At 65.8% G+C, this 56,163-nt stretch carries 55 protein-coding genes (1 of these 55 only partly in view); 33 read left to right on the top strand and 22 right to left on the bottom strand.

What is annotated here, in order from left to right:
- On the bottom strand, window positions 1-1,186 hold the 5' portion of the coding sequence (locus HQ354_RS21790) for a 2-isopropylmalate synthase (RefSeq protein WP_261769000.1). Its footprint begins 611 nt before the window's first position; only the first 1,186 of its 1,797 coding nucleotides appear in the window; the start codon lies at window positions 1,184-1,186; its stop codon lies beyond the left edge, outside the window.
- A 174-nt stretch (window positions 1,187-1,360) separates the two neighbouring features.
- On the opposite strand from HQ354_RS21790, the gene HQ354_RS21785 reads away from it, so the two are divergent.
- Entirely contained in the window at window positions 1,361-2,053 is a 693-nt protein-coding gene (locus HQ354_RS21785; RefSeq protein ID WP_068425059.1) for a FadR/GntR family transcriptional regulator, read from the top strand.
- Between the two features lie 60 nt (window positions 2,054-2,113).
- Here HQ354_RS21785 and HQ354_RS21780 read toward each other — a convergent pair whose 3' ends face one another.
- Window positions 2,114-2,776 (bottom strand): response regulator, encoded by a 663-nt coding sequence (locus HQ354_RS21780; protein WP_174551404.1) that lies wholly within the window; start codon window positions 2,774-2,776, stop codon window positions 2,114-2,116.
- Window positions 2,773-4,311 (bottom strand): ATP-binding protein, encoded by a 1,539-nt coding sequence (locus tag HQ354_RS21775; protein ID WP_222635547.1) that lies wholly within the window; start codon window positions 4,309-4,311, stop codon window positions 2,773-2,775. The genes HQ354_RS21780 and HQ354_RS21775 overlap by 4 nt, the downstream gene beginning before the upstream one ends.
- A 119-nt stretch (window positions 4,312-4,430) precedes the next feature.
- On the opposite strand from HQ354_RS21775, the gene HQ354_RS21770 reads away from it, so the two are divergent.
- The 6 genes from HQ354_RS21770 to HQ354_RS21745 all read left to right on the top strand — a co-directional run bounded on the left by HQ354_RS21770 (window position 4,431) and on the right by HQ354_RS21745 (window position 10,378).
- Entirely contained in the window at window positions 4,431-5,429 is a 999-nt protein-coding gene (locus tag HQ354_RS21770) for a tripartite tricarboxylate transporter substrate-binding protein (RefSeq protein WP_308115265.1), read from the top strand.
- A 33-nt stretch (window positions 5,430-5,462) separates the two neighbouring features.
- The gene (locus HQ354_RS21765; RefSeq protein ID WP_068425068.1) at window positions 5,463-6,857 is read left to right on the top strand and encodes a CitMHS family transporter; all 1,395 of its coding nucleotides are present in this window, start codon (window positions 5,463-5,465) and stop codon (window positions 6,855-6,857) included.
- Between the two features lie 25 nt (window positions 6,858-6,882).
- Window positions 6,883-7,269: a universal stress protein gene (locus HQ354_RS21760; RefSeq protein ID WP_167675570.1), complete on the top strand. Its 387-nt coding sequence runs from the start codon at window positions 6,883-6,885 to the stop codon at window positions 7,267-7,269.
- Between the two features lie 116 nt (window positions 7,270-7,385).
- The gene (locus tag HQ354_RS21755; RefSeq protein ID WP_084423702.1) at window positions 7,386-8,117 is read left to right on the top strand and encodes a GAF and ANTAR domain-containing protein; all 732 of its coding nucleotides are present in this window, start codon (window positions 7,386-7,388) and stop codon (window positions 8,115-8,117) included.
- 192 nt (window positions 8,118-8,309) lie between these two features.
- Entirely contained in the window at window positions 8,310-8,750 is a 441-nt protein-coding gene (locus tag HQ354_RS21750; protein WP_068425077.1) for an SRPBCC family protein, read from the top strand.
- On the top strand, window positions 8,747-10,378 hold the full coding sequence (locus HQ354_RS21745; RefSeq protein WP_068425079.1) for an NAD(P)/FAD-dependent oxidoreductase: 1,632 nt from the start codon (window positions 8,747-8,749) through the stop codon (window positions 10,376-10,378). The genes HQ354_RS21750 and HQ354_RS21745 overlap by 4 nt, the downstream gene beginning before the upstream one ends.
- Here the strand turns inward: HQ354_RS21745 and HQ354_RS21740 are convergent.
- On the bottom strand, window positions 10,350-10,763 hold the full coding sequence (locus tag HQ354_RS21740) for an STAS domain-containing protein (RefSeq protein WP_240930929.1): 414 nt from the start codon (window positions 10,761-10,763) through the stop codon (window positions 10,350-10,352). The genes HQ354_RS21745 and HQ354_RS21740 overlap by 29 nt on opposite strands.
- 243 nt (window positions 10,764-11,006) lie before the next feature.
- Here HQ354_RS21740 and HQ354_RS21735 point away from each other — a divergent pair, with 243 nt between their 5' ends.
- Together HQ354_RS21735 and HQ354_RS21730 are read left to right on the top strand one after the other, a co-directional pair.
- Entirely contained in the window at window positions 11,007-12,188 is a 1,182-nt protein-coding gene (locus HQ354_RS21735; protein WP_068425085.1) for a zinc-dependent alcohol dehydrogenase, read from the top strand.
- Window positions 12,185-12,358 carry a CDGSH iron-sulfur domain-containing protein gene (locus HQ354_RS21730; RefSeq protein ID WP_068425088.1) on the top strand — a complete coding sequence of 58 codons (174 nt, stop codon included), beginning with the start codon at window positions 12,185-12,187 and terminating at the stop codon, window positions 12,356-12,358. Before HQ354_RS21735 ends, HQ354_RS21730 begins: the two co-directional genes overlap by 4 nt.
- 16 nt (window positions 12,359-12,374) lie before the next feature.
- Here HQ354_RS21730 and HQ354_RS21725 read toward each other — a convergent pair whose 3' ends face one another.
- Window positions 12,375-13,382 carry an iron-containing redox enzyme family protein gene (locus HQ354_RS21725; protein ID WP_084423703.1) on the bottom strand — a complete coding sequence of 336 codons (1,008 nt, stop codon included), beginning with the start codon at window positions 13,380-13,382 and terminating at the stop codon, window positions 12,375-12,377.
- The gene (locus HQ354_RS21720; RefSeq protein ID WP_068425091.1) at window positions 13,379-13,888 is read right to left on the bottom strand and encodes a MarR family winged helix-turn-helix transcriptional regulator; all 510 of its coding nucleotides are present in this window, start codon (window positions 13,886-13,888) and stop codon (window positions 13,379-13,381) included. Before HQ354_RS21720 ends, HQ354_RS21725 begins: the two co-directional genes overlap by 4 nt.
- Before the next feature lie 167 nt (window positions 13,889-14,055).
- Here HQ354_RS21720 and HQ354_RS21715 point away from each other — a divergent pair, with 167 nt between their 5' ends.
- Both HQ354_RS21715 and HQ354_RS21710 read left to right on the top strand, forming a co-directional pair.
- Entirely contained in the window at window positions 14,056-16,038 is a 1,983-nt protein-coding gene (locus HQ354_RS21715; protein ID WP_222635569.1) for an MMPL family transporter, read from the top strand.
- 53 nt (window positions 16,039-16,091) lie between these two features.
- On the top strand, window positions 16,092-16,652 hold the full coding sequence (locus HQ354_RS21710; RefSeq protein ID WP_068426130.1) for a lipocalin family protein: 561 nt from the start codon (window positions 16,092-16,094) through the stop codon (window positions 16,650-16,652).
- Window positions 16,653-16,708: 56 nt separating this feature from the next.
- Here HQ354_RS21710 and HQ354_RS21705 read toward each other — a convergent pair whose 3' ends face one another.
- On the bottom strand, window positions 16,709-17,209 hold the full coding sequence (locus HQ354_RS21705; RefSeq protein WP_068425094.1) for a MarR family winged helix-turn-helix transcriptional regulator: 501 nt from the start codon (window positions 17,207-17,209) through the stop codon (window positions 16,709-16,711).
- A gap of 60 nt (window positions 17,210-17,269) precedes the next feature.
- Here HQ354_RS21705 and HQ354_RS21700 point away from each other — a divergent pair, with 60 nt between their 5' ends.
- Entirely contained in the window at window positions 17,270-18,640 is a 1,371-nt protein-coding gene (locus HQ354_RS21700; protein WP_222635548.1) for an FUSC family protein, read from the top strand.
- Window positions 18,641-18,644: 4 nt separating this feature from the next.
- Here HQ354_RS21700 and HQ354_RS21695 read toward each other — a convergent pair whose 3' ends face one another.
- The gene (locus tag HQ354_RS21695; protein WP_222635549.1) at window positions 18,645-19,490 is read right to left on the bottom strand and encodes an SDR family oxidoreductase; all 846 of its coding nucleotides are present in this window, start codon (window positions 19,488-19,490) and stop codon (window positions 18,645-18,647) included.
- A 112-nt stretch (window positions 19,491-19,602) separates the two neighbouring features.
- Here HQ354_RS21695 and HQ354_RS21690 point away from each other — a divergent pair, with 112 nt between their 5' ends.
- Genes HQ354_RS21690 through HQ354_RS21680 form a run of 3 tightly spaced genes read left to right on the top strand, consistent with a single transcriptional unit; the run spans window position 19,603 to window position 22,708 of the window.
- Window positions 19,603-19,986, top strand: a complete 384-nt coding sequence (locus HQ354_RS21690) for a helix-turn-helix domain-containing protein (RefSeq protein ID WP_068426137.1) — start codon at window positions 19,603-19,605, stop codon at window positions 19,984-19,986.
- 29 nt (window positions 19,987-20,015) lie between these two features.
- Window positions 20,016-22,031, top strand: coding sequence for a neutral/alkaline non-lysosomal ceramidase N-terminal domain-containing protein (locus tag HQ354_RS21685; protein ID WP_222635550.1), 2,016 nt, complete (start codon window positions 20,016-20,018; stop codon window positions 22,029-22,031).
- A gap of 2 nt (window positions 22,032-22,033) precedes the next feature.
- Complete coding sequence (locus HQ354_RS21680) at window positions 22,034-22,708, top strand: YoaK family protein (RefSeq protein ID WP_167675554.1); 675 nt, start codon at window positions 22,034-22,036, stop codon at window positions 22,706-22,708.
- Here the strand turns inward: HQ354_RS21680 and HQ354_RS21675 are convergent.
- Both HQ354_RS21675 and HQ354_RS21670 read right to left on the bottom strand, forming a co-directional pair.
- Entirely contained in the window at window positions 22,697-23,251 is a 555-nt protein-coding gene (locus tag HQ354_RS21675) for a TetR/AcrR family transcriptional regulator (protein ID WP_222635551.1), read from the bottom strand. The two genes, HQ354_RS21680 and HQ354_RS21675, sit on opposite strands and share 12 nt — an antisense overlap.
- Complete coding sequence (locus HQ354_RS21670; RefSeq protein ID WP_068425113.1) at window positions 23,248-24,744, bottom strand: MFS transporter; 1,497 nt, start codon at window positions 24,742-24,744, stop codon at window positions 23,248-23,250. Before HQ354_RS21670 ends, HQ354_RS21675 begins: the two co-directional genes overlap by 4 nt.
- A 183-nt stretch (window positions 24,745-24,927) precedes the next feature.
- Between HQ354_RS21670 and HQ354_RS21665 the strand changes: the two genes are divergently transcribed.
- Complete coding sequence (locus HQ354_RS21665; protein WP_114331401.1) at window positions 24,928-25,422, top strand: DUF6764 family protein; 495 nt, start codon at window positions 24,928-24,930, stop codon at window positions 25,420-25,422.
- A 3-nt stretch (window positions 25,423-25,425) separates the two neighbouring features.
- On the opposite strand, the gene HQ354_RS21660 is transcribed toward HQ354_RS21665, so the two are convergent.
- Window positions 25,426-26,502, bottom strand: coding sequence for an AbrB family transcriptional regulator (locus HQ354_RS21660; RefSeq protein ID WP_068425117.1), 1,077 nt, complete (start codon window positions 26,500-26,502; stop codon window positions 25,426-25,428).
- A 113-nt stretch (window positions 26,503-26,615) separates the two neighbouring features.
- Here HQ354_RS21660 and HQ354_RS21655 point away from each other — a divergent pair, with 113 nt between their 5' ends.
- Complete coding sequence (locus HQ354_RS21655; protein ID WP_068425120.1) at window positions 26,616-27,077, top strand: MarR family winged helix-turn-helix transcriptional regulator; 462 nt, start codon at window positions 26,616-26,618, stop codon at window positions 27,075-27,077.
- 268 nt (window positions 27,078-27,345) lie between these two features.
- On the opposite strand, the gene HQ354_RS21650 is transcribed toward HQ354_RS21655, so the two are convergent.
- The 3 genes from HQ354_RS21650 to HQ354_RS21640 all read right to left on the bottom strand — a co-directional run bounded on the left by HQ354_RS21650 (window position 27,346) and on the right by HQ354_RS21640 (window position 30,285).
- Entirely contained in the window at window positions 27,346-28,350 is a 1,005-nt protein-coding gene (locus HQ354_RS21650; RefSeq protein ID WP_068425123.1) for a hemolysin family protein, read from the bottom strand.
- The gene (locus HQ354_RS21645; RefSeq protein ID WP_222635552.1) at window positions 28,347-29,756 is read right to left on the bottom strand and encodes a hemolysin family protein; all 1,410 of its coding nucleotides are present in this window, start codon (window positions 29,754-29,756) and stop codon (window positions 28,347-28,349) included. The genes HQ354_RS21650 and HQ354_RS21645 overlap by 4 nt, the downstream gene beginning before the upstream one ends.
- A gap of 115 nt (window positions 29,757-29,871) precedes the next feature.
- Entirely contained in the window at window positions 29,872-30,285 is a 414-nt protein-coding gene (locus HQ354_RS21640; protein ID WP_222635553.1) for a universal stress protein, read from the bottom strand.
- Between the two features lie 110 nt (window positions 30,286-30,395).
- On the opposite strand from HQ354_RS21640, the gene HQ354_RS21635 reads away from it, so the two are divergent.
- From HQ354_RS21635 to HQ354_RS21600, 8 genes are all read left to right on the top strand, one after another.
- Complete coding sequence (locus HQ354_RS21635; protein ID WP_222635554.1) at window positions 30,396-31,403, top strand: tripartite tricarboxylate transporter substrate binding protein; 1,008 nt, start codon at window positions 30,396-30,398, stop codon at window positions 31,401-31,403.
- The gene (locus tag HQ354_RS21630) at window positions 31,400-31,930 is read left to right on the top strand and encodes a tripartite tricarboxylate transporter TctB family protein (RefSeq protein ID WP_222635555.1); all 531 of its coding nucleotides are present in this window, start codon (window positions 31,400-31,402) and stop codon (window positions 31,928-31,930) included. Before HQ354_RS21635 ends, HQ354_RS21630 begins: the two co-directional genes overlap by 4 nt.
- Window positions 31,931-31,946: 16 nt before the next feature.
- Complete coding sequence (locus HQ354_RS21625) at window positions 31,947-33,452, top strand: tripartite tricarboxylate transporter permease (RefSeq protein ID WP_222635556.1); 1,506 nt, start codon at window positions 31,947-31,949, stop codon at window positions 33,450-33,452.
- A 174-nt stretch (window positions 33,453-33,626) separates the two neighbouring features.
- The gene (locus HQ354_RS21620; RefSeq protein ID WP_222635557.1) at window positions 33,627-34,850 is read left to right on the top strand and encodes an alkane 1-monooxygenase; all 1,224 of its coding nucleotides are present in this window, start codon (window positions 33,627-33,629) and stop codon (window positions 34,848-34,850) included.
- 2 nt (window positions 34,851-34,852) lie between these two features.
- Window positions 34,853-35,020, top strand: coding sequence for a rubredoxin (locus HQ354_RS21615; RefSeq protein ID WP_114331360.1), 168 nt, complete (start codon window positions 34,853-34,855; stop codon window positions 35,018-35,020).
- A 1-nt stretch (window position 35,021) separates the two neighbouring features.
- Complete coding sequence (locus tag HQ354_RS21610) at window positions 35,022-35,207, top strand: rubredoxin (protein WP_068425148.1); 186 nt, start codon at window positions 35,022-35,024, stop codon at window positions 35,205-35,207.
- Window positions 35,208-35,218: 11 nt separating this feature from the next.
- Window positions 35,219-35,848, top strand: a complete 630-nt coding sequence (locus tag HQ354_RS21605; RefSeq protein WP_114331361.1) for a TetR/AcrR family transcriptional regulator — start codon at window positions 35,219-35,221, stop codon at window positions 35,846-35,848.
- A 26-nt stretch (window positions 35,849-35,874) separates the two neighbouring features.
- Window positions 35,875-36,309: a GNAT family N-acetyltransferase gene (locus tag HQ354_RS21600; RefSeq protein WP_222635558.1), complete on the top strand. Its 435-nt coding sequence runs from the start codon at window positions 35,875-35,877 to the stop codon at window positions 36,307-36,309.
- Here the strand turns inward: HQ354_RS21600 and HQ354_RS21595 are convergent.
- From HQ354_RS21595 to HQ354_RS21585, 3 genes are read right to left on the bottom strand one after another with little or no spacing between them, the layout of a single operon-like run.
- Window positions 36,293-38,404 carry a thiamine pyrophosphate-dependent enzyme gene (locus HQ354_RS21595; protein ID WP_222635559.1) on the bottom strand — a complete coding sequence of 704 codons (2,112 nt, stop codon included), beginning with the start codon at window positions 38,402-38,404 and terminating at the stop codon, window positions 36,293-36,295. The two genes, HQ354_RS21600 and HQ354_RS21595, sit on opposite strands and share 17 nt — an antisense overlap.
- Before the next feature lie 14 nt (window positions 38,405-38,418).
- Window positions 38,419-39,999: an MFS transporter gene (locus tag HQ354_RS21590; protein WP_222635560.1), complete on the bottom strand. Its 1,581-nt coding sequence runs from the start codon at window positions 39,997-39,999 to the stop codon at window positions 38,419-38,421.
- Between the two features lie 26 nt (window positions 40,000-40,025).
- Window positions 40,026-40,610 carry a helix-turn-helix domain-containing protein gene (locus HQ354_RS21585; RefSeq protein WP_308115266.1) on the bottom strand — a complete coding sequence of 195 codons (585 nt, stop codon included), beginning with the start codon at window positions 40,608-40,610 and terminating at the stop codon, window positions 40,026-40,028.
- A gap of 94 nt (window positions 40,611-40,704) precedes the next feature.
- Between HQ354_RS21585 and HQ354_RS21580 the strand changes: the two genes are divergently transcribed.
- Both HQ354_RS21580 and HQ354_RS21575 read left to right on the top strand, forming a co-directional pair.
- On the top strand, window positions 40,705-41,973 hold the full coding sequence (locus HQ354_RS21580) for an NADH:flavin oxidoreductase/NADH oxidase family protein (protein ID WP_222635561.1): 1,269 nt from the start codon (window positions 40,705-40,707) through the stop codon (window positions 41,971-41,973).
- A gap of 39 nt (window positions 41,974-42,012) precedes the next feature.
- A complete protein-coding gene (locus tag HQ354_RS21575; RefSeq protein ID WP_167675542.1) occupies window positions 42,013-42,906 on the top strand; it encodes a DUF5996 family protein in 894 nt (297 codons plus the stop codon).
- Between the two features lie 7 nt (window positions 42,907-42,913).
- On the opposite strand, the gene HQ354_RS21570 is transcribed toward HQ354_RS21575, so the two are convergent.
- From HQ354_RS21570 to HQ354_RS21560, 3 genes are all read right to left on the bottom strand, one after another.
- Complete coding sequence (locus HQ354_RS21570) at window positions 42,914-44,515, bottom strand: GMC oxidoreductase (RefSeq protein WP_222635562.1); 1,602 nt, start codon at window positions 44,513-44,515, stop codon at window positions 42,914-42,916.
- 66 nt (window positions 44,516-44,581) lie between these two features.
- Complete coding sequence (locus HQ354_RS21565) at window positions 44,582-45,133, bottom strand: TetR/AcrR family transcriptional regulator (RefSeq protein ID WP_068426143.1); 552 nt, start codon at window positions 45,131-45,133, stop codon at window positions 44,582-44,584.
- Between the two features lie 8 nt (window positions 45,134-45,141).
- Window positions 45,142-46,041: a LysR family transcriptional regulator gene (locus tag HQ354_RS21560; RefSeq protein ID WP_308115267.1), complete on the bottom strand. Its 900-nt coding sequence runs from the start codon at window positions 46,039-46,041 to the stop codon at window positions 45,142-45,144.
- 117 nt (window positions 46,042-46,158) lie between these two features.
- Here HQ354_RS21560 and HQ354_RS21555 point away from each other — a divergent pair, with 117 nt between their 5' ends.
- Together HQ354_RS21555 and HQ354_RS21550 are read left to right on the top strand one after the other, a co-directional pair.
- On the top strand, window positions 46,159-47,244 hold the full coding sequence (locus HQ354_RS21555; protein WP_222635563.1) for a tartrate dehydrogenase: 1,086 nt from the start codon (window positions 46,159-46,161) through the stop codon (window positions 47,242-47,244).
- Window positions 47,244-48,188, top strand: a complete 945-nt coding sequence (locus HQ354_RS21550; RefSeq protein ID WP_068425177.1) for an NAD(P)-dependent oxidoreductase — start codon at window positions 47,244-47,246, stop codon at window positions 48,186-48,188. The genes HQ354_RS21555 and HQ354_RS21550 overlap by 1 nt, the downstream gene beginning before the upstream one ends.
- A gap of 58 nt (window positions 48,189-48,246) precedes the next feature.
- Here the strand turns inward: HQ354_RS21550 and HQ354_RS21545 are convergent, their stop codons facing one another.
- Window positions 48,247-48,864: a TetR/AcrR family transcriptional regulator gene (locus tag HQ354_RS21545; RefSeq protein ID WP_068426146.1), complete on the bottom strand. Its 618-nt coding sequence runs from the start codon at window positions 48,862-48,864 to the stop codon at window positions 48,247-48,249.
- 122 nt (window positions 48,865-48,986) lie between these two features.
- Between HQ354_RS21545 and HQ354_RS21540 the strand changes: the two genes are divergently transcribed.
- Window positions 48,987-50,447, top strand: coding sequence for an MDR family MFS transporter (locus tag HQ354_RS21540; protein ID WP_068425180.1), 1,461 nt, complete (start codon window positions 48,987-48,989; stop codon window positions 50,445-50,447).
- 27 nt (window positions 50,448-50,474) lie between these two features.
- On the opposite strand, the gene HQ354_RS21535 is transcribed toward HQ354_RS21540, so the two are convergent.
- Window positions 50,475-51,779, bottom strand: coding sequence for an MFS transporter (locus HQ354_RS21535; protein WP_222635564.1), 1,305 nt, complete (start codon window positions 51,777-51,779; stop codon window positions 50,475-50,477).
- Window positions 51,780-52,068: 289 nt separating this feature from the next.
- Between HQ354_RS21535 and HQ354_RS21530 the strand changes: the two genes are divergently transcribed.
- Genes HQ354_RS21530 through HQ354_RS21520 form a run of 3 tightly spaced genes read left to right on the top strand, consistent with a single transcriptional unit; the run spans window position 52,069 to window position 56,029 of the window.
- A complete protein-coding gene (locus HQ354_RS21530; protein WP_261769001.1) occupies window positions 52,069-53,691 on the top strand; it encodes an AMP-binding protein in 1,623 nt (540 codons plus the stop codon).
- 3 nt (window positions 53,692-53,694) lie between these two features.
- Complete coding sequence (locus tag HQ354_RS21525) at window positions 53,695-54,747, top strand: phosphotransferase family protein (protein WP_222635566.1); 1,053 nt, start codon at window positions 53,695-53,697, stop codon at window positions 54,745-54,747.
- Window positions 54,748-54,787: 40 nt separating this feature from the next.
- Complete coding sequence (locus HQ354_RS21520) at window positions 54,788-56,029, top strand: acyl-CoA dehydrogenase family protein (protein WP_068426149.1); 1,242 nt, start codon at window positions 54,788-54,790, stop codon at window positions 56,027-56,029.
- The last annotated feature ends 134 nt before the right edge of the window (window positions 56,030-56,163 follow it).

Genomic DNA, 56,163 nt, shown 5'->3' with positions numbered 1-56,163 from the left:
GCAGATACGGCACTCGCCACTCGATCTCGCGCTCGTCGCGGCCCTCGGCGACAGCACGCGCCCGATGCTCCGCGAAGCCCTTCTTGATCGCGTCCTGGTGCGTCCCACTGAAGGCCGTGTGCACGAGATCCCCCACATAGGGATGTCGGGAGTGCACCTCGATCTGGTTGCAGTACTCCACGGTGCGGCGGATCTCGTCGATGTCCGAGAAGTCGATCATCGGATCGACGCCCTGCGCATGGCGATTCAGCGCCAGGGTCGCGAGGTCGACGTTTCCGGTGCGCTCGCCGTTACCGAAGATGCAGCCCTCGACACGTTGCGCACCTGCGAGCACGGCCAGTTCGGCGCATGCGATACCTGTTCCACGATCGTTGTGCGGATGTACCGACAGCACGACGGAGTCGCGTCGAGCCAGGTTCTTGTGCATGTACTCGATCTGGTCCGCATACACGTTCGGTGTCGCAACCTCCACCGTCGCAGGCAGATTCAGGATCACCGGCCGATCCGGTGTCGCGTCCCACGCGGTGGTGACGGCGTCGCACACGTCGAGCACGAAGTCGGGCTCGGTCAGGTTGAAGACCTCGGGCGAGAACTCGAAGCGCACGTTCGGCATCGAGCCGGCGAAGTGCAGAACGTCCTGTGCCCCAGCCAGAATCATTCGCTTCAGATCTTCTGCGGTCCGCCCCAGGACGACATCGCGCCACGTCGGTGCCGTCGCGGTGTACATGTGGACGACGACCGGATTCCGAATGCCCCGCACGGACTCGACGGTCCGTTCGATCAGGTCACGTCGCGCCGGGGTGAACACCACGACCGTGACGTCCTCGGGCGCGATGTCGGTCGAGGCGAGCAGCCGAACGAAATCGAAGTCGGTCTGCGACGCGGACGGATAGCCGACCTCGATCTCCTTGTAGCCCATCGCGACCATCAACTCGAAGAATCGACGCTTGCGCGCCGGGTCCATCGGTTCGGGCAGAGCTTGATTGCCGTCGCGCAGGTCGACGGGCACCCACAGTGGCGCGTGCGTGATCCGTCGACGAGGCCAATCACGTTCGGACAATGGAACTTCGACGCGTGAGTAGACGTCACGGTAGCGGTGGGACGGCATCTGCGAACCGCGCTGACGATTCCAGGTGGGCGCTCCGGCCGGGACAGGGCCCGACGGGGTCGAGACAGAGGTGAACATGCTGACGGTTCCTTCGGTGAAGTGGGAGTAGAACCGGCGCACGTGACAACCCCGCGGAGGGGAGCCGGTTCGACTAGGCCCCGCCGCGGCGGCGAAGGAGAAGCATCCCGTGGATCGACATGACAGCACCGTAGCACAACTCCTCAGACAAGTAGACGAGTATGCTCGGTCCTCGTGCCCCACGTACGCCGGACGTCCCTCGCCGATCAAGCGGCCGATCTTCTCCTCACGCGCATCCAGGCGGGCGAATGGGAGGTCGGCGCAAAACTCCCGGGCGAGACCACCCTCGGTCCCCAACTCGGAGTCGGACGCTCCACGGTTCGCGAGGCCATCCGCCAGCTGGCCGGACGCGGAATACTCCGAACTCGGCAGGGCGCAGGCGTTTTCGTGGCTGCACTCGAACCGGAGGAGGGGTGGGACACCGTGCTGCGCCGAGCCGACATCGACGCGGTCGTCGAAGCGCGTCTCGCGATCGAGGTCGAGGCTGCCGGCTGGGCCGCGCAGCGACGAACACCAGCAGACATCCGCCGGATGCGGGCCGCTCTGCGGTCGCGGGATCGACATCGAACCGACCTGGAGGAGATGGTCGACACGGACATCGCCTTCCACCGCACGGTCGTCGCGGCGGCGCACAACGAAATCCTCACCGGGCTGTTCGACGGCTTCAGCCCGCGACTGCGCGACGCCATGATCGACATGCTCCGGATCCACGGACGGTTCGGCTCCGACGAGGACCACGACGTGCATCGACGCGTCCTGGACGCCATCGTCGACGCCGACGCGGCCGCAGCGCGCTCGCTCAGTCGTGCGCACCTCGAGTCGCTACACGGTCCGGTAGCCACGGCAGGGGTGCATAACGCTCCCTAACTCGGCGAAATCGACGGGATCCCGCACATCAGGTCGAGTTGGGGAGCGAAATACTCGGTACTACTTCCGCCGGTACAACCGCTCCGGGCGCCCGACGTTCCCGTAGTCGAGCGACACGTCCACCCGCCCGATCCCGACGAGGTATTCGAGGTATCGACGCGCACTCGATCGGGACATCCCCGAACGCTCCGACATCTCGCTCGCGGAGACAGCGCCATCGACGTCGCGCAGACGGTCCTCGACCAGCTCCAGCGTCACACGGCTGAGCCCTTTGGGGAGGTCGTTGCCTGTTCCGGTCAGCCCGAACGCCTTGTCCACCTCGGCTTGCTCGGCTTCCTGCGACGCACTCAAGCGCTGCCGCGTCGTGCGGTACTGCTCCAAACGGTCCTGCAGCGCAGCGAACTTGAACGGTTTGATGAGGTAGTGCACGACGCCGCTACGCAGGGCACGCTGCACGGACGCGACCTCGCGCTCACTGGTGATGACGAGAACGTCGACGTCGGGCACCGACTCGCGGAACCGCGCGATCAAGTCCAGTCCACTCGCTCCGGGCAGATGCACGTCGAGCAGCACCAGATCCGGTCGGAGGACCGACACGGCTTCGACGGCCGACTCCGGCGTGTGCGCGACCCCGCACACCATGAAATCGTCCACCTTGGAGACGAATCCGGAGTGCACCTTCGCAACCATGAAGTCGTCGTCGACGACCAGAACTCGTATCACTGCTGCTCCTCGATCACTGCCGTGAACACCGTCCATCCGCCGTCCGATCCGACGGACACGTCACCGCCGCGTCGGCGACAGACGAGCCGCACCAACGCCAGTCCGAAACCGTGCCCGGTACTCGCCGAACCCCGTGTGCTCCACCCTTGTTCGAAGATGCGTTCGGGATCCGGCACACCGGGTCCGTCGTCACGCACTTCGATCTCGATGCCGTCACCCTCTCGCAATGCGATCCGTACCCGACCCGACGACGCCGCGACGGCATTGTCGACGAGATTGCCGAGCACCGTACAGAGATCGCGCGAGAGTGCACCGCCGTGACTGCCGAGCCTCGACCCGTCGTCGATCTCGACCGACACCGAACGATGCGCCGCTGCACCGATCTTCGCGATCAACAGCGCGGCGACACCGACGTCGGACACCGAATCCGTCACCACCGACGTCGCGCCCTCGCGGCGGGCGGTGAGTCCGTCGACGTAGTTCACCACTTCGTCGTACTCCTGCAACTGCACGAGACCGGAAATGGTGTGCAACTGATTGTCGAACTCGTGAATGTGTTCCCGGAGCGCCGTGGAGCTGGTTTTGGTGACGCCCAACTCCTCTTCGACGTCGGTCAGTTCGGTGCGGTCGCGGAACGTGGTGACGGTTCCGACCGCCCTCCCCTTGGACACGATCGGGACCGTGTTCAACACGAGCACGCGATCACCGACGACCACTATCTCGTCGTCCGATGCGGTACCGAGCAGCACGTCACGCAACCGGTCGGTCAATCCGAGTTCGTCGACGGTTCTGCCTTTGCTCCCGTGCTCGATGTGCAGCAACTCGTGAGCGCTTTCGCTCATCAGCAGGACGCGTCCGTTCGGGTCGAGGGCGACGACGCCTTCCTTCAACCCGCGCAGCATCGCCTCGCGCTGCCCGACGAGATCGAGGATCTCACTGGCCTCCATGCCGAGGGTCTGCCGTTTGACCCGTCGCGCGAGGAGTACCGACCCCACGCCGCCGAGCACCGACGCCACTGCCAGATAGACGATGAGGTTCGGCGCGGCCTGAAGAAAACGGTCGAGCGCCGACGGGTATCGATCTCCGACGACGGCGGTTCCGATGAACACACCCTCGTCGTCGAGCACGGGCACGTTGGCCTCGACGGCCTTGCCGAAGGTCGTCTCGGTGAGGCCGACCGTCGATCCACCGGCGGCCGAGCGGGTCATCGACCCGACCTGTTCGGGCACGGTGGACAGGATCACGGCACCGTCGCCGTCGGCCAGCTGCGCGTAGTCGAGCCCCGACACCGCACGCACCGATTCGACCGCACTCTGCAACCCGGTCCTGATACGAGGCTGCGCCGACGGCAACAGCTGCCGTACGACGGGGTTCGCGGCGAGCGTTTCCGCTGCGGACTGCGCTCGGCGGCCCGCGTCCCGTTGGAACGTCGCCGACGACTGTGCAAGCGACAGCCCGCCGATCGCCACGAGAACGACGACGACGATCAGCAGCTGCAACCTCAGCAGCTGGGCCGCCAACGTAGTTCTGCGCACGAAAAGACACTACGTCCCACCTTCGTGCGCGAAGAACAAATGATCGTGCGCACAATGGACACAATTGAAACTGTGACCGCAAGGGTGACCCCAGTCACAAAGTGAGGTGTACTTCCTCGGTGCCCACGACGAGACTTCGAACTGCGACCAGCGCCCTGTGCGTCTCGGTCGCCGTTCTCGTGGGCGGTGCCGCAACCGGTTGTGCAACGGAGCCGGCCGTCTTCGCCGGCCCCAACGGCAACGAGCGAGTACGGTTCGTGGTTCCGTCGGACGCGGGTGGTGGCTACGACCTCACCGCCCGCAACCTGACGCAAACACTGAGCAACGACGACACCGACTACGACGTCGTCGTGCTCCCCGGTTCCGGTGGGGTCGTCGGACTGGGCAGGCTCGATCTCGAAGTCGGCAACCCCGACCTTGCGATGGTGATGGGCCTCGGACTCATCGGCGCCCTGGAAACGACGCCGTCTGCTCATTCGATCTCCGAGACCACGCCGCTCGCACGGCTGCTCGAAGAGCCCGAAGCCGTTCTCGTACCGGCCAACTCGCCACTTCGGACGATGTCCGATCTCGTCGACGCCTGGCGCGCCGACCCGTCGGGCCTCACCTTCGGCGGTGGATCTGCGGAGGGCGGACCGGACGGCGTGTTCCGCATCCTGTTGGCGCGGGCGATCGGCGTCGACCCGTCGGCATCGTCGTATCGCCAGTACGAGGGCGGCGGACAATTGCTTCCCGCACTGCTCACCGGGGACGTCGACGTGGCCACCACCGGTGTCAGCGAGTACCTGGACCAACTGGCGGCAGGCACCGTACGTGCACTGGCCGTCAGCACCGACGCGCGAATACCCGTCGTCGACGCACCCACTGCCCGCGAGGCAGGCGTCGACGTCGTGTTCGCGAACTGGCGCGGGCTTCTCGCGCCACCGGGCTTGTCACCGGACCAGATCGCGGTGTGGACCGACCGAATCCACACTCTGGACGACTCCCCCGCCTGGCACGACGTGCTGACCCGAAACGGTTGGCGCAGCTCAGTTCTCACCGGTGACGCCTTCTCCGAGTTCCTCGGCGAGCAAGCGTCGTTCGTATCCGAGACCTTGTCGGTCTCGTCGCACAGCTGAATCACTGCTTCAGTTTCGTAAAGGAGTACACCCATGCTCGTGATACTGGGCTTCCTCATGGTCGCCGTCTTCATGTATCTGATTCTCACCAAGCGTGCGACGCCTGTCGTCGCGCTGACGCTGGTCCCGGTTGCGTTCGGCCTCATGGCCGGTGCAGGACTGGGGATCGGCGACATGATCACCGACGGCATCAAATCGCTTGCGCCGACGGCCGCGTTGCTGTTCTTCGCGATCATCTTCTTCGGAATCATGATCGACGTCGGACTGTTCGATCCGCTGGTGAAGGGGATCCTGCGCCTCGTGCGCAACGACCCGATGAAACTCGTCGTCGGCACCGCCGTGCTCGCGATGGTCGTCTCGCTCGACGGCGACGGCTCGACGACGTTCATCATCGTCACCTCTGCGTTGTTGCCGCTGTACCTGAAACTCGGTGTGAGCCCGGTGATTCTGACGGTCGTGGCCGGCCTGTCGAACGCGACGATGAACATCATTCCGTGGGGTGGCCCGACGGTGCGTGCCGCGTCGGCGCTCGGTATCTCGCCGTCCGACGTGTTCGTTCCGATGGTGCCGTCGTTGATCGCGGGCCTGATCATCGTGCTTCTGTTCTCGATTCACCTGGGCATCATGGAGCGTCGTCGCCTCGGAAAGCTCGTCTACGAACCGGAATTGGTGCATGCTGCAGCATCCGGTGGTACCGGTCGAACCGGCGGAACCGGCAAGCACGACGGCCCCACGCCTCCGGCCACCGGCGGCAGCGGTGAGTCCGGCAGCTTCATGGACGGCGGACTCGACCCCGAGCGCGACACGCTGCGTCCGAAGCTGTTGTGGTTCAACGCAGCTCTGACGGTCGTCCTTCTCGTCGTCCTCGTCATGGACATCCTGCCGATTCCGGTTCTGTTCATGATCGCCGCATCGATCGCCCTGACGGTCAACTTCCCGCGGGTCAAGGATCAGGGCGAAGCCATTGCGCGGCACTCGTCGTCGATCGTGTCCGTCGTCGCGATGGTCCTCGCCGCCGCCGTTCTCACCGGTGTCTTCCAGGGAACCGGCATGGTCGAGGCGATGGCCTCGTGGCTGATGAACGTCATTCCCGATGCCCTCGGCCCGTTCCTGGCCGTCATCACCGGTGTACTGAGCATGCCGCTGACGTTCTTCATGACCAACGACGCGTTCTACTTCGGCGTCCTGCCCGTATTGACCGAAACCGCAGCACAATACGGCATCGAGCCCGTCGAGATGGCGCGTGCGTCGATCACCGGTCAGGCCGTTCACATGCAGAGCCCGCTGGTGCCCGCGATTCTGCTGCTCGTCACGTTGGCAGGCGTCTCGCTCGCCGATCACCACAAGAAGGTGCTGTGGCGTGCGGCGGTCGTGTCGCTGACCATGCTCGTCGTCGGCGTCGCCCTCGGCCAGATCCCGTTCGGCTGACCGTTTTCGCGACAAGGAGAACATCATGACCGTTGCAGTCGTACACAGCCAGACCGACGAAGGCAGGCAGGCTCTCGCCGCCGGGATCCGTGAGGCGCAGACCAGGAACACCGAACTGGTTGTGCTGCACGCACTGTCGGGGTCGCCCGAGCAGTCCGCACGTGATCGGGAGATCGCCGCGGTCGACGCCGCAGTCCGTGCCGTCGCCCCCGACGCCCGCGTCGAGGCAGCTCTGCCCGATCCCGATGCGACCAGCACCCTGCTGGCGCTCGTCGACAAGGTCGACGCGGAACTGGTGGTCATCGGCTCACGCCACCGCAGTGCAGTCGGGAAATTCCTGATGGGACAGCAAATACAGCGACTGCTTCTCGAAATTCCGGTCGAGATTCTCGTTGTCAAATCCAGGCAGTAGGCATGGACCTGATGCAACCGGCTTTTGTCACTGACGTAAGCTACTGATTCTCCAACGGTGAAGTCATCGCCGACAGTCGAAGTGCACACGATGCACTGGACCAGTGTGGTGATGGCATGGAAGACACGTCGCGAGTCGGTGATTCGCGTGCGTACTCGGATTCGACCCCGCTCGATGCCTTTCGCGATCTCCTGCGTTCGACCGTGCGCGTCGACACTCTTCTGCAGAGTGTCGTCGAGCAGGTCGTCGCGGTCGTGCCCGGCGCGGACATGGCGGGGGTGACGTTGCCCGGCGACCGAGCGGGCGAGATCGAGACGGCCGCGTGCACGGACGCGCGGGTGTACACCATCGACTCGGATCAGTTCCGTGCCCACGAAGGCCCGTGCGTCGACGCCGCGCACACCAGGTCGACGGTGCGAGCCCGCGAGACCGACATCGAGGGCCGGTGGCCGAGGTTCGCCGCCGATTCCGCCGACATCGGCGTCCGCAGTTACCTGTCGGCGCCGATCTCGGTGGATACGAACCGGACCGGCTCACTCAACGTGTACAGCTGGACCGATCACGGCTTCAGCGACACGGACGAGCTCCTGGTGGGCGTCTTCGCAGCGGCCGTGGAAAGCACCGTGTGGAATTTCCGGCTCGCTCAGGCGGCCCAGGCCGAACTGGACGGGCTCCGAGAGGCGATGCGGTCGAGGGCCGTGATCGAACAGGCCAAGGGAATCGTGATGGCGATCCGAGGCATCGGTCCCGACGACGCGTTCGACGTGCTGGCGATGCAATCGCAGAACGAGAACGTCAAACTGGCGGAGATCGCTCGTCGCGCTGTCGAATCGGTTGTCCGCGACTGATGACAGACGATCCCGAGGGCTGTGTTTTCAACCCACGGGATCTGGTGTTGGCGATCTCCGGATACCACCTGCACCTGTTGCTGGCCATGCCCACTCCCGGTGCGAGCGAAACTCGTCGCCCGCGTTTCGTTTCAGACGCCCCCGGGCATGCGTCGCAGGACTGTACGACGCGCGACGGCTTAGGGGGCTGACATGGCGACGGAACTACAGACCGACGCCACTACCGAACAGGTGTGGAGCGTCATTGCCGACGGCTGGAGTTACGGGACGTGGGTGGTCGGCGCGTCGCGTATTCGTGCCGTCGACGAGGCATGGCCGGCGAAGGGCAGCTGCATCCATCACTCGGTCGGGGTCTGGCCCCTGGTGCTCAGCGATCGGACACGATCCATCGGCGTCCACGAGGGTCGCGAACTGCGCCTCGAGGCCCGCGCGTTGCCGTTCGGTTCGGCGAGCATCACCTTGCGGCTGCACCCACTTGCATCCGGCTGCCGCATCGAGATGATCGAGCATGCATTGACCCCGCCCGCCAACCTCGTTCCGGACTCCGTGCAACATGCGCTGGTGCACCCCCGCAACAAGGAGGCGCTCCGGCGGCTCGCGTACCTCGCGGAAAGGTCCACGACGCCCGAATGAGCACCACCACAGCCGACGCCGTCGTCATCGGCGCAGGCCACAACGGTCTTGTCGCCGCAGCAGCGCTCGCCGACGCCGGATGGGACGTCGTCGTCCTCGAGGCCAACGCCCAGCCCGGCGGTGCCGTGCGCAGTGCGGAACTCGTACCCGGATACTCCAGCGACCTCTACAGCGCGTTCTACCCGCTCGGCGCGTCGTCACCGGCGATCAGGTCGCTGGAACTGGAACGCCACGGGTTGCGGTGGGTGCGCTCACCTGCGGTCTACGGTCATGCGCGTTCGGCCACGGACGAGAACGCGCCTGTCGTGCACAACGACGTCGCCGACACCGCAGCCGGTCTCGCCGAGCACGACCCCCGCGACGCCGACGCCTGGATCAGGCTGTTCGAGGACTTTCAACGCATCAAGAAACCGCTGCTCGACGCGTTCTTCGGCGCCCCGTTCCCACCGGTACGTGCCGGCGCTGCCCTGGCGAAGGCGCTGGGGCCCGCGGACATGCTGCGGTACATCCGCTTCATGGCCTTGCCCGCCCGGGTGATGGCACACGAGACGTTCCGCAGCGACGCTGCCCGCTGTCTACTGCTCGGCAACGCGATGCACGGCGACGCACCGGTCGACGCGCCGGTGAGCGGGGCGATGGGTTACCTGCTCACGATGCTCGCTCAGGACGTCGGATATCCGGTGCCGGAAGGCGGAGCCAGCGCGCTCATCGACGCCCTGGTGCGACGCGCAGGCAAAGCCCAGCTGCGGTGCGATACTCCCGTGACGCGCATCGGCGTCGAGAACGGCCGGGCCACCACCGTCCACACCGCCGCCGGTGACACCATCCGCGCGCGGAGAGCAATCATCGCTAACGTCTCGGCCCCGGCGCTGTACGAGACGTTGCTCCCGGCGGGCGTGCTGCCGAGGCGCGTGCACGACGACCTCGAGAAGTTCGAATGGGACACCCCGGTCGTCAAGATCAATTACGCGTTGGACCGGCCCATTCCGTGGCGATCGAAGAGTCTGTCGCTTGCCGGGACGGTACACCTCGGCGCCGACGACGACGGCCTGCTGCGTTGGATGACCGATCTGACGACGAACGTTCTGCCGAAGAAGCCGTTCATGCTGTTCGGACAGATGACCACCGCGGATCCGACGCGGTCGCCTGCGGGCACCGAGAGCGCGTGGGCCTACACGCATCTGCCGAGAGGCGTGACGGACAACGAGTCGGCCGACACGATCGCCGACCGCGCACACGAGGTCCTCGAAGAACACGCACCTGGTTTCGACGCCGCCGTCGTGGGCCGCGTCGTGCAGAGGCCGAACGACATGGCTGCAGCCGACGCGAACCTGTTCGGCGGGGCCGTCAACGGCGGAACGGCGCAAATCCAGCAGCAGTTGATCTTTCGCCCGATTCCGGGCTTGGGACGGCCTGAAACCCCGGTCGAGGGGTTGTTCCTCGGCAGTGCGTCCGCCCACCCCGGCGGGGGCGTGCACGGTGCAGCCGGAATGAATGCAGCCCGCGCGGCACTGGGCCAGCACGGGCTGTTGGGACCGATAAGGAAAAAGGTGACCAGCTCGTTGCTCGAGCTGGTCACCCGCCCACCTGGACCTGAAGTCAGGCCACGGCGTCTGCGACCGACGTGAACCTACGAACAGCAGGTACGACGTTCGCGGCCTCCAGTAATCTGTGCACTGGATGACCCTCGACGAGGCGCCACACCGTGCCCGCCTCGGCGGCGGCATCGTCCAGGGCCGCGAACACTCGCAACCCTGCGATACCGAAGAAGCCCACGTCGGACAGGTCGAGGATCAGGCGTACACCCGATGCAATTCGTCCGCACGCATAGTCGATCAGAATCGGCGCGCTGCGAATATCGATGTCACCGTGCACCGTGACCACCACCGATGCGTCGCCTGCCGGCTCCGCACTGAAGATGGCACCGGTCTCGGCGACCGCTACCGAACTGGACTTCGCTGCGTGTGTGTTGGTGCCTCCCCCGTCGTTCAACCCCTGTGGAGTAACAGTCATAGCCATCCCATCGTTGAGCGATTGGGAGGGAAACTGCCCCGCGAAGTAAGAAATCCGCTGAGTGGAAGAAACCGCTGACGGTTGGGATCCACCCGGGCGTCTCCCCCGACGGCTGTTATCTCAACCTCGATCAACCCTACGGCACTGAACCTCGTCCGTATAGTCGCGCCGGTTTCGTCCCAGCATGAGCGGGGCATTCGCCGTTCGAGGAGGGGACGTATCTACAGCTAGGAAGGCGGTGCCATGAAGGCAGTCACGTGGCAGGGAAAACGCAAGGTCAGCGTGGACACGGTGCCCGATCCGAAGATCGAGAAGCCGACCGACGCGATCATTCGCGTCACGACGACCAACATCTGCGGCTCCGATCTGCATCTGTACGAGGTGCTCGGCGCTTTCATGAATCAGGGAGACATCCTCGGGCACGAGCCCATGGGAATCGTCGAGGAAGTCGGCTCCGAGGTCACGAATCTGCAGGTCGGCGATCGCGTCGTCGTGCCGTTCCAGATCTCGTGCGGCAGCTGTTTCATGTGCAACGGCGGATTGTTCACTCAGTGCGAGACGACGCAGGTCCGCGAACAAGGCATGGGCGCTGCGATCTTCGGCTACTCGAAACTGTACGGCGCAGTTCCCGGAGGCCAGGCGCAGTATCTGCGCATCCCGCAAGCGCAGAACACACACATCAAAGTCCCTGTCGGACCGGATGATTCGCGGTTCGTCTACCTGTCGGACGTCCTCCCGACGGCATGGCAGTCGGTCGAGTACGCAGGCATCCCGGACGGCGGATCGGTGACGGTACTCGGTCTCGGCCCGATCGGCGACATGGCCGCGCGCATCGCAGCACACAAGGGATACCGCGTCATCGGCGTCGACCGAGTTCCGGAGCGCTTGCAGCGCTTGGCCGCTCGCGGTATCGAGGTGTTGAACTTCGACGAGCACCCCAAGGACCTGGGTGACGTCATCCGTGATCGAACCGACGGCCGCGGAACGGATTCCGTCATCGACGCCGTCGGAATGGAAGCGCACGGATCACCGGTTTCCAAACTGGCACACGACATCACGGGACTTCTTCCCGACGCGATCGCCGGTCCGTTCATGCAGAAGGCAGGCGTCGACAGGCTCAGCGCCTTCTACAGCGCGATCGACATCGTGCGGCGGGGCGGAACCATCTCGCTGATCGGCGTGTACGGCGGCATGGCCGACCCGATTCCGATGCTGACGTTGTTCGACAAGCAGATTCAGCTCCGCATGGGGCAGGCGAACGTGAAGAAGTGGGTCGACGACATCATGCCGCTTCTCACCGACGACGATCCGCTCGGCGTCGACAGTTTCGCGACGCACGTGCTTCCCCTCGACGAGGCACCGCACGCGTACGACATCTTCCAGAAGAAGCAGGACGGTGCAGTGAAGGTTCTCCTGAAGCCATGACGCGTATTCGAATGGTCAAGGGCGGGCCCCTCATGGTCGAGGGGCCCGTCGAGATCGAGATGCCGGACGGCGAAACCGTCGAGTCGGACCGAGTCACGGTGGCGCTGTGCATGTGTCACCGCAGCAAGAACTATCCGTTCTGCGACACCAGCCACCGCAAGCGACGCTGAGCCACCGCACCGGACGTCATTGCGTCCAGCGGCGAATCATGGCGTCTCCGAATCGATCTTCGACGAATGCGAGCGCCCGCATCCCGAACACGACGTCCGCCTCGAGTTCGGGATGCGCGGCCACGAGCGATCCGACGACGTCGTGCCGCATGATCTGTTCGTGCACCGCGTCGGCCTCGACGTGTTCGGCGTAGAACCGGACGCACTCCGCGGGAGCCCCGAGCCGCTCGAAGGCCGTGACGAGACGCGCCGAACCCGGCGACGACGTGATCTCGGTTGCCGCGAAATGCCCGACTGCGGCGCCACGCAGCGCACGATGCAACCCGAAGAGCGACATCAGATTGACGACGGCCAACATCTCCGGCACAGCCGAATCCAGGTACGCCAGATACGTGGTGTCCATGTTCGCGGCGCGCATCGCGTCCGCGTAGAGCTGCTGATGGACCCGTTCACCTCGGCCTGCGCCGAACTCGTCGTACTCGACCGCGACGAACGATGCCTTCGCCTGACCCGTCAGACGCGGTATGGCGAACGCGTGCGGATCGGCTTCCTTCAGGTGATACAGCGACCGGTTGGCGAGGTACTCCTGCATCTGCGCCCACGACGCGTCGTCACGCAGGAACCACGACGGTCCGGTGCCCGTTCTGGGTTCGATCGACAACGCGTCCATCTCGGCGACGACGTCGTCACCCGGCTCCACGTTCGCGCGCACGGTCGCGAGAAAACGGCGTTCCAGTTCTCGCCGAAATCCGAGAATGCCCGCGTGCCATTCCCATTCGTCGCCGACGCCGTCGAAGCTTCGATAGTGCAATTCGTAGCAGACGTACAGGGCGAGCTGCAGATCCGCACCGAGGGGGTCGGCATCGCCAGGAATGTCCGGCAGGTCAACGGGCATCGCCGGATCACCGCGAAGGGCGTCGACCACCGCGGCGGACAGCGGTCCCCGAGGTTCGGGCAACTTGCCGGGCAGCGTGAAATCGGTCGTTTCGGCTGGGGTCTTCTCGGCGGTGAGGGCGGGCGTCATTCGACGCGGTTACCCTCGCGGCCGGGGTACGAAACGGTGTCGGGGCGCAACTCGTCGTGATGGGCTCGCATCGCGTCGATCAGCACGGTGAACACCCGATGCGCCGCGGCCAGGTCCGGATCGGGCAGGTCCGCGAGGGCCGCATGGGTCTTCTCGCCCAGCGGACCGAAGAATCCGCGTGCGACGTTCATGCCGTGGGTGTCGTACCGCAGGATGACCTTCCGTCGGTCACGCTCGTCCTTCTCGCGTCTGATGTGACCCGACGCGATCATGCGCTCGACGAGGTAGGTCATCGCCGCGGACGTCAGCCCCAACTGCGCGCCGAGTTCGCCTGCGGTCAGGGGCTTGCCGTCGACGTCGGCGACCATGATCAGCAGCAGTGCACGAAAATCGTTGGGCCGCAGATCGTGCAGCGATCCGAAGGCACGGCCGATCTCTTCGGACACCGACGACAGCGCACGGACGTCCGACGAGATCAAGGACTCCAGTTCGCTGCGATCGGGCACGACGGACAGACTATCGCGCCACGCCGACGCCAGATCCTTCAGTTGCTTAATTGTTAAGTTGATGAGATTGTTGGCGGGTGAACTTCTGGACCCGGTTTGCCCGAATAGTCACCTTCCGACACTCGTGGGCGCTCGCGCTCGCCGTCGTTCTCCTGTCCGGCGGCTTCATGGCCGCCGTCGGCGAGAACGACTCGGCGGGCAGCGCACCCTCGTCGATACCGTCGTCCGCCGAATCCGCGCAGGTCACCGAGTTGCTGACGCAGTTCCCGGACTCGGACACGGCTCCCGTCATCCTGGTCGTGTCGCGAGCCGACGGCGCGGCACTGACCGAAGCGGACACCGCCGCGGCCCAGCAGGCGCTCGATCGGACCGGTGACGGTGCTGCCACGCCCCTCGTCCCGTCTCCCGACGGCGAGGCGGTCCTCGGCTTGATTCCCGTCGACGCGTCCCTGTCCGGTTTCGGACTGAACGACCTCGTCACCTCCCTGCGGGAGTCGGCGACCGACGGTCTTCCCGACGGCCTGCAAGCACAGGTCACCGGCGGTCCCGCGTTCGGCGCGGACATCGCGAACTCGTTCTCCGGTGCCAACTTCACGTTGCTCGCCGTCACCGCCCTCGTCGTCGCGATCCTGCTGATCGTCACCTACCGCTCCCCGATCCTGTGGCTCGTACCGCTCGTCGTCATCGGCCTCGGCGATCGCGTCGCGACCTCGGTCGGGACGGCCCTCGCCGACGTCACCGGCCTGTCGTTCGACGGCTCGACGTCGGGCATCACCAGCGTTCTCGTCTTCGGCGCGGGCACGAACTATGCGCTGCTTCTCATCTCGCGCTATCGCGAAGAACTGCGCACGACGACGGAACACCGAACCGCACTCGAACGCGCCGTCCGGCATGCCGGTCCCGCCATCCTGGCGAGCAACGCGACCGTCGTCCTCGCATTGCTGACGCTGCTGCTGGCGATGTTGCCGAGCACGCGAAGCCTGGGCGCGCTCGCTGCCGCGGGCCTCGTCGTCGCAGCGATCTTCGTACTGGTCGTGCTGCCACCGCTTCTGGCGCTGTGCGGACGAAAGTTGTTCTGGCCGTTCGTACCGGGCCCCGACGACCGAGACACGGCGACGTCGGGTCCGTGGTTCCGCATCGCCGAGGCCGTGTCGAGGCATCCGATCCGCACCGCGAGCGTCACCATCGTCGCGCTCGTCGCCTGTGCCGCAGCGCTGTTCGGTACCGGGATCGGGCTGTCGCAGACCGAGCAGTTCCGTGTCACCGCCGAGTCCGTCGAAGGATTCGAGACCCTGGCCGAGCATTTCCCGTCCGGACTCGCGGACCCGACGACCGTCGTGGCACCGACCGAATCGGCCGCAGCCGTCGAGACCGCACTCGGCTCGGCAGCCGGGGTCGATTCGTTCACCCGCGTTGCGGATTCGGGTACCGGTCTGACCCGCTGGTCGGTGGTCACCGACGCGGCACCGTCGTCCGACGACGCATTCGCCACGGTCGAGAACGTGCGCGCGTCGTTCGACGACATTCCGGGTGCGCTGGTCGGCGGAAGCGACGCACAGGCCCTCGACACCTCCGACGCGGCCGCCCGCGACCGGCTCGTGGTCGTGCCTGCGATTCTCCTCGTCGTGTTCGCCGTGCTGATCGCGTTGCTACGTGCCGTCGTCGCGCCGGTTCTGCTCGTGGCGACGACGGTCCTGAGCTCGCTGGCCGCCATCGGCGTCGGAAGTTGGGTCAGCGACCACGTGTTCGGCTTCCCGGCTCTCGACGACAACGTGCCGCTGTACGCGTTCCTGTTCCTCGTCGCGCTCGGCGTCGACTACACGATCTTCCTCGTCACGCGCACCCGGGAGGAAACCCCTGGGCACGGCACCCGGTCGGCCATCGTGCGCGCGGTCGGAGCGACGGGTGGCGTCATCACCAGCGCCGGAATCGTGCTCGCCGCGGTGTTCTGCGTACTCGGCGTGTTGCCCCTCATCACGCTGACCCAGCTGGGAATCATTGTGGGACTTGGCATTCTGCTGGACACGTTCGTCGTCCGCACTCTGGTCATCCCAGCACTGTTCACCCTGATCGGCCCGGGGATATGGTGGCCGAACCGAATCGATTCGGACAGTTCGGAATCGACAGCACAGAAGGAGCGAGTCTCATGACAGTACGGTCGATGATCACACGCAGCGCCCTCGCGGCAGCGTGCGTGACATTCATGGGTGCAGGCGTCGCGCAGGCAGCGCCGCCGACGGGATCGGCCGGGTGGGAGCCGTTGGCTCCGGTTCCGTCGCTCGACGTCGAACGGTACCTCGGAACATGGAACCAGGTCGCCGCGGTCCCGCAGCCGTTCAACCTCGAATGCGCCCGTGACACTCAGGCGAACTACCAGTTGATCGATCCGACGAACATTCGCGTCGAGAACACGTGCACGACGTGGACGGGCGGCTCCAACGGCATCGTCGGAAACGCACGGGTGAACGACACCGTCACCAATGCCCAACTGCACGTGAGCTTTCCGGGCGTCCCGACGCAGGACAGCCTCGACGGACCGACCAACTACATCGTCGCGTACATCGCCGACGACTACTCGTGGGCACTCGTCGGCGACCCGCTGCGGACGTCGGGCTTCGTGCTGTCGCGTTCACCGGAGGTGAGCGTGGAACAGTTCCGTGAGATCCGCGCCGTCGTCGAGTCGAAGGGATACAACTCGACGACTCTGCTGACCTCGCCGACCCCCGGCGGCGCCACCGAGATCCGCCCGCTGTCGACCGTGTAGGCGCGTCGCACGTGCGCGCGAATGTACAGCGGGCTGTACATTCGCGCGCACGGGTCTTACTCCACGTTCAACGCCACCCGCCGCAGCAGACCCGACAGCGCTTCCAGATCGTCCGCATCCAGGCCGTCGAGCAGTCCGCGGTCACGCTCGAGCCGGACCGGAAAGACCCGGTCGACGAGGTCGCGCCCCGCGTCGGTCAGCTGTAGCAGCACGACTCGCGCGTCGCGTTCGAACCGCAGCCGCTCGATCAAGCCTTCCTTGACCAGACGCTCGGAGATCTTCGTCGTCGACGCGCCACTGAGCATCGTCACCGACGTCACCTCACTGGCCCGCAGCGCCCGTCCCGTACGGCGCAACGCGCTGAGGACGTCGAATTCCGCGCGGGACACACCCATGGGCGCGAGCGTCGCGTCGAGCAGATGATTGGCCTTCGCGGAAATGCGGCCGATACGAGCCAGCACCTCGATCGGGGAGGTGTCGATGTCGGGAAAAGTCGTCGACCACTCGCGTCGGACCTGGTCGACGAAGTCCCCGCCCGATTTCTGCGCCCGGATCATGTGAGCAACCCTACGTCGACTCATTTTAATTTACTAGTGAAATATAGATAAACTACTTCGGTGACCGCGCCACTCGACAGACTTCAGCACTCCCGTTCCGCGCTCGCCCATGCCGTCTCCGGCCGCGCCTGGAAGCAGGCGACCCGACTCGGCCGCGCCGACGCGTCGGTCGCCCCGGCCGTGCGCGTGGGTCTCGCTGTCGCCGTCGTCCTGGTCGCGGGCAAACTGCTCGGCCACCCGGAGTTCGCGGGCTTCGCCGCACTGGGCGCTCTCGTCTCGGCGTTCGGTCGGTACGAGCCGTACCCGCGCCGCGCAGGGAAACTCGCGCTCGTCGGTGGACTGATCGTTCTGTACGCGACGTTCGGCGCCGTCCTGGGCGTCTCGACGTCGTTCGCCGCTCAGGTGTGGGCGATTTCCATCGCGTCCGGAGTCGCGGCGCTGCTGCTGGCGGCGTTCGAGATCGCCGGCCCCGGGCCCGTCATCCTCATCTTCGCCGCGACGGCGGGCGTCGGCTTCGGTCACACGGCGCCGGACGTAGAGGCGGTGTTCGCAGCCGTTCTCGTCGGCGCCGTCGTCGGCTGGGTCGCTGCGATGCTGCCCGCCCTGCTCCACCCCGTCGGGCCCGCCCAGCTGGCGGTGGCCCGCGCACTCGCCGCGGTCGACAGCCGCAACGAACCGGTCGCACGCGCCGCGATCGCCCGCGCGCGAACCGTCGTCGCGCTCAGTCCTCGCCGCAGCAGCGGCCACGTACACAGCCTCGGTCTCGTGACCCTGCTCGACGACGCCGAAGCACTTCTCGACGCCTGGGCCCGTGGCGACGAGGCAACTCATGCCCAGGAGGTTCTCGCGCACGAGCGTGCACTGCGCAGGATGCGGCGTCACGACGCGTTGCCGGTACGTGCTGCCCAACTGTCGGCGCGGCCGACCAACTTCTTCTCGACGGGACTCGCGCGCCTGGCCTCGAAGTCGTTGCTGCTCAATGCCGTCCGCATCGCGGCGGCGGCCGCGCTCGCGGGCTGGTGCGCCCAGGCGTTCGGGTTCGATCACCCGCTGTGGGCCACGATGGGTGCACTGGCGGCGATGCAGGGCATCACGTTCCACACGACGGTCCAACGCGGAATCCAACGTCTGCTGGGCAACGTGGGCGGTGCAGTGATCGCGGCCGGACTGATCGCGCTGTCGCTCGGCTACTGGCAGACGACGGTTGCGATCGTCGTCTGCCAGATCGCCGCCGAAATGTTGGTGATGAGGAACTACGCACTCACGTCGCTGGCGATCACCCCGATGGCCCTGATGATGACCGGACTTGCCGGTCACCTGTCGCCGACGGTTGCCGTCGACCGCGTCGCGGACACACTCATCGGGGTTCTGATCGGCGTCGTGATCACGGCGGTCACCATCGAGATCGGTGACCGCCAGCACTTGAACTGACGCGTCAGCCGAGGACGGTCGCGACCGGTGTCGAGGACCGTCCGATCAGCTTCTGCAGGTCACCCGACTCGGTGTCGAGCTCACCGCGCGCGATGCCCGCGTCGGCGCTCGGCAGCATCTCCGCGACGAACTCCGGCAGGCCGGCGCCGAGCAGAATCTGCTTGTACTCGGCCTCGGTGACGTCGTGGTACGCGATGGGCTTTCCGGCGATCGTCGAGATGACGTCGGCCAGCTCGGCGTAGGTCAGTCGCTCGTCGCCACCGAGCTCGTAGATCCTGCCGCCCTGGTTCTCCGACAGCAACACGGTGGCAGCGGCGGACGCGTAGTCGGCGCGCGCGGCCGCGGCGATCCTGCCGTTCCCCGCCGACCCGAGCAACGCGCCGTTCTCGATGGTCTGCTGCAGCGACGCGGCGTAGTTCTCCCAGTACCAGCCGTTGCGCAGAATCGCCGCAGGCACGGACGAGTCGGCGAGCAGCTTCTCGGTCGCGAGGTGCTCGGCAGCGAGGCTGACGCCGGACGTATCGGCCTTCAAGATGCTCGTGTACGCGATCAGCGAGACGCCGGCCGCTTCCGCGGCATCGATCACGTTGGCGTGCTGGGGAACCCGCTGTCCGACGTCGGATCCCGAGACGAGAAGAAGCTTGTCGACGCCGGTCAGCGCCGCCTTCAGCGCGTCGGCGTCGGTGTAATCCGCGACGCGGACCTGGACGCCGCGATCGGCGAGCCCCTGCGCTTTCGCTGCGTCACGCACAACGGCGACGACGTCGCTCGCGTCCACTCCGCGGCCCAGAAGCTCCTCGACGACGAGTGCTCCGAGGTGTCCGGTGGCGCCGGTTACTGCAATGGTCATGGCTGTTCCTTCGTCGGTGGTTCGCGGTCGACCGCCACTATGCGCTTACTTTTCGTGCGGTGCAACCCTTGAGGTAAGCACTGCCGTGATCGCATGCGCTAGCATGCACATCATGAGCGAGGGATCGGACGGCAATTTCGAGGCCGACGTCTTCGCGCGCAACTGCTCGTCGCGCGAAGCGCTGCAGAACGCGACGAGCAGATGGGGCATCCTCGCCCTCGCCGCCCTCGCGGAGGGTGACTATCGCTTCAATGCGTTGCGTCGCCGCGTGGACGGTGTCAGCGAACGCATGCTGTCGCAGACACTGCAGACCCTCGAACGCGACGGCATGGTCGTGCGGACTGTTCTCGAGTCCATTCCCCCCAAGGTCGAGTACAGCCTGACGCCGCTGGGCCGCGAGGTCGCGACGCATCTGACGAGCCTCATCGAACTCGTCGAATCCTCGTTGCCCGACGTCGTGGCCGCGCGGGAGCGTCACGACGCAAAGCCGGCCTAGAATCCGCCGCGCACTGCTAGCGTGCTGCCGTGTCAGGAATTCGGAGAAGGTCCTTCCTCGCCGCGACGGGTGCGACGGCGCTCGGGACAGTCGCACTGGGCTCTTCTCGCGCGTGGGCGACGCCGTCGGGTCTGGATGTCGGCCGCGGCGTCGGCGACATCACCGGTGAGCCCCTCGGTGCAGGCATGAACGGATACGCCGTCCTCGAACAATCCTCTGCCGGACTGCATCTGCGCCAGCGCGCCCGCGCGTTCGTCTTCGTCGACGCCGCATCCGGCGGGCGGCTCGCCCACGTGACGTGCGAGCTCGGGTTGATGTTCGAGAGCATCTTCGAGGAGGTCCTGCGCCGCCTGGCGATGCGTTACGGCGAGACCTATCACCGCGGCAACGTCCTGCTGTCGGCGACGCATACCCACGGCGCCCCCGGCGGCACGGACGGTCACCTCCTGGTCGACATCACCACTCTCGGTTTCAGACCGGCGACGTTCGAATCCAACGTCGCCGGCATCGTCGACGCGATCGTGCGTGCGCACGACGACGTACAACCCAGCCACGTGTCGATCGCGTCGGGTTCGCTCGACGACGCAGGCGTCAATCGGTCTCCGATGGCGTTCGACCGCAATCCCGACCGCGACCGGTTCTCGGACCGGATCGATCCACGCTCGGTCAATCTGCAGGTGACTCGGGGCGGTGAACTGGTCGGCGTCGTCAATTGGTTCGCGACACACGGCACCTCGATGAAGGCGACCAACCTGCTGGTCAGCACCGACAACAAGGGCTACGCGGCGTGGCACTGGGAACGTGAGGTGGAACGAGTCGATTACCGAAACCCGAGCTTCGTCGCGGCGTTCTGCCAGAGCACGCCCGGCGACATCACGCCCAACCTCGAGGGGCAACCCGGCACGGGTCCGACGACCGACGAGTTCGAGAACACTCGCATCATCGGCCTCCGGCAGTTCGAGACGTCGCAGGTGCTCGCCGAAACGACTGCGCCACAGCTCGATTCGGGTGTCGACGTTCGGTGGGTGTACGTCGATTTCTCCCAGTACACCGTCCGCCCGGAATTCACCGGCGACGGACAGACCCACACGACCAGCCCGGCCTCGCTGGGTGCCGCGTTCGCCGCATCGAGCCAGGAGGACGGTGGTGGCATTCCGGCGCTCGGACTCCAGGAGGGCGAACGGGGTGGCAATCCTGCACTGGCAGCGCTCGGTTCGGTGCTGCTCCCGCAGTGGCTGCGCGACGCCCAGGCACCGAAGGACGTCGTGCTTCCCGTCGGGTTGATCCCCGGAATCGTGCAACAGATCCTCCCGTTCCACCTGGCACGCCTGGGAAGCTTTCACCTGTTCACGTGTCCGTTCGAACCGACGATCGTCGCCGGATCCAGACTGAGAACGGCCCTCGCCGACGCACTGGCCGTCGATCGCGAACTCGTCGTCGTCCAGGGATACACGAACGGATACGGGCATTATCTGACGACGCCGGAAGAATACGACCAGCAGGACTACGAGGGCGGCGCAACGGTTTTCGGACGATGGCAGCTTCCCGCGACGATGCAGATCGCGGTCGAACTGGCGTCGGCCATGCGCGACGGCCGTCCCGTCGACAGCGGCACGGCACAACGCGACCTGACCGGGCTCGTTCCGAGCGCACCCACCGGAAACCCATTCGTCGACCTGCCCAGTCCTGGACGGTCTTTCGGTGACGTGCTCACCGAGCCGGCCGCACGCTATGCGGCGGGCCAACAGGTGTCGGTGCGATTCTCGGGCGCCAATCCCAACTCGAATCTGCGACGCGACGACACGTACCTCGCGATCGAGCGGGCCGACGACACCGGGTGGACACGGGTTTTCGACGACGGCGACTGGTACACGAAGATCTACTTCGACAACGTCGGCCCGATCACGGAAACGACTGTCACATGGGACATTCCGCGCTCGCAGCAGGCCGGGCGCTATCGCGTCGTCTATTTCGGTGACGCCCGGTCGGCGGACGGCCGACTCACGCCGTTCACCGGAACCACGGCCGAGTTCGACGTGGCCTGACCATGTCGCTCGAGCACAGAGCCATCGCGTTGATGACGGCGCTGACGTTCACGACCGGAATTGCCGACGCGGTGGGATTCCTCGCCCTCGACCGCACTTTCGTCGGCAACATGACCGGCAACGTCGTCGTCCTCGGTATGGGCGTCGCGGGCGGTGACGACCTTCCGGTACTGAGTCCCGTCATCGCGCTGGTGTCGTTCACCGGCGGCGCGGTCGCGGCGGGATTCGCTCTGCGTGGCGCTGCGGGACGCTGGAACCGCCGCACCACAGCGCTCGTCACAGCCGGTGGTCTCGTGCTCGGGGCCGCCGCGGTAGCGCTGTTCCTGCTCGACACCGACGACGGTCGAACTCGGATCGGAATCGCGGCGGCCGCAGCGCTGGCGATGGGCCTTCAAGCCACGGTCGCCCGCGCCGTCGCGGTCAAGGACATGACCACGGTCGTCGTGACGTCGACGCTCACGTCGTTCGCCAGCGAGTCGTTGACGGTCCCGAACGCCGAATCGTGGTGGGCCCGACTCGCCGACCGCCGCGTCGGTGCCATAACGGCGATCTTCGTCGGTGCCGTCGTCGGCGCGTTGTTGCTACTCGTGCATCCCGGTCTGGCGTTGCTCACCGCGGCCGTGCTGACACTGGCCGTCGCCGTCGCAGGTCGGCTCGCCCTACCGTCAGGGCTGTAGCAGGGCGCCGAGCACTGCCGCCGTGAGTGCGACGACCTCGTCGTGGTCCGCCTCGGCCAACGCGTCGAGAGTCCCCGACGACCGACCCATCGCGATGCCTGCCAGGGCGGCGACGGCCAGCTGCGCTCGAAGGCGAGGGTTGTCGAGCCCCTCGGCGGTCATGCGTGCCCGAACCCCGGCCGTCAGACGCTGGTCGACGCGTTCCGACGCGGCAGCCTGCACCGCGGGATCGTCGTGGGCGCGCATGACCGCATGCAGGACAGGGCTCGGTCCGACGTCGTGAATTCGCCTCAGTGCGTCGTCGATCCGACGCGGCTCGCTGATGTCACCGAGCTCTGCGACCTCGTCGTTGTCCGCGGGCAGCGTCGCGATGTACAGCGCGGCCTTGTTGCCGAAGTAGCGAGCGATCAGCGCGGGGTCGGCACCTGCGCGTTCGCCGATCTCTCGAATCGTCGTGCGCTCGTATCCGCGGGTTCCGAACAATTCCGTGGCGGCGGCGAGAAGGTCTCGACGGGTCCGGGTGGAATCTCGACTGCGTGTCATCTCTCTCCCACCGAATGCGTTCTCCGCGAATCCACGTCGTACGCGAAGCCGCCCGACACCGCCGACTCCACGCTCTCGTCCACCAGCGACTTCGACACCCGACGTCGCGCATACGGCAAGCCCAGCGCCAGCAGGCCCGTCACGATCCACAGAACGATGCCTGCGGTGGCCGTCGCCGAATATCCGTCATCCGTCGGGTACACCGCGCCGGGCAGGGTGTAGGCGGCGAGAATGGTTGCGCTGAGCGCACTTCCGACGGCGCCGCCGACGGTGCGCGTGACCTGGTTGACGCCGAGGGCACTCCCGGTCTCGTGCGACGGCACCGCGCTGACGATCAGCGCGGGCATCGCCGCGAACGTCAAGCCGACACCGAGACCCGCGATACCCATCACGGCGAACACGACCCACAACTCCGAACGCCCGACCGCCAACAGGACCAGCGCGACGACGAATGCCACGGCCCCGAGCGGCATCACCAGGGTGCGCGGCACCCACCGACTCGCACTCGGTAGAAGCCGGTTGGCGACGACGCTCGCCAGCGAGAACGGGACGAGGACGAGGCCCGCGACCATCGCGGAACGACCGAGTCCGTATCCGGTGTCCTCGGGCGTCTGCACCAGTCGAATGACCGTGGAGGACAGCACGAACATGCCTATGCCCGCCAGCAGCCCGGTGACGTCGGCGGTCAGGACGGATCTGTTGCGCAGCAACGACAGCTGTACGAGCGGGAACGCACAGTGCACCTCGTGACGTGCCCACAGCGGCAGGACGACGACGCCGATCACGACGCAGATCGCCGAGGGCCACGACGTCCACCCCCAGGTACCGCCGGTACTGAGCGCGAGGAGCAACGCCGTCAGGCCCGCACCGAGCAGAACCGCTCCGAGGACGTCGAGTGGACGCCGCTTCAGGTGGCCGCTGGTCGGCACGACGAACACCGACGCGAGAAGCACAGCCGACGTCGCGATCGCGGCGACGACGAAGCACGCGTGGAATCCCCAGTAGTGGGCGATTACTCCGGTGAGCGGGTAGCCGAGTCCGATCCCGGCGACCGCGGTGACCGACAGCGCCGCGACGCACGACCGAGCACGCGCAGGTGCGAGATGATCGCGAGCGACCGCCATCGCCAGCGGCATCAGCCCGAGGCCGATGCCCTGAAGTGCTCGTCCGACGATCAGCATCGCGAAGTTGCCCGGCATCGCGGCGAGCACACACCCGAGCGCGACGACCGCAAGTGACCCGACCACCGCCTGCTTGCGGTGGGGTCCGTCGCCGAGTCTGCCGAGGATCGGGACGGTGACGGCGCCGGTGAGCATCGCGATGGTCAGCGACCACTGCGCGCTGGTGAACGACACCCCGTACGTGGATGCAACGGTCGGAATCAATGGGGCACCCACACTGCTCACGACGGCGACGACCGTGCAGATCGACACCAGTACCGGAACGAGCCCGCGTCTCACCGCGGTCGGCAGCGTGTCATCGGTCGATGTCATCGCTTGATGATATGCCGCGCAAGTCCAAGTTACCGAACCGACATCGTTCCGAGACTCGACCGTTACGATGGCGGATGTGTTGTCGTGTCGTGCAACGGGAAGCGTGATGTAAGAGGCGTCACAGCGTTTCGTCCCAGCGCGAGCGCCTCCGACCGGCTCGACCACCACTCGGAAGGCGTCCTCATGTCTCTCGCACGTAACACGACGATCACTCGCGCGCTCGGCGGTGCTGCATCCCTCGGAATCGCTCTTGCCTGCGCGGCACTGCTACCGGGCACCGCATCCGCAGCGCCCGTCGAATGCACGACTGCACCTTCAGGCGCCGCCGAAACCGGCCTCGCGGGGGCGTCCCAGTGCGACAGCACTGCCGATGCGACCAGCGCCGCCGCGGGCTATGGATTCGAAGGCTGGGGATCGGCGACCGCGCTGAGCAACGCCGCCGCCCTGGCGCTCGGGTTCGGCGGGGGAACCGCGGTGTCCGACGCGACGTTCGGCGCGGGTCCCGCCGCGATCTCGTTCGGTCCTGGCAGCGTCGCCACCAACGAGGCCATCGGACCCGGTCTGTCCATCGCCATCGCAGGCCCCGGTTCCGTCGTGACACTGACACCGACGGGCGCGGTCTGCAACGGCCCCGGCATCGCGGGAAGCTTCACCACATTGCAGGGCTGCATCGGCTGACCGTCAGCTGACGGATGCGTTCTCGCGCTCCGCGTTTCGCGACCGTCGCGCGCGGAGCGCGAGAAACACCTTGGCGCCGAACGGCGCCGCGAAGAGCATGATCACGAGCCGGACCACCTGTACGGCCGCGACGAAGGTGACGTTCGCGCCGCTCGCTGCGGAGACGGCCAGCACCGCCGACAGACCGCCGGGCGTCGTCGCGAGATATCCCTCCAACAGCGAGATTCCGGCGACGTGGGACAACAGCAAGCCGAGCAGGGCACACACTCCGCCGACCACGAGAATGAGCGCCACAGCCCACGGCATCACCCGTCCGACGGCCCGCACGCTGTCCCGAGTGAAAGCGAGCCCTGCCTGCCATCCGATGAGAACGAACGCGATCGGGAGCAGAACCGTCGGAGCGGTGACCCCGTCGATCCACCCTGAGAGCTCCATACCCATCGACACCGCGAGCGGTCCGAGCGTCGCGGGCGCGGGCAGCCGAATCAGCCGTGCGACGACGATCCCGACGACGATGGCACCGGCAACGACGAGAAGGTCCACGTACCACGGGGTTTCGCCGGAGCCGGTCGACGCTGCGCCGCTGGTACCCGCACCGAAGACGAGCGTCGCGACCAACGGCATCGTCACGATGATCAGTCCCACACGCATGTACTGGACCACGGCGACCATGCGCTCGTCGCCGCCGAGTTCACGAGAGACTGCGACGAGCCCCTGCGCTCCTCCGGCGATCATCGACAGAGCACCGGTCAGAGCATCGACGTCGCGATGGAACGCGAGGAGCATTCCCGCCGCCACGCTGACGACGAGGGTTGCGATGCACACACCGAGCGCGGGCAACCAACTCGAACCGAGAGCCGACAACGTCTCGGTGTCGACCATCAGTCCGACACTCACGGCCAGAATGCCCTGCGCGAGCATGCCCGCCGGTCTCGGAAGACGGTCGGGACCGGCGCCGCGCACCGCGAAGACGGCAGCGACGACGAGAGATGCGAACAACGCCGCGGCAGACAGTCCCAGGGCTGCCATGACCGCCCACACCACGCTCGTCACAGCCAGAAGAGCAAGCCAACGGAACATGGGTTTTCGCACACGGTAAGACTACGCTTATCAATCGAAGCGTCAAACCAGACGAAACAGGCCTACAAAGATACTGTTGCACGTACTAACAGGTGTGCCGGGGAGGGTTATTCATGAGCGCAACGGAGCTACGGGAGGCGATGCTCGCATTGACACGGCGGTTGCGCAGGCAACGCCCGAAGCACTATCTGACACCGAGTCAGATGCAGATCCTCGGCGACGTCGAACGCAGTGGTGGGTCGAGCGCCCCCGTCGACCTCGCGGCTCTGCAGGGAGTCCGCATTCAGTCGTTGACGAGCAACCTCAACGCTCTGGAAGCCGAGGACCTGGTCACCCGCACGCCGGACCCGGGTGACCGACGCCGTCTGCTGATCCGCATCACCGACAAGGGCACCGAACTCGTCGCCGCCGATCGTCAGCAGCGCGACCGCTGGCTCGCCGACGCGATGAACGAAGAGCTGACGGGACTCGAGCGGGACGTCCTGCACCTCGCCGCGCCCATCCTCTGGAAACTGGCTCGGCGTCCGGATTCGGCGGACACCGTTGACCTTTCCGACCGTTCTGGTGGAACATGATTCGGACACACCCCTTTCGGCGGCATCGTCCGTCGGCCATGACCACAGGAGTAATGAGCTTCGATGATGTCCTACCTGCTGTACGACGCGCTTCTCCCCCACCTCGGATCCGACGCGGCGACGTACTGGGCAACGTTGCTCGTCGTCAATCCCTTCTGACGCACCGATAGCACGGCCGACGCGAGGGTCGCACCGAAACGTTTCGGTGCGACCCTCGCGCGTTCGTGTTCGGCCCCTGTTGTCCGGGCCCTGTTCGTCCGGGCTTCGGCTAGGCCAGTGCAGGTGTCGGCAGCAGTCTCGACAGCACGTCCGAGAGCGTGACCACCCCGACCGTGCGGTCACCGTCGACGACGAGTGCGAGGTGGCTGCTCGTCTCGCGCATCGACGCGAGCGCGACGTAGACGGGTGTATCGACCGCGAGCGTGAACACCGGACGCGTCACGTCCGCCAGGCCGACGTCGTCGGCGAGCGTGTCGCGCACATGGACGACGCCACTGACGGTTTCCCCGTCACGCACCAGGATGCGTAGGTGGCCCGACTCCCGCGAGGCTGCTCGAACGTCGTCGAGCGTCGCGGTGGATTCGACCGAGATCGGAACCCCGTGCGTGCGAAGAAGATCTCCGACCACCAGGTTCTGCAGCTCCAGTGCTCCCGCGATCTGGACGGAGTAGCTGGCGTCGAGTGCACCGACGTTGACCGAGTGTTCGACGAGCTGGCGCAGGTCGTCGGGATTCTGACCCGACGCCACCTGACCGGACGGCTCGACGCCGACGCGTCGAAGCAGCCAGTTCGCCATCTCGTTCATCGCAACGATGACGGGCCTGGTCAGGAACATGAACCCACGCATCGGGATCGCCAGCATCGTGGCGGACTTCTCCGGGTGCGCGATGGCCCACGACTTCGGCGCCATCTCGCCGACGACCAGGTGCAGGAACGTCACGATGATCAACGCCAGCACGAACCCTGCAACGTCCGCGACCCAGTACGGGACGCCCCACGATTCGAACAGCGGTGTCAGCGCGTAGTGGACTGCGGGCTTCGTCGTCGCGCCGAGTGCCAACGTGCACAACGTGATTCCGAGCTGCGAGCCGGCGAGAAGAACCGTCAACTCACTCGCACTGCGCAGTGCGGCACGCGCGGATCTGCTGTTCGGAGCCGCGTCCTCGAGACGGTGACGCTTCGCCGCGAGCAACGCGAACTCGACGGCGACGAAGAACGCACTGGCCGCGATGAGCCCGACGGTGACCGCGAGAACGACCCAGGGATTGCTCATCGGTGGTTGTCCATTTCTGTTCTGTCCGTGCGGTCGTCGGCGTCGGTGCGTTCCCGTTGTCCGAGTTCGAGTCGCACGGACGACGGTACGTAGTTGTCGATCTCGAGCACCTCGACCGACACGAACCTCTCCGGGATCTCGTCGTCGTCGGCGATCAGATCCTCCGATTCGGCGGGCAGATCGACTTCGATTCGCGTCCCGACGTCGGGCAGCGAACCGTGGTGCGCGATGACGAATCCGGCGATGGTCTCGTAGTCACCGGCAGGCAGGTCGTGGTCGATGGACCGCTCGACCTCGTCGATGTGGATCTCGCCCGCCATCGTCCACGTGCCGTCCTCACCCGCGACGGGCGTCGTGTCGATCTCGTCCTCGTCGTGCTCGTCGGTGATCTCTCCGACGAGTTCCTCGGCGAGATCCTCGATGGTGATGACGCCGGTGAGACCGCCGTATTCGTCGATGACACAGGCAAGTTGGTTCTTCGACGTGCGGAGTTCGACGACCGCGTTCGGCAGCGCCTGTGTCTCCGGAAGGATCAGCGCGGGACGCACGAACTCGGCGATCTCCGCCTCGGGACGATCGGTGACCGCCAGGATGTCCTGCAGGTGTACGACACCGAGGATGCCGTCGTCCTCGTCGAGGACGGGGTAACGCGAATGCTCCTGCCCCATCAGCGTTTTCACCTCGGCGAGCGAATCGGTGGCACGCACCGTCGCCGCACGCGAGCGCGGAATCATCGCATGTTCCACGGTGCGCGTCGGGAAGTCGAGAATCCGATCGAGCAGATCGGACAGCTCGTCGGGCAGATCGCCCGAATCCTTGGACTCGGCGACGATGTGCTCGAGGTCGCGCGGCGTCGCCGAATGTTCGACGTCGTGCACCGGCTCGATCTTGAGCGAGCGGAGAAGCAGATTCGACGCGTGATCGAAGATCGTGATGAGCCAACCGAACAGCTTCAGGTAGACGGTCGTCGACAACGACAACCACCTGGCGACAGGTTCGGGGCGCGCGATGGCGAAGTTCTTCGGGAACAGTTCACCGAACAGCATCTGCACGAACGTGGAGAAGAGCAGCGCTGCGACCGCACCGATACCCACGCCGACGGCCGTCGGAATTCCGATCCCGCCGAACATGGTTCCGAGCGACTGCCCGATGAGTGGTTCGGCCACGTAACCGACCAGCAGGCCGGTCACGGTGATGCCCAACTGGGCACCCGACAGCATGAACGACGTGCGTTTGGTGACTTGCAATGTGCGACGGGCACCTGCGTCGCCGGCCTCGGCGCGAGCCTTCAGCCGGGAGCGGTCCACGGTCATGTATGCGAATTCCTGAGCCACGAAGTAACCCGTGGCGACGGTGATCAGGAAGACGACGAGGACGCCGAGCAAGAGAGTGAGAATCACACTCATTCGCCGGACACCGCCTCGCAACTAGTCGACATAGTGCGTGGGGCCGTGTCCGGCCCGGGTTTATCGCTGTCCATGAATCCTCTGTTTGTGGGGGTTTCGGCGGTGATGTCCGATTCTAGCGGGTGCCGACGCCGTCGGGAGATTTCACGACGAGAACGGGCACAGGGCTGTCGAGGAGGACACGCTGCACCGTGCTGCCCATCAGGAACTTCCCGACGGCCGAGCGTCGCCGAGACCCGATCACCAGCAGCGACGCGCCGACGTCGGCGACGAGATCCACGATCGCACCTGCCGGATCGCCCGCATCGGGTTCGACGCGCACGGACAATGTCGCGTCCGCGAGTCCGCGCGATTCGAGGATCTGTTTCGTCGCGAGAGTCGTTGCCTCCCTGTCTTCTTCGGACACGGTGTTGGAATCGACGACGGCCAGGACGACGAGTTCCTCGCCTCTGAGTGTTGCTTCCTCGACTGCACGGACGAGCGCCTCGCGGCCCTCGGGTGAATCGCTTGCCACTACAGCTACCGCCATGTTGTCTCCGCTTCCCGAGTTGTTGCTGATTGGACTATTCGGACAAAGCGTATCTACTGTGTCGCTGTGACACATCACACGAAAGGCTCTCCAGGAGCGGAGCCCGCGGAGTGACCAGAAAATCACTCGCGGGGTTCTCGCCCACTCTGTCCAAGTCTCTACTTGCAGTTGCCGTCGCAGCGGCGGTGACAGTCGCCGGAATCGATGCGGCCCGCAGCGGCACCGGTTCGGACGCACGAGCAAAACTGACGTTGATCGCTCCTGCTGCCGCAGGTGGAGGCTGGGATCTGGTCGCCCGTGAGGCGCAGCAGGCACTCCGGAGCGACGGCATCGTCAACAACGCGCAGGTGGTGAACGTCCCCGGTGCCGGTGGCACGATCGGCCTGAGCCAACTCGAAGGTCTCCGCGGTCAGTCGACCACTGTCATGGTGACCGGCACCGTGATGCTCGGCGGTATCGCTATCAACAACTCCGACACGACGTTGGCCGATACCGTGCCGATCGCGAAGTTCGCGGAGGACTTCGAGGTCTTCGTCGTCCCCAAGGATTCGCCGTACCAGACCATCGACGACATGATCGCGGCGTGGCGCGCCAATCCGGGCGGACTCCCCATCGGCGGCGGTTCGCTCGGCGGCATCGACCACATCGTCGCCGGCCAACTCGCGCAGGAAGCGGACATCGACCCTGCGGCGATCAACTACATCGCCTACTCCGGTGGCGGCGAAGTACTCACGTCCCTCCTGTCCAACACCGTCGGCGTCGCAGTCAGCGGATACAACGATTTCCGCGACCAGATCGAGGCCGGAAACGTCCGCGCGCTCGCCGTCGCCGCTCCCGAGCCCGTGGAGGGTATCGACGTCGACACCTTCGTCGAACTCGGATACGACGTGGACCTCGTGAACTGGCGTGGAATCGTTGCGCCGCCCGGCATTTCGGACGAGGACCGTGACACGCTCGTCGACATCGCCACCGAGATGCACGAGACCGAACAGTGGATGACCGCGGTCGCGCGCAACAGGTGGAAGGAATCGTTCCAGACCGGAGACGAGTTCGGCGAGTTCCTCGAGGTCGAGCAGACTCGCATCACCGACATCCTCCGAGAATTGGGGTTGGTATGACCGCCGTCGAAACCACCACGGACGCCCGACGCAGTTTCTGGACCGGCCGGAGCGGACTGGTCGTCCCCGCGCTGCTCGTCGCACTCGGGCTGTTCCTCGTCTACGGCACGGTGACGATGGAGGTTCCCCCCACGGCCACGTCACCGGGGCCACAGGTCTTTCCGGCGATCGTGGCGGGTGGATGTTTCGTGGTCGCCGCGCTGGTCGCACTGCAGATTCTGCTACGTCCCGAGGTGGTCGAGCGTGGTGTCGACGACGACGGGCGCCCGGTGTCGGGCCCGGTGAGCAATTGGCGCACCCTCGGAATCACGGTCGGGTCGGTCGCCCTGTTCATCGCCCTGCTCGACCCGCTCGGCTGGGTTCTCGCGGGGGCGCTGCTCTTCTGGGGTGTCTCCATCGGATTGGGTTCTCGCCGTTATGTGTTCGACGGAGCAATTGCCCTGCTGGTGTCCTCCGCGGTTCAAATTGCCTTCTCGGCCGGTCTCGGCCTGACCTTGCCCGGCGGCCTACTGGCCCAGGTGTTCTGATGGAGCTGATCTTCTGATGGATTCGTTGAGCAATCTCCTCGACGGGTTCGGTACGGCGCTGACGCCGATGAACCTCGTCTGGGTTCTCGTGGGAGCCGTTCTCGGCACCGCCGTCGGTGTGCTGCCCGGCCTTGGCTCTGCCATGGCCGTCGCACTTCTCCTTCCGGTCACGTTCACCCTCGATCCCACCGCAGCGTTGATCATGTTCGCCGGTGTCTACTTCGGTGGACTCTTCGGCGACTCGATCGCCGGCATTCTGATGAACACCCCCGGTAACTCGACGGCCATTGCAGGCACCTTCGAAGGCCATCGCATGGCCAAGAGCGGTCGGGCCCCGCAGGCATTGGCGACGTCGGCGATCGGCGCGTTCATCGGCGGAATCGTCGCGACCACGCTCGTTGTGTTCTTCGCTCCGACGCTCGCATCGCTCGCGACGAATTTCGGTCCTGCCGAGTACTTCGCGCTTGCGGTGTTCGCCTTCATCGCGACATCGGCCGTCGTGTCCGACTCTGCGCTGAAGGGTCTGACGGCCCTGTTGATCGGCCTCACACTGGCCGTCATCGGTATCGACGGCCCCTCCGGGGCATCGCGATTCACGTTCGAGGTACCCGCGATGTTCGACGGCATTCACATCGTCGTCATCACCGTCGCGATGCTGGCACTCGGTGAAGTCATCCACGTCGCTTCCAAGATCGGTCGACCGGAGGACAACTCGTTGATCCCGTCCGGCGGGCGCCCGTTCCTGAGCCGCTCCGAGTTTCGTGAGGCGATGCCTGCCTGGTTGCGCGGCACGGCATTCGGCGTCCCGTTCGGCGTGATTCCGGCGGGTGGGGCCGAGGTTCCGAGCTTCCTCGCCTACGGTACCGAGCGTCGACTCGACCGCCGCCGTAAGAATCCGATGTTCGGTAAAGGCGCGATCAAGGGTGTCGCCGGCCCGGAAGCCGCGGGCAACGCCACCGCCGGTACCGCGATGGGTGCACTACTCGCGCTCGGCCTGCCGACGTCGGCAACCGCTGCGATCCTTCTCGCCGCATTTCAGCAGTACGGAATGCAGCCAGGACCACTGTTGTTCGACCGTAGCGGTGAGATCGTCTGGGCACTACTGGCCAGCCTGTTCGTCGCGATGGTCGTGCTGTTGATCCTCAACCTGCCGTTCGCGCCGCTGTGGGCGAAGCTGCTGAAGATCCCGAAGAACTACCTGTACGCGGGCATCTCCGTGTTCGCCGCCCTCGGCGTCTACGCGACGAGCGCGTCGATAGTGGATCTGATGTTCATGCTCGGACTCGGCGTTCTCGGGTTCATGATGCGTCGCTACGGCATCCCCCTCGCGCCGGTGATGATCGCCGTCATCCTCGGCCCGCTCGCCGAGGACTCGCTACGCCGCGCACTCGCCGTCAGCGAAGGCGATCCGACCGTTCTCGTCAGCAGTGCGATCACCATCGTCCTTTACTCGTTGATGGCCATCGCGATCGTCTTCACGATCGTGGGCAAGGTACGCGCTCGGGCGAAAGCCGACTTCTAGGCGCCTCCGGCACACGTGCGCGGCAATGTACAGCGGGCTGTACATTGCCGCGCACGAGTCGTTTCACCCGTGGACAAATTTAAGTTTTTGTCTAGACAGTGGACAATTTCGGAGTATTGTCATCCTTGCAGTGACTCACACCACTCAACGGATGGTCCGAGGAGGACTCTCGTCATGGCGACTCACACGAGCCCACAGCCGGAAGCCCCGGTAGAGGAATGGCACGACAAGAAGCGCTACCTGTGGCTCATGGGCCTCGTTCCGCCCACGGCAGTCCTCATGGCGGTCGCCTTGGTCTGGGCGTTCAACGGGCTCGGCTGGACCGCCGTGTCACCGGTCTTCTGGTGGATCGGCCCGATCCTCGTCTACGGACTCCTTCCGGTACTCGACCTGTTCTTCGGCCCCGACGGGCAGAACCCGCCCGACGACGTGATGGAGCAACTGGAGAACGACAAGTACTACCGCTACTGCACGTACGTCTACATTCCGTTCCAGCTCACCAGCCTGGTCGTCGCGTGCTACCTCTGGACGGCCGACAACCTGAGCTGGCTCGGCATGGAGGGCGGATTGAGCGTGATCTCGAAGATCGGGCTCGCGTTCAGCATCGGCGTCATGGGTGGCGTCGGCATCAACACCGCGCACGAAATGGGCCACAAGAAGGACAGTCTCGAGCGATGGCTGTCGAAAGTGACTCTGGCACAGACCTTCTACGGCCACTTCTACATCGAACACAATCGCGGCCACCACGTACGCGTCGCGACGCCCGAGGACCCGGCGAGTGCGCGCTTCGGTGAGACGTTCTGGCAGTTCCTTCCTCGCAGCGTCTGGGGCAGCTTGAAGTCGTCCTGGGCGCTCGAGAAGACTCGGATGAACCGACTCGGCAAGTCCACGTGGAACATTCGTAACGACGTACTCAACGCCTGGCTGATGTCACTCGTACTCTTCGGAACGCTCACGGCCGTGTTCGGCGTCGGCATCCTGCCGTTCCTGGTACTGCAAGCGGTGTACGGCTTCTCGCTGCTCGAGACGGTGAACTACCTCGAGCACTACGGACTGCTCCGCGCCAAGACCGCATCCGGTCGATACGAACGCTGCGCACCTGCACACAGCTGGAACTCCGACCACATCGTCACCAACATCTTCCTGTATCACCTTCAGCGACACAGTGATCACCACGCCAATCCCACCCGGCGCTATCAGACGCTGCGCAGCATGGACGGCGCTCCGAACCTTCCCAGCGGGTACGCGAGCATGATCTCGCTCGCCTACTTCCCTCCGATCTGGCGCAAGGTCATGGATCACAGGGTGTTGGAACACTATCGCGGCGACATCGAGTCCGTGAACATCCAGCCGAGCAAGCGCGAGAAGATCCTCGCCCGCTACGGGGCGGACGCGTGACGATGGCGAAATACGAATGCCCGGTCTGCGCCTACGTGTACGACGAGACGACAGGCGCACCGCGAGAGGGCTTTCCGGCCGGAACCGGATGGTCCGAGATTCCCGACGACTGGCCGTGCCCCGACTGTGGGGTACGGGAGAAGATCGACTTCGAACAGAAAGCAGGCTGAGATGAACACCGATTTCAAGCTCTACCAGTGCATTCAATGCGGATTCGAGTACGACGAAGAGCTCGGCTGGCCGGAGGACGGCATCGAACCGGGCACTCGTTGGGAGGACATTCCCGACGACTGGAGCTGCCCGGACTGCGGCGCAGCGAAAGCCGACTTCTTCATGGTCGAGATCAGCAGACCGTAACGGGAGCGAAGATGATCGCTAGACTGGCCGCTGTGACGACACATCCGGTCAGCCCGTACAAGAACGCGGCAACGAACCTGATGCGTTCCACCATTCTCGACAGCCTCCACGATCTGCTTCTCGAACGAACGTGGTCGACGGTCAACATGGCCGACGTCGCGAAAGCCGCCGGCATCAGCAGGCAGACCCTGTACAAGGAGTTCGGGACGAGGAAGGGTCTGGCGCAGGGGTACGCACTGCGCCTGACGGACGCGTTCGTGTCCGCGGTCGACGACGCCGTCTACTCCAACGAAGGCGACGGTCTCCGAACCCTGTACGTGTCGTTCACCGAATTCTTCGGTCGCAGCGCGAAGGACCCGCTGGTGCTGTCGATGCTCACCGACGACCCACCGCCGGACTTGCTGCGACTCGTCACCACCGAGAGCGGAATCCTGATCGAGCACGCGGCTTTTCGGCTTGCGGAGACGTTCCAGCGCAGTTGGATGCGCGTGTCGCAGCACAACGCGGACGTGCTGGGTCGAGCGGTCGTCAGGCTCGCCCTCAGCTACATCTCGATGCCCCCCACGAATTCGGCCGACGTCGCAGCCGACATGGCGTCGCTGCTCACGCCGTTCGTCGACAAGGTCCAGGGCACGGCCTGAAGAACCCGGTGTGCGAGAGTGACACCATGAGTCAGCTCCACCACGCACCTTTCTCGGACCTCAGCGGACACATCGTCTACTCCCTCTGCAAGCTGCGAGTCGACGTGTTCGTCGTGGAACAGAACTGCGCGTACCCCGAACTCGACGGCGCCGACGAACACCCGGACACCGTGCACTTCTGGCACGAGGACGACGGACGTGTGCTGTCGACACTGCGGTTGCTCCGCCGCGACGGAGAAACTCGGATCGGCCGCGTGTGCACCGCCGTCGACGCGCGTGGACGTGGACTGAGCGCCCAGTTGATGCGCGCCGCGATCGAACACGCGGAAGGCCAGGACATCGTCATCGGCGCGCAGGTCCAGCTCGAAACGTGGTACGGCGGTTTCGGATTCGTGCGGTCCGGCCCGGATTACGACGAGGACGGCATCATGCACCTCCCGATGCTCAGGACAGCACGCTGACGGCGGCGTCGACGATCCGATCCTGGGACACCAGGACGTGCAGCGCCGCGTCGCCGAGCGGGATGAAACTGTTCTCGCTGGCGATGCGGGCCAACTTCCCCGTGTAGCCCGCGTCGACGAGCGCGGCGATCACGCCCTCGCCGACTCCACCGGATCGCCTGGTCTCGTCGACGACCAGCACGCACGATGTCGCCGACGCCTGTGCGACGACGTCGTCCACCGGAAGCGGTGCGAGCCAGCGCATGTCGACGACGCGAGCATGCACGCCCTGCTGCGAAAGTCGCTGCGCCGCGCGAAGACTCATCGGAACCCCATTACCGAACGTGATGATCGTGAGGTCCCCACCCTCGCCGTACACCCGGGCACGTCCGATCGTTGCTGCCTCGACGCGTCCACCGGACAGCCAGCCGTCGTCGCCGTCCTCGTAGAGGTCCCGTGTGTGGTACAGCGCGATGGGTTCGAGAAACACACAGACCGCCCCCTGCTCGACGGCAGCCGACGCACACGCGTCGAGCATGGCTGCGGCGTCGTCACCCCGCGCGGGTGACGCTACGACGATCCCGGGGATATCCCGCAGTGCCGCAACGGCATTGTCGTTGTGGAAGTGACCGCCGAAACCCTTCTGGTACCCGTATCCGGCGATACGGACGATCATGGGGTTTCGATACTGGCCGTTCGAGAAGAACTGCAGCGTCGCCGCCTCACCGCGGATCTGGTCGGCAGCATTGTGCAGGTACGCGAGGTACTGGATCTCCGCGATCGGCAGGAGCCCGGACACCCCCGCGCCCGCGGCCAGTCCGAGGATCGATTGCTCGTCGAGCACGGTGTCGAACACCCGGGCCGAACCCGCCGCGGACAACAGCCCACGCGTGACCCCGTACACGCCGCCTTTGCGTGCGACGTCCTCGCCGAACAGTACTGCCTGCGGGTACCGGTCGAGAATGCGTCGTAGAGAAGCGTTGATCGCCTGCGCGAGAGTCGATTCGGCGGGAAGGTCGATCGCGTCGGACGATGCGACAGCCCTGTACGCGAGCGGCGCCATGACGGCGTCGGCCGTCGCGAGCTGGGACGCGTCGGCGACGTCACGGGCCGTGTCCATCACCTCCGCACGCTTCTCCTCGTACAGTGCGACGGCGTCGGACGCGGTCAGCACGCCGCTGTCGATCAGCGTCCTCGCCGTCTGCAACACAGGGTCTCGCGCGTAGTCCGCGGTGATGTCCCGTCGACTGCGGTACGACGACTCGACGTCGGACCCGGCATGCCCCATCAGCCTGACCGTGTCGATGTGCAGGAACACCGGACGGCGCCTGCGTCGAACACGATCGACGGCGGCGATCGATTTCTCGTAGGTGTCGACGAGGTCACTGCCGTCGGCGTGGACGTAGTCGAGTCCAGGCCGGGACGAGAAGTTCGACGCGATCCACCCAGCCGGGGTCGGCACGCTGATGCCGAGTCCGTTGTCCTCGCAGACGAAGAGGATGGGCAACGGCACTCCCTGATACGCCGAGTGCACGGCGGTGTTGAAAGCACCCAGTGCTGTCGAATGGTTGGCCGACGCGTCCCCGAAACTACACGCGGTCACCGCGTCGCCAGGCCACGGACACGGGACACCCAGTTTGCGGGCACGCACCGTCGAGAACGCGACTCCGACGGCACGCGGCAGGTGCGACGCGATGGTCGACGTCTGCGGAATCACCGCGAGGTCGGCGCGGCCGAACACCTTGTGTCTGCCACCGGAGATCGGTTCGTCGACCGCCGCGACCAGCCCGAGCAACACGTCTCGGATCGGATCGCTGCCGCCGCCCTGTCGTGCCCGTTCGAGGAAGAATGCGCCCGAACGATAGTGCAGCAGTGCAGGATCGGTGACTCCGAGCGCACCCGCGACGGCAGCGTTGCCCTCGTGCCCGGACGAGCCGATCGTGTAGTACCCCTTACTCTCGGAGCGGAGCCACCGGGCCGCGAGGTCGAGATGGCGACTGCCGAGCTGCGCGTCGAACAGCTCGAGAGCTCGTTCCGGCGTCAGCGAACCCAGCGACCGTCTGCTGGAACGCGCCCCGACGTGCTCCAGGAAGTACTCGTCGATCGCCTCGGCCATGGTGCATTATGCGCTCATGCGGCCGACCGTCGCCAGGAAAGGAGCACTCCCTCTCCGCGGTCAGGTTTCCACGGCAGAAAGATCGCCACGGCGAGAGCGCACGCCAACGACGCCGACACCGTCACGTACGACGCGAGCTGAAACCCCTCGAGTGACGCCGCTTTCATCGCGTACACCAGGTCGGCCTTCTGCGTGGCGAAGATCGAACTGGTCGGCGCCTTGACGATCTCGAGGACGCTGACGACAGTTTCACGGGCGAACGCCTTCTGGTACGGCTCCATGACCGTGTCGGGAATGGCGTCGATCCTCGGCGCGACCCGGTCGGTGTAGATCGAGGCGACGATGGACCCGAGTACGGCGACGCCGAGTGTGCCCCCGACTTCTCGGGTCGTGTCGTTGACGGCGGATCCGGCGCCTGCTTCGTCGAGCGACACCGACGACATGATCGACTCCGTCGCGGGACCCTGCACGATCGCGAGCCCGAGACCCATCAGCACCATGGAGAGCAGTACCGGTCCGACATACGGTGTTTCGACCTTCACCTGACCTGCGATGAACATTCCTGCGCTCATCACGACCATGCCGAACGCGATGACGGCGGTGGTACCGATGCGTTTCGCGATCAGCGTGGCGACGGGCGCACCGACACCGATCGACGCCGCGAACGGCAGCGAGTGGACACCGAATTCGAGTGGGGTCATCTCCCGGACACCCTGGAAGTACTGGGTGATCATGAACAGAAAGCCGAACATGCTGAAGTAGGCGACCGCGATTGCCGACGCGGGCAACGAGAATCGCCGAATGCGGAACAGACTCATGTCGAGAACCGGCGACGGCGCCCGCAGCTCCCACCACACGAACGCGCCGACGCACAGGACCCCGATCACGTAGGCGGTCACACTCGTCGTGGAGAGCCAGCCCTGGTGCGGGGCCTCGATGATGCCCCACACGAGCGACGTGATGCCGACCAGCGACAGCGCGATACCCAGCGGGTCGAACTTCCCGACGTGCGACGCCTTCGATTCGGGAACGCAGGCCAACGCGGCCAGCAGTACGACGAGCGCGACCGGCACATTGATCCAGAACACCGAATGCCACGAGAAGTGTTCGAGCAGAAAGCCTCCCGCGGTGGGCCCGATCGCGATGGCGAAGCCGGCCATCGCGGTCCACGCGGCGATGGCGAGAGCCCGCTCGCGGGCGTCGGAGAACATGTTGATGATGAGCGCGAGCGTCGCCGGAAACACCGCCGCCGCACACACTCCCATCGCTGCCCTGGCCGCGACGACTTGACCGAGGTCCGCGGCGAGCGCCCCGCCGATGGACATGACGGCGATGCCTGCCAGTCCCACCGTCATGACCCTGCGCCTGCCGTAACGGTCGCCGAGGTGGCCGAATGCGAGCAGAAGACCCGCGAACGTGAGGGTGTAGGCGTCGACGACCCATTGCAGGCCGCCGATGCTCGCGCGCATCTCGAGACCCATCGACGGGAGCGCGACGTTGACGACGGTGTTGTCGAGCACGACCAACAGCTCGGCCGCGCAGATCACGGCGAGGGCTAGATAGCGGCGACGGGCGCCGATTATGACGGGGTGCATAACGCGAAGTTATCTGTAACCGAGGGTTATAGCAATGGATGGTCGGGCAGGGAGTGCTCCACCCATCGAACTGTCTCGGTCTCGACACGGTCGAGTGCGCGCGTGCTGCGCTGGGCTTTCGCGACGAGAAGCGCCCCCTCGACGGCGGCGATCGACATCGTCGCCATGCCGCGGGCACGCTCTCGTTCGACTCCTCGCTGCCACAGAGCCGCCGCGATCGTGTCCTCCCAGAACTCGAAACTCTCGCCCGCCGCCGCGACGGCCGCCGGAGCATTGACCCCGTCGAGCGCCGCAGGGGCGACCGGACAGCCGGCGGCGAAGTCGGTTGCCGTGAGCTCGTCGCGGAAGCCGGAGATCAACGCCCGCAGCGTCGCGACAGGTCCGCGCTCGGCGAGCCCGGCTGAGATCATCGACCCCATCAGCACGCCAGCGGTGCGCGTCGCCTCCTCCACCAACTGCGGCTTGCCACCGGGGAAATGGTGGTAGATGGACCCCCGCGGCGCGCCTGCATGTTCGACGACGTCCAAGAGCGACGTCGCTTCGATCCCGCGCTCTCGGAACAACTGGGCCGCGCTGCGCAGCATGTCGTCTCGCGTCGACCTCTTGGCCACACACCCTCCCATTGACGTAACCGCCGGTAACGTTTAATGTCGGCGGCAAGCTATGTCGTCCAGCATAGAAGATGCGAGACCCCGGGAGAGAGTCATGACGATCGACGACCCACATCGGCTCGGCTCACCGCTCACGCTCGCATGCGGTCAGGTACTGCCGAATCGCCTGATGAAGGCTGCGTTGAGCGAAGGCCTCGGGACGCCGAGTCACGCGCCGGACGACCGGCTGACACGCCTCTACACCCGCTGGGGAACGGGCGGGTTCGGTCTGGTGATCACCGGCAACGTCATGGTCGACCGCACCCACCTCGGCGAACCGGGCAACGTCGTCATCGAGGACGATCGGGACCTGGACGGGCTCACCACGTGGGCCAAGGCCACGAAGGACGGCGGCTCGCCCATCTGGATGCAACTCAACCACCCGGGGCGTCAAGCGAATCCGCTGGCCACGAAGGCGAAACCGGTCGCGCCGTCGGCGGTGGCGTCGGGAGTTCCCGGACTGCCTGCTCCTCGGGCGCTGACCGAGTCCGAGATTCTGGACATCGTCGACAGATTCGCGACTGCGGCATCGGTCGCCGAAGCCGCCGGTTTCGACGGCGTCCAAATTCACGGTGCGCACGGCTATCTCGTCTCGCAGTTCCTTTCCCCGCTGTCCAATCGCCGGGAGGACCGCTGGGGCGGAAACCTGGACGGCAGAATGCGTTTCGTGCTCGAGGTCGTACGTGCCATCCGCGCCGCGGTGTCGCCCGGTTTCGCCGTCGGCATCAAGCTGAATTCGGCGGATTTCCAACGCGGCGGGTTCACCGAGGAGGAGTCGCGAGAGACCGTCGAACATCTGGCCGGTGAACGTATCGACCTCATCGAGATCAGCGGTGGCAGTTACGAATCACCCGCCATGATGGGCCGTGCGACGGTCGCCGCCAGCACCGCGGCGCGCGAGGCCTACTTCCTGGAATACGCGCGGGAGGTCAGGCAGGCGGCCGGCGACGTCCCGCTCGCCGTGACCGGCGGATTCCGCACCAGGAAGGCGATGAACCACGCTGTCGTAGAGGGCGATTGCGATGTGATCGGACTCGGTCGGCCCACCACCGTCGTCCCCGATGCCGGCCGGCAACTCGTGGACGAGCGCGTCGAGCGTCTCGACGCGCCGCGCATCAGCCTCGGGCTCCCTCGCGCGCTGGCGAAAGTTCGCGCGCTGAAAGCGCTCGACGGCGCACTCGATCTGCAATGGCACACCGACCAACTCCACATTCTCGGGCGCGGCGACGACCCGGATCCGACGCGCCCGGCCTGGCGCACCGCCGCCACGATGATCGAACGCAACGGAGTCGACGCGTTCCGCAGCAGGCGCAGCGCCACATAGGCCGTGCATTTTTCGCCGAGCCGGGGGACGATCGACCGCATGACCAACCGATACGAGGCATGGCCGTCGCTCCCCGTCGATTCCTGGATCGACACTCGGGACACCGTTCACCTGTGGACGCAGATCGTCGGAAAGACCCGCATGGCGCTCGGGCCTGCGGTGAACCATTGGTGGGGTGTGACGCTGTACGTGGACGGCTCGGGACTGACGACGTCGCTCATGCCCGCGGGAGATCGCGGGCTCGAGATCAAGTTCGACTTCCTGAACCACGAACTCCTGTTCCAGCTGACGGACGGTACGAGCCGTCGGATGGCGCTCGCTCCGCGGACCGTGGCCGATTTCCACGACGAGTACACCCGCCACCTTCGCGAGCTCGGTCTCGATGTTCGAATTGTCGGAACGCCCGTCGAACTACCCCATGCCGTTCCGTTCGCCGAGGACACCACCCACTGCTCGTACGACGCGGAGGCGATGTCGACGTTCTGGCACTCGCTGGTCAGCGCAGACCGAGTCTTCTCACGGTTCCGGGGTGAGTTCCGCGGCAAATCGAGTCCGTCGCACTTCTTCTGGGGCGCTTTCGATCTCGCGGTCACCCGCTTCTCCGGCCGTCCCGCACCCACACACCCGGGCGGAATCCCCAACTGCCCCGACTGGGTGATGCACGAGGCATACAGCGCCGAGGTGTCGAGCTCGGGATACTGGCCGGGCGGCGACGAGGAGGGTGTCTTCTACTCGTACGCGTACCCCCACCCGGAGGGGTACGACACGCACCCGGCCGTCGAGGCACCGGCCCGGTGGGACTCCGCACTCGGCGAGTGGGTACTGCCGTATCACCTCGTCCGGCAGGCACCCGATCCCGACGCCATGCTTCGGGCTTTTCTCGAGCAGACCTACCGCGCCGCGGTGGAGACGGCCGGGTGGCCCTCTTCGTGATTCGGGGTCAGATGGTGGTGCCCACATCCTCGGCAACCAGTCGGTCCAACGCGCGCTCGGCTACCGCCGCGATCGTCATCGACGGGTTGCAGGCCGCGGAGTTTCCCGGCATCAGCGCCCCGTCGAGGACGTACAGCCCCCGCTGACCGAGTACTCGACCTTCGAGATCGCACACCGAACCCATGTTCGCGCCGCCGAGCGGGTGCCATGTCGACGGCACGAGGGAGTTGGTGTCGACGAGTGTGCCCGTCGGTCCGGCGATCCGTGCGGTCGCCGGGCCGATGCACGACGTCTGAAGTACGTGGTCGCCCTCGCGCGGCCACTGCAGCACGGCGTCGTCGATGCGGGAGTCGTAGACGAATCGCCCTCTGCCGGAACTGACTCCGTAGCCGACCATCGTCGTACTGCGGGTGTCGATCGTGTTGGCACCCACCGTCACCGGCGGGAACGATGCCTGGATGACGGTGTAGGCAGAGTGCGGGTAGTCCCAGTTCAAGCTGCCGTAGACGACAGGCCCGCCCTGACCCGGGCCGAACCCGTCGACGATGTCGGCCCACACGTAGATGCGGTCGGCGTTGGTGCCCCACCCCGCGCCGAGTTCGTCCGGCAGGTCGGGAATCCGTCCGGCAGCGGACGCGCGCATCAACAGCCTGGTGGTGTTCGCGCTTCCGGCGGCCATGACGAGGGCGCCGGTGGTCAGGATCTTGTTCTCCACCACCCGTCCCGTCTCGTCGGTGCGGTCGACGTACACGGTCCACCGTCCGTCGGGTGCTCGTTCGACGTCGCGAACCTCGTGCAGCGTCTCGACGGTCACGAGCCCCGTCGCTTCCGCGGCCGCGATGTACGTGACGTCGACGGAGTGTTTTCCGCCGTTGTTGACGCCGAGTGCACCGTCGCCGTTGGTGTACGACGGGGCCATCTCACCCCGCAGCTCGGCCAGCGCGTAGTTCCAGTCGATCGGCATCGGGATCTTCGACACCGGAAATCCTTCGCGAGCCGCGTTGCGCGCGAAGATGCGTGTGACCTCGTAATTGGGGCTGTCGATCAATTCGTCCGGCGCCGTGGCGAGTTGGAGCATGCGCGCCACCCGCGGGTAGTGGACGCGGTTCATCAGCGCCCAGTCGAGTTCCTCCGGGAAGTTGGCGTCGAACACGTGTTGCGCCGGTTGCAGCGTCATGCCCTGGTACACAAGCGATCCGCCGCCGAGACCCGCCGCGCACACGGCAGTCATGTTGTCGCCGACGACCGTTTCGAGCAGTCCGACGTACGGCTCGAAGGCTACCGGAGTACCGAAGAGTTGCGGATTCGATCGGTGCCACAGTATCCGCTTGTCCGGATTGGTGGCGTGCGGGAAAGTGTCGGCGTTCGGCCCTGTGGGCCAACGTCTTCCGCGCTCCAGCATCGTCACCGGAACGCCCGCCTCGGCCAGCCGCAGGGCCGTCACTCCCCCACCGAAACCGGAGCCCACCACCACGACTCGATGCTCTTCGCGCGTCAGCGGGATGCGTTGCACCCTCGGCCCCGCATGAGCCAGCGGCCGGGAGACGGCAACCGCGCCCACCGCGGCCGCGGCACCGAGGAGAAAGGAACGCCTGTTCGGACCGGTCAAGATGTACCCCCACACATCCGCAGATCGTCATGTGGGGAACAAACTAGACAGGTAGACGTAAGAGTGTCAAGGAAGAGCGCGGAGAGCCGGCTCGAACCAACGACGGAGGAAGGACCGCAGATCGTCGTCGGTGCGCACGGTGTCGCTGTCGAACGAGATGACCGACAGCCCCAATCGCACCACGAGTTCCACGACGTCGTCGAGACCTGCCCGGTCGATCAGGCCGCGCGCGATCATCGGCTCGAACAACTCTCGCGCAACAGGTTTCGCGCGCGCCATCATGCCGGCGTCGAACACGGGGTTGCCGCGCTCGGCCACGAGCAGTGTCGCCAGCACGGGATGCGTACGCACAGCGGTTCTTCCGGCGACGATCACGTCCGCGACGTAGTCGAATGCGGTATCGACCGTATCGAGGTGCGAGCGAATACCGCCGAGCACCTCGCGCACCACCCCTGCCATGGCCTGGGACACCACTTCTTCGCGTGATCCGAAGATGGAGTACACGGTCTGCCTGGACACGCCCGCGGCGGACGCGACCGCCGCGACGTTGACGCCTTCGAACCCGTGCTCCTCGATCAAGCGCAACGTGGCGTTCAGAATTTTCTGACGTGACCGCATGGCCACCATTATGTACGCAGCCGATCCTTCAGGTGCGCATGCAGATGGTCGACGGCGGCCTGCACTCGTCGCGGCACCTGTGCGGCAGCGGAATACACGGCATGGATGTCCGCGGCGGGGGTCGGGACGTCGGGCAGGAGTTGGACGAGCGTTCCGTCGTCGAGCATCGGTTTCACATGCCACATCGATCGCATGAGGACGCCGCGGCCGTCGATGCACCACTGCGTCGCGATGTCTCCGTCGTTGCTGATCATGTTCCCGGCGACACGGATCGCCGTCTCACCCGCGCCGAAACCGAACCTCCACAACGCGTAATCACCTTCGTCCTGACGTAGGACGATGCAGTTGTGGTCGCGCAGATCGCCCATCTCCCGTGGAGCCGTGTGCGTCTCGAGATAGCGTGGCGACGCGACGACCACTCGTCGGTTGTGGCACAACAGCTTTGCCGTCAACCGGGAATCCTGCAGCGCACCCACCCGTATCGCGATGTCGAACGGCGCGGCCGACGGGTTCGGCGGCGCCGACGACAGTTCGATGTCGACCTCGACGCGGCGATGCTCGGCCACGAAGTCTGCCATCAGCGGTGCGATGTGCGCCCGTCCGAGACCCACCGACGACTGGATCAGCAGCCGCCCGCGCAATTCGGCGTAGTGCCCGCTCACCGACTCCTCGAGCTCGGCCAGTTCGCCGGCGATCACCGCAACGCCCGCCGCGTACCGCTCTCCTTCGGGGGTCAGCGTCGAACGCCTCGTGCTGCGTCGCACGAGGCGGACTCCGAGTCGACTCTCGAGCTGCGAGAGCCGCTTGCTCACCGACGACACCGACATGCCGAGAGCGCGTCCGGCCTCCGTCAGGCTCGACGAACGCGCCACGACGTCGAAGAACTCGAGGTCGTCGAACTGACTCACAGGCGCCTTCTTTCCAATTCGGAAAAGCAGTATTGCCGTCGCACGGCTTTCGCTCGAGCTTATTGCGCAATACGGTGGCAATACCAGTGATCACCCTCGATCGAATACGGAGCACTCATGGGCGCCACACACCGCATCGCCGTCATCCCGGGCGACGGAATCGGAAAAGAGGTCGTACCCGAAGGCATGGCAGTGCTCGAAGCCGCGGCGTCGGCATTCGATTTCACGATCGACTACGAGGAGTTCGACTACGCGAGCGCCGACTACTACACGGCCACCGGCCAGATGTTGCCCGACGGCTGGTTCGAGCAACTGAGCGCGTTCGACGCCATCTACTTCGGTGCCGTCGGCTGGCCCGACGTCGTCCCGGATCACATCTCGCTGTGGGGCAGCCTGCTGCAGTTCCGCCGCCACTTCGATCAGTACGTCAATCTTCGGCCCGTCAAGCTGATGCCAGGTGTCACGAGTCCGCTGGCCGGCCGCGCACCCGGCGACGTCGACTTCTACGTCGTACGCGAGAACACCGAGGGCGAGTACTCGAGCATCGGCGGCAAGATGTTCGAGGGCACCGACCGCGAAACCGTCATGCAGGAGACCGTCATGACGCGGACCGGCGTCGACCGAATCCTGAAGTACGCGTTCGATCTTGCGCAGAAGCGGCCCGCCAGACACCTGACGTCGGCGACGAAGAGCAACGGGATCTCCATCACGATGCCGTACTGGGACGAGCGGGTCGAGGCAATGGCCAAGGGGTACGAGGACATTCGCGTGGACAAGTACCACATCGACATTCTGGCTGCGAACTTCGTGATGCACCCCGACTGGTTCGACGTCGTCGTCGCGAGCAACCTGTTCGGCGACATCCTGTCGGATCTCGGTCCTGCGTGCACCGGCACGATCGGTATCGCACCGAGCGCGAACATCAACCCGGAACGCAAGTTCCCCAGCCTGTTCGAGCCCGTGCACGGTTCGGCACCGGACATCGCAGGCCGCGGCGTCGCCAACCCGGTCGGGCAGATCTGGAGCGCCTCGCTGATGCTCGAACATCTCGGTGAGGTGAAAGCGGGCGAGGCGATTCTGACGGCCGTCGAAACCGTTCTCGCACAGGGCGGTTCCTCGTTGACGCCGGACATGGGCGGCACCGGAACGACGTCGTCGCTCGGCGCGGCAGTACGCGACGAGCTGGTTCGTCAGGCGTCGTGATGGCGCATGTTCTGATCACGACCGACTACCTCGCCCCCGGTGACGACGTCGACCGCATGTTCACCGATCGAGGGCACACCACGACACACAGCTCGGCGGTCGGCGCCCGGCCGGACGGTGAGCTGGCGTCGCTGCTCGCGGAGTCCGATGCGGCGCTCGTCGGAGGCGACACGATCACCGACGAGATGATCTCGGGCGCACCTCGATTGGCCATCATCGCGCGCAGTGGCGTCGGATACGACGCCGTCGACGTCGACGCAGCCGCCGCGCACGGAGTCGTCGTCACCAACACCCCCGGCGCCAACGCGAACGCCGTGGCCGAGCTCGCCTGCATGTTGATGCTGATGTGCGCGCGCCGCGCAGTCGACACGACGGCCGGTGTCGCACAGGGCGAATGGCCCCGGCACGACACGTACGAGCTACGCGGGACGACCCTCGGCATCGTCGGATTCGGGCCGAGCGCTCGCAGGTTGGTCGAGCTCGCGGCCGCGTTCGGCATGAGTGTCGTCGTCACGACGGCCTACCCGGACCCCGAGCTCGTCGTGCGGTACGCCGAGCTCGACGACCTGCTCGCGGTCTCGGACTTCGTGTCGCTGCACCCGAGGGCGACGAAGCAGAACGTCGGGTTGATCGGTCGCCGCGCCCTGTCGATGATGAAACCGACTGCGTCGCTGATCAATACGGCGCGCGGCTCACTGGTGGACGAGGATGCTCTGGCCGCCGCGCTTGCCGACGGCACGATCGCCGCGGCCGGACTCGACGTGTTCGCCGTCGAACCACTCCCGCAGGACAGTCCTCTGCGGTCGCTTCCGAACGTCGTCATGATGTCGCATCTCGGCGGACAGACGGCTCAGGCGCGCGTCGCGGCGAGCCGGGCGGCAGCGGAGGACATCCTGCGGGTACTGGCCGGGGAGGCGCCGTTATCTCCGGTGCCCACCGCGTGAACGAGCGGTCCATACGATCGGATAGCTCGAATGCCACATTCATGCGGCGACGAGACCGCTAGCGCGCGACGACCCTGCGCAACTCGGCGCGCGTAGCGCGATAGATGTCCGCCAGATCGGCGTCTTCACCGGCGTCGACACGCGTCGCCCAGTCGTCGAACGCGATGCGCAGAGTCATCCCTGCGCCTTCGACCAGCAGTCGAGCGTACGAAAGCGACTCACGATCACCGAGTTTCGACGCCACGGCATCGGTCAGCCGACACATCGTCGTCGCGTCGAGCGCGATGGCAGTCGCACGGAGATGCGCGTCGCCGACGATGAGTCGACGGGTCCGCAGGACGCGGCTGCGTGTCTCGTCGGATGCCTCGACGAGTCGCACCGCGGCGCGTTCGTAGATCGCTTCCATACCCGCGAGGTCGATGTCCGCGGAGTCGGTGGACGCCAGCCAGTCGTCGATGTCGGCTTCGATGTCGACGTCACCGCCCAGGATCGACTCTTCCTTCGTCGGGAACTGGCGGAAGAAGGTGCTCGGCGAGACGCCCGCTGCACGCGCTATCTCGTCGACCGTTGTGGCCGCGACGCCTTTCTGCTCGAACAGGTCGAGAGCGGCGCGGGTGATCTCGAGCCGCGTCTCCCGTCGTCGACGTTCTCTGAGGTCAGGCGTTCCGGTGGTCATGGCATCTCCCTTCGCCACGGGCCAAGATACCAGCCGATTTCAAGTTGACAGTCACTGTCAGATTGATTCAGACTATCGGACGTTGTACATGCCGACTTCTCTTCGCAAGGGATCATTTCTCGATGGACACACAAGCGATCGACTCCACGACGGGTCAGCACTCCGCTGAGCCACTCACGTCCGCCAACAGATTGCTCATCGGCGTTCTCGTCGTCGCCTCGTTCGTGATGATCCTCAACGAGACGATCATGAGCGTCGCACTGCCGCGACTGATGGTGGATCTGAGCATCACCGCGAGCACCGCACAGTGGCTGACCACCGGCTTCATGCTCACGATGGCCGTCGTCATTCCGGTGACGGGCTTCCTGTTCCAGCGGTTCACGCTGCGGCAGGTATTCGTCGCCGCCATGGGCCTGTTCAGCGTCGGCACCCTGCTGGCCGCGTCGGCACCCGGTTTCGAACTCCTCCTCGCCGGCCGGGTCGTGCAGGCGAGCGGCACCGCGGTGATGCTGCCGTTGCTGATGAACACCGTGCTCAACCTCGTGCCCGCCGAGAATCGCGGCCGCATGATGGGCGTCATCTCGATCGTCATCGCCGTTGCGCCTGCCATCGGCCCGACCATCTCCGGCATCATCCTCGACGCACTCGACTGGCGCTGGATGTTCTGGCTCGTCCTGCCGATCGCACTTGTCGCGTTCGCGGTCGGATCGGCTCTGGTCAAGAATGTGACCGCGACCAGCAAGACCTCGTTCGACGCCGTGTCGGTGGTCCTGTCGGCACTCGCGTTCGGCGGATTGATCTACGGCCTCAGCAGCATCGGCCATTCGGCCGAGGAATCGTCGGTGCCCGTCTGGATACCACTGCTCGTCGGTGCCGTCGCCCTGGTCGTGTTCGTCCTGCGGCAAATCAAGCGTCAGGAATCCGGACGCGCCTTGCTCGACCTGCGCCCCTTTGCGACGCCGACCTTCAGCATCGGCCTCGGCATGCTCGCGATCAGCATGATGGCACTGTTCGGCGCACTCATCCTGCTGCCGCTGTACCTGCAGAACATTCGGGGTCTCGACACGCTGACCACCGGTTTGATGCTGCTCCCCGGCGGCCTGCTGATGGGTGCGCTCGCACCGTTCGTCGGACGCGCGTTCGACCGCATCGGTCCGCGGCCGCTCGTCATTCCCGGCATCGTCGTCGTCAGCGCGGCTCTGTGGCTGATGACGCTGCTCGACGCGCAGTCCCCGCTGCCGATGGTCGTCGGAATCCACTGTCTGATGACCGCCGGGCTCGCGACCGTCATGACGCCGATGATGACGTCGTCGCTGGGTTCGCTACCGCCGCAGCTCTATTCGCACGGCAGCGCGATCTTCAACACGCTTCAGCAGGTTGCAGGCGCCGCCGGTACCGCGTTGTTCGTGACGGTGATGACGACGACCACCACGTCGCGCATCTCGTCGGGGACGGCCGAACTCGCCGCGAACGAGGCGGGTATCCACACCGCCTTCCTGGTCGGCGGCGTCGTGTCCTTGCTCGCCGTGGCGGCGTCGTTCTTCGTTCGGCCGGCGGCTCCACCCGTGCGCGCGAATGTATAGCCGGCTGTACATTCGCGCGCACGTGGGCTACGTCCCCTGCGTGTGACGCGCCCGGACCGTCGCCAGGGCGATCAGCCCGACCACGGCGAGCGTCATCACGAAGAACGCCGGTGACAGAATGTTGCCCGTCTGCTCGACCAGCCAGACTGCGACGAACGGCGCCGTACCGCCTGCGATGATGACGCCGAGGTTCCAGTCCATCGCGACGCCGGTGTACCGCGACTGCTTGTCGAAGAACTGCGGCAGGATCGTGTAGGCGCCGACCTGCGCCGCGGCGCTGTTCAGCATGATCACGACGAATGCGAGTGTCGCGACGACCAATCCGAGATGCATCAGCCCCATCATCGGATAGGTCAGCACGATGAACCCGACGAATCCGATGGCCATCAGACGGACCGTTCCGATGCGGTCACCGAGACGTCCCGCCAGGGGCATGGCCACTGCGGCGATGCCGATTGCCGTCGTCGCCACCCAGAACACGGGCGTCGCGTCGTAGCCGAGCTGCTTGGTCAGGTGAATGGCCATGTACGTCAGGCCGATGTAGGCGGTGCCGTTGACCGCCGCGCTGAGTGCGGTGGCCTGGGCCAGGGCGCGCGGTTGACGGAGGAACACCGAACGCACGGGCGAGCTCTTCTCGTGCTTCGTCTCGGTGACCTCGTGGGTCTCCTCGACGCGGGTGCGCACCCACAGGCAGAACAGCGTGAGCGGCAGCGCCATCAGGAACGGGATGCGCCACCCCCAGCTGTCCATCTGCACGTCCGTCGTCAGCGCGGACACAGCGCCGGCTACGGCAGCAGCCAGGGCGAAGCCGCCCGTCGAGCCCATCGGGGTGAAGGCGCCGTACGTGGCCTTCAGGTGCGACGGCGCCGACTCGGAGATGAAGGTCGCCGAGCCACCGACCTCTCCGCCCGCCGAGAAGCCCTGCAGCAGACGCACGATCACGAGCAGAACCGTCGCCCAGACGCCGATCTGCGCCGGGGTGGGCAGCAGACCCATCGCCGTGCTTCCGACGCCCATGCAGACGAGGGTCGCCATCAGCGCACGCTTGCGGCCGAACCGATCGCCGATGTGACCGAACACGATGCCGCCGAGCGGGCGCACGAGGTAGGCCGTGCCGAACACCGCAAGCGCCGACAGCAGCGACGTCACGGGGTGCTCACTCGGGAAGTACAGCGGCGCGATGACGACGGCCAGGTAGCCGTACAGGCTGAAGTCGTAGTACTCGATGAGCGTTCCGACGCCACCGGCGAGCGCGGCACGCCGAGTCTTCTTGCGATCCTCGGTCGTCCACGGCTTCGCCGGTGGGGCGGACGTGATGTCTGGTGCGGTCATAGGGTTCGGCTCCTCGCGAAGAATGTGACCTACGTCATGCTGATACTGAATGTCGAACAATCGTTTGTCAATGACTGAACATCTGCATGCGGCACCTGTAGTGGTTGTTTCCGCACATCTGCACTCCAGCGCCGAACAGTTGACAAACGATCGTTCGGATCACGACTATGGTGGGGATCGAGTGCCGTGCACCGACTGCAGTGACAGTTCGAGCCCGATGAGGTGGACCAACGTGAAGCAGATCGACGCGCCCTGGACGGCGCTCTACCCCGACGCCGTCCGCGCCGGTATGGACCTGGAGTTCTCGACGATGCGCGATGCCTGGGACGCCCACGTCGCGACGAGGCCGGGCGCGCCTGCGGTGCACTACTTCGGGTCGACGCTCAGCTTCGCCGAGATTGACGCCGCCGCGGATGCCCTGGCATCGGGACTGACGTCGCACGGTCTCGTGCCGGGCGACCGCGTCGCGATCTATCTGCAGAACGATCCGCAATGGCTCGTCGCGCTGCTCGCCGCCTGGAAGGCGGGCGCGGTACCCGTCGCGATCAATCCGATGCTGCGCGAGAAGGAACTGACACACCATCTGCTCGACTCGGGTGCGCGTGCGCTCGTCTGCCTCGACAGCCTGTACGACGACGTCGTCGCCCCGATGCGCGACACGACGGACCTGGCGATCGTCGTCACGACGCATCCGCTCGACATGACGCCGACGGCCGAGGTGCCCGCGTCGATCGCGTCGCACATCGGGGAGCGTCGCACATTCGAAGACACTGTGGACTGGCATACGTTGCTGGCCGAACACGCAGGCTCCCAACCCGTTTCGGCACCTTGTTCGGCATCCGACATCGGCGTCCTGACCTACACGTCCGGTACGACCGGCCGCTCCAAGGGAGCGATGAACCTGCAGAGTGCGCTCGTCCACAACTCGACGGTCTACACGTCGTGGTGGGACCTGCGCGCAGACCAGGACGTGATCATCGGCGTCGCACCGGTTTTCCACATCACCGGTCTCGTCGCGGGCTTCGGCATCCACATCCTGAGCGGCGCACCGATCGTGTTGCTGCATCGCTTCGACGCCGAAGAGACGCTGCGAGCCATCGACACGTGGCGGGGCACTTTCATGATCGGTGCGAGTACGGCGTTCATCGCGTTGTGCAATCACCCGTCGCGCGAGAAGTACGACCTGACGTCGCTGACGAAGACGCCGTCCGGTGGCGCCCCCGTCGGACCCGCGTTGCTCGAACGCGTCCGTGCCGCAACGGGTTGGGTGCTGCGCGGCGCGTACGGCATGACCGAGACCACCTCGCCCACACATCTCGGCCCTGTCGACATCGATCCACCGGTCGATCCGGACAGCGGCGCGTTGTCGGTCGGTGTGCCGGTACCGAATGCGCGGGTGCGCATCGTCGACATCACCGACGGCCACGACGTCGCTCCCGGTGAGACCGGCGAGATCATCGTGTCGGGCCCCATGGTGGTGCCGGGATACTGGCAACTGCCCGAAGAATCGGCGCATGCGATTCGCGACGGCTGGCTGCACACCGGTGACATCGGCAAGATGACCGAAGACGGGTGGCTGTTCGTCGTCGACCGTCTCAAGGACATGATCAATGCCGGTGGCTACAAGGTCTTTCCGCGCGACGTCGAGGACGTGCTGTACCAGCATCCGGCAGTCCGGGAAGCGTCGGTCATCGGTGTGCCCGACGAGTATCGAGGAGAAACCGTGAAGGCGTTCGTGTCTCTGACGCGCGATGCGACGGTGACCCCCGCCGAACTCGTCGACTTCTGCAAGACGCGTATGGCGGCCTACAAGTACCCGCGCGACGTCGTGATTCTCGACGAACTACCCAAGACGACGAGCGGAAAGCTGCTCCGTCGCGAACTTCGTACCGCAGACGCCGGGAGGCAGTGAACGATGACGGCAGCGACCACGACGGACGACCTCGACGTCGCCGGAGTTCGACAATGGCTGGTGGACAACGAGACCGGACCGATCGGCGATCTCACGACACGCCTCATCGCGGGGGGTCGCTCGAACCCGACGTACGAGATCGGCGACGGCACCCGGCAGTGGATTCTGCGTCGCCCACCCCAGGGACACGTGCTCCCGACGGCGCACGACATGGGGCGTGAGTACCGAGCGATGTCGTCGCTGCGCGACAGCACGGTTCCTGTCCCCAGAACTGTTGGCCTGTGCGAGGATTCGAGCGTCATCGGCGCATCGTTCTACGTCATGGACAAACTCGACGGCATCACGCTACGCACGCAATCGGACACCGAAGAGCTGACGGAGCAGCAGCGCACCGGAATCACCGACTCGATGATCGACACGCTCGTCGCGCTGCATTCCCTCGATCCGGCGGACGTCGGCCTGTCCGATTGGGGTAATCCCGACGGCTTTCTCGAACGCCAGTTGCGCCGGTGGATGCGACAGTGGGACGCGTCGGCGACGTCCGAGCGACCGGAAGTCGCGGAGATTCATCGCAGGCTCACCGCGGCGCTGCCGCAGAAGAGCTTTCCGGGAATCGTGCACGGAGACTTCAAGATCGACAACATGATGGTCGATCGGTCCGACCCGACGAAGATCCTCGGGGTGCTCGACTGGGAGATGTCCACTCTCGGAGACACACTGACCGACCTCGGCATTCTGTGCTCGTTCTGGGATCAGGAAGGCGAGTTCTTAAATCCCATCACCGCGGGCGCGACCGCACTCCCCGGATTCCCGACGCGCGACGAGGTGGTGCGCCGGTACATCGCCGCGCGGGGCATCGACGTGCCCGACATCGACTGGTATCTCGTGTTCGCCGACTTCAAGGTCGCCGTGATTCTCGAAGGCATTCACGCGCGTCACCAGCAGGGGCACACCGAGGGTGAGGACTTCTCGACGGTCGGCGAGATGGTCGGCCCGCTACTGGGCCGCGCTCTCGAACGCGCCTCTGCCTCTTCGGTTCCCGAGCTTAACTCGTAGAAGGACGCATCTCTTGACACACACCGTGAACACCGTCGCAATGCCCGCTTCGATCGACGTCGCTTCGCTCGATCTTCGGCCGTCGGCCAGGGCGCTGGAGCTTCGCGAGACGCTCGTCGACTTCATGCACACCCACGTCTTCCCCGCGGAGCACGAGTACGAGAAGTACCGAGCGTCGGCCGACCCCGGTGACAGCTCACTGCCTCCCGTCGTCGAAGAGCTCAAGAAGGAAGCACGCTCGCGCGGGCTGTGGAATCTGTTCCTCCCCGCGTATTCCCGTATCAGTCAGCTCGATTACGCGGGTCTCGCCGAGATCACCGGCTGGAGCTTGCATCTCGCACCCGAAGCAACCAACGGGCAGGCGCCGGACACGGGCAACATGGAGTTGCTGCACATGTTCGGCACCGAGGAACAGCAGGCGCGATGGCTGGAACCGTTGAAGGACGGCGTGATTCGATCCGCGTTCTCGATGACCGAGGTCGAGGTCGCGAGTTCCGACGCCACCAACATCCAGACCCGCATCCGACGCGACGGCGACGAGTACGTCATCGACGGGCGCAAATGGTGGACGAGTGGGGCGTCGGATCCGCGGTGCGAACTGCTCATCGTGATGGGCAAGACCGATCCCGACGCGGCGACGCATCGACAGCAGTCGATGGTGCTGGTGCCCGTCGACACCCCGGGTGTGACCGTCGTACGGGATGTTCCGGTGTTCGGCAGGCACGATCAGCACGGGCACTGCGAAATCGTCTACGACAACGTGCGCGTCCCGGTGAGCAACATCCTCGGCGAGGAGGGCGCGGGGTTCGCGATCGCGCAGGCCCGTCTCGGCCCCGGACGTATTCACCACTGCATGCGTGCACTCGGTGCCGCCGAACGTGCACTCGGGCTGATGACGGCGCGGGCACAGGACCGCATTGCGTTCGGCAAACCTCTCGCCGAACAGGGCGTCGTGCAGCAGCAGATCGCGGAGTCGCGCATCGCGATCGATCAGGCCCGGTTGCTGTGCCAGTACGCGTCGAAGATCACCGACGTACACGGCAACAAGGCTGCGGCGCCGTATGTTTCGGCGGCGAAGGTGTCCGTGCCGCGTGTCGCGCTCGAAGTCATCGACCGTGCCATTCAGGTCCACGGCGGTGCGGGTGTCAGCGACGACGTGCCGCTCGCCGCGATGTACGGGTGGCACCGGGCCATGCGCATCTTCGACGGGCCGGACGAGGTGCATCTGCGGACCATCGCGAAGGCGGAATTGCGCAAGGCGCACGTGCGCGCGAATGTATAGCGGGCTATACGGCGGTCTCAAGCGGTCATCGCAACGAGCGTCTTGTCGTATGCCTTCAGAGGAGTATCCCATCCGAGGGTCCTACGGGGACGGTTGTTGAGTAGGTCCTCGACCTCGGCGAGCCGTTCTGGGGA

Origin of the sequence: Rhodococcus sp. BP-261, from assembly GCF_019835205.1 — a bacterium.
Lineage (GTDB): Bacteria > Actinomycetota > Actinomycetes > Mycobacteriales > Mycobacteriaceae > Rhodococcoides > Rhodococcoides kyotonensis_B.
The sequence above is the reverse complement of the archived record's forward strand: the minus strand, read 5'-3'. Positions and strand labels throughout refer to the sequence as shown.

Bases quoted from the DNA above. Each gene is read 5' to 3' on its own strand.
- HQ354_RS21665 (WP_114331401.1), top strand. From the start codon at position 24,928: ATGTCTCTCGCACGTAACACGACGATCACTCGCGCGCTCGGCGGTGCT.
- HQ354_RS21625 (WP_222635556.1), top strand. From the start codon at position 31,947: ATGGATTCGTTGAGCAATCTCCTCGACGGGTTCGGTACGGCGCTGACG.
- HQ354_RS21660 (WP_068425117.1), bottom strand. From the start codon at position 26,502: ATGTTCCGTTGGCTTGCTCTTCTGGCTGTGACGAGCGTGGTGTGGGCG.
- HQ354_RS21545 (WP_068426146.1), bottom strand. From the start codon at position 48,864: ATGACCACCGGAACGCCTGACCTCAGAGAACGTCGACGACGGGAGACG.
- HQ354_RS21710 (WP_068426130.1), top strand. From the start codon at position 16,092: ATGGGTGCAGGCGTCGCGCAGGCAGCGCCGCCGACGGGATCGGCCGGG.
- HQ354_RS21575 (WP_167675542.1), top strand. From the start codon at position 42,013: ATGACCAACCGATACGAGGCATGGCCGTCGCTCCCCGTCGATTCCTGG.
- HQ354_RS21600 (WP_222635558.1), top strand. From the start codon at position 35,875: ATGAGTCAGCTCCACCACGCACCTTTCTCGGACCTCAGCGGACACATC.
- HQ354_RS21520 (WP_068426149.1), top strand. From the start codon at position 54,788: ATGCCCGCTTCGATCGACGTCGCTTCGCTCGATCTTCGGCCGTCGGCC.
- HQ354_RS21630 (WP_222635555.1), top strand. From the start codon at position 31,400: ATGACCGCCGTCGAAACCACCACGGACGCCCGACGCAGTTTCTGGACC.
- HQ354_RS21695 (WP_222635549.1), bottom strand. From the start codon at position 19,490: ATGACCATTGCAGTAACCGGCGCCACCGGACACCTCGGAGCACTCGTC.
- HQ354_RS21605 (WP_114331361.1), top strand. From the start codon at position 35,219: ATGATCGCTAGACTGGCCGCTGTGACGACACATCCGGTCAGCCCGTAC.
- HQ354_RS21730 (WP_068425088.1), top strand. From the start codon at position 12,185: ATGACGCGTATTCGAATGGTCAAGGGCGGGCCCCTCATGGTCGAGGGG.
- HQ354_RS21650 (WP_068425123.1), bottom strand. From the start codon at position 28,350: ATGAGCAATCCCTGGGTCGTTCTCGCGGTCACCGTCGGGCTCATCGCG.
- HQ354_RS21715 (WP_222635569.1), top strand. From the start codon at position 14,056: ATGGCCGCCGTCGGCGAGAACGACTCGGCGGGCAGCGCACCCTCGTCG.
- HQ354_RS21555 (WP_222635563.1), top strand. From the start codon at position 46,159: ATGGGCGCCACACACCGCATCGCCGTCATCCCGGGCGACGGAATCGGA.
- HQ354_RS21750 (WP_068425077.1), top strand. From the start codon at position 8,310: ATGGCGACGGAACTACAGACCGACGCCACTACCGAACAGGTGTGGAGC.
- HQ354_RS21620 (WP_222635557.1), top strand. From the start codon at position 33,627: ATGGCGACTCACACGAGCCCACAGCCGGAAGCCCCGGTAGAGGAATGG.
- HQ354_RS21530 (WP_261769001.1), top strand. From the start codon at position 52,069: ATGGACCTGGAGTTCTCGACGATGCGCGATGCCTGGGACGCCCACGTC.
- HQ354_RS21705 (WP_068425094.1), bottom strand. From the start codon at position 17,209: ATGATCCGGGCGCAGAAATCGGGCGGGGACTTCGTCGACCAGGTCCGA.
- HQ354_RS21610 (WP_068425148.1), top strand. From the start codon at position 35,022: ATGAACACCGATTTCAAGCTCTACCAGTGCATTCAATGCGGATTCGAG.
- HQ354_RS21645 (WP_222635552.1), bottom strand. From the start codon at position 29,756: ATGAGTGTGATTCTCACTCTCTTGCTCGGCGTCCTCGTCGTCTTCCTG.
- HQ354_RS21525 (WP_222635566.1), top strand. From the start codon at position 53,695: ATGACGGCAGCGACCACGACGGACGACCTCGACGTCGCCGGAGTTCGA.
- HQ354_RS21765 (WP_068425068.1), top strand. From the start codon at position 5,463: ATGCTCGTGATACTGGGCTTCCTCATGGTCGCCGTCTTCATGTATCTG.
- HQ354_RS21680 (WP_167675554.1), top strand. From the start codon at position 22,034: ATGTCGCTCGAGCACAGAGCCATCGCGTTGATGACGGCGCTGACGTTC.
- HQ354_RS21760 (WP_167675570.1), top strand. From the start codon at position 6,883: ATGACCGTTGCAGTCGTACACAGCCAGACCGACGAAGGCAGGCAGGCT.
- HQ354_RS21675 (WP_222635551.1), bottom strand. From the start codon at position 23,251: ATGACACGCAGTCGAGATTCCACCCGGACCCGTCGAGACCTTCTCGCC.
- HQ354_RS21640 (WP_222635553.1), bottom strand. From the start codon at position 30,285: ATGGCGGTAGCTGTAGTGGCAAGCGATTCACCCGAGGGCCGCGAGGCG.
- HQ354_RS21565 (WP_068426143.1), bottom strand. From the start codon at position 45,133: ATGCGGTCACGTCAGAAAATTCTGAACGCCACGTTGCGCTTGATCGAG.
- HQ354_RS21535 (WP_222635564.1), bottom strand. From the start codon at position 51,779: ATGACCGCACCAGACATCACGTCCGCCCCACCGGCGAAGCCGTGGACG.
- HQ354_RS21655 (WP_068425120.1), top strand. From the start codon at position 26,616: ATGAGCGCAACGGAGCTACGGGAGGCGATGCTCGCATTGACACGGCGG.
- HQ354_RS21590 (WP_222635560.1), bottom strand. From the start codon at position 39,999: ATGCACCCCGTCATAATCGGCGCCCGTCGCCGCTATCTAGCCCTCGCC.
- HQ354_RS21735 (WP_068425085.1), top strand. From the start codon at position 11,007: ATGAAGGCAGTCACGTGGCAGGGAAAACGCAAGGTCAGCGTGGACACG.
- HQ354_RS21740 (WP_240930929.1), bottom strand. From the start codon at position 10,763: ATGACTGTTACTCCACAGGGGTTGAACGACGGGGGAGGCACCAACACA.
- HQ354_RS21615 (WP_114331360.1), top strand. From the start codon at position 34,853: ATGGCGAAATACGAATGCCCGGTCTGCGCCTACGTGTACGACGAGACG.
- HQ354_RS21540 (WP_068425180.1), top strand. From the start codon at position 48,987: ATGGACACACAAGCGATCGACTCCACGACGGGTCAGCACTCCGCTGAG.
- HQ354_RS21725 (WP_084423703.1), bottom strand. From the start codon at position 13,382: ATGACGCCCGCCCTCACCGCCGAGAAGACCCCAGCCGAAACGACCGAT.
- HQ354_RS21755 (WP_084423702.1), top strand. From the start codon at position 7,386: ATGGAAGACACGTCGCGAGTCGGTGATTCGCGTGCGTACTCGGATTCG.
- HQ354_RS21595 (WP_222635559.1), bottom strand. From the start codon at position 38,404: ATGGCCGAGGCGATCGACGAGTACTTCCTGGAGCACGTCGGGGCGCGT.
- HQ354_RS21690 (WP_068426137.1), top strand. From the start codon at position 19,603: ATGAGCGAGGGATCGGACGGCAATTTCGAGGCCGACGTCTTCGCGCGC.
- HQ354_RS21550 (WP_068425177.1), top strand. From the start codon at position 47,244: ATGGCGCATGTTCTGATCACGACCGACTACCTCGCCCCCGGTGACGAC.
- HQ354_RS21745 (WP_068425079.1), top strand. From the start codon at position 8,747: ATGAGCACCACCACAGCCGACGCCGTCGTCATCGGCGCAGGCCACAAC.
- HQ354_RS21580 (WP_222635561.1), top strand. From the start codon at position 40,705: ATGACGATCGACGACCCACATCGGCTCGGCTCACCGCTCACGCTCGCA.
- HQ354_RS21670 (WP_068425113.1), bottom strand. From the start codon at position 24,744: ATGACATCGACCGATGACACGCTGCCGACCGCGGTGAGACGCGGGCTC.